We start from the raw sequence: 42,070 nt of genomic DNA, 5'->3' as shown, positions 1-42,070 counted from the left end.
AGCATTTATCGGCACACTGTTGAGTTCTCAAACAACACGCGCACACCCGTCGCACGCTACAAGAGCTGTGTTCCAGGGGCTTGGGTCACCCACTCTACCACCGTGGTGGGAGCTTGGTTCGTGACCCCTCACCCGCGCTCGTTCCCGGCTTACCGGGCCCGTTCCGCGCTGGCAGAGATAAAGTTACACGCCCCTGAAACCCCCCGTTCACCCACCCCCCTCTTAGCACGTTTTCCCAGGTCAAGGCGCCACCTGGACGCCCGCCGTCGATCGCTTGCCCCGACGCAGGACGAGCCAGCGGCCGTGCAGGAGGTCGGTAGCGGCCGGCCGCCACTCCTCGTCGCCGATCTTGACGTTGTTGACGTACGCCCCGCCTTCGTTGACCGCCCGCCTGGCCGCACCCCGGCTGGGGGTGAGCCCGGAGACCACCAGCAGGTCCACGATCGTCGGTCCGTCGGCGAGCCGGACCGACCCGGTCGGCACCTCGGCCATGGCCGCGTCCAGCGTCGACTCGTCCAGCTCACGCAGTTCGCCGCGCCCGAACAACGACTGGCTGGCGGCGATGACCTGCCTGGTCTCGTGCTCCCCGTGCACCAGCCGGGTGAACTCCTCGGCCAGCCGGCGTTGGGCCGCGCGCAGGTGCGGGCGCTCGGCGGTGTCCGCCTCGAGCGCGTCGATCTCCTCCCGCGGCAGGAACGTGAACAGGCGCAGGTAGCGCACCACGTCGGCGTCACCGACGTTGACGAAGTACTGGTACCAGGCGTACGGCGAGGTCAGCGTCGGGTCGAGCCAGATGTTGCCGCCGCCGGTCGACTTGCCGAACTTGCGCCCCTCCGCGTCGGTGACCAGCGGCGAGGTCAGCGCGTGTACCGACGCGCCCTCGATCCGCCGGACCAGCTCGACGCCGCCGACGATGTTGCCCCACTGGTCCGAGCCGCCGGCCTGCAGCGTGCAGCCGTACTGGCGGTACAGCTGCAGGTAGTCGTGCGACTGGAGCAGCAGGTAGCTGAACTCAGTGAACGACATCCCGTCGGCGTCGAGCCGGCGCTTGACCGTCTCCCGGGCGAGCATGACGTTGATCGAGAAGTGCTTGCCGACGTCGCGCAGGAACTCCAGAACGGACAGCTCGCCGGTCCAGTCGAGGTTGTTCACCACGAGCGCGCCGGTGGGAGAGGAGTCGAACTCGACGAACCGCTCGAGCTGACCCCGGATCCGCTCGGCCCACTGGGCCACCACGTCGAGCGAGTTGAGCGTGCGTTCCCCCTGCTCACGCGGGTCACCGATCATTCCGGTCGCCCCTCCGGCGAGCACGATCGGCCGGTGCCCGGCACGCTGGAACCTGGTCAGCATGAGCAGCGGCACGAGGTTGCCCGCGTGCAGGCTCGGTGCGGTGGGATCGAACCCGCAGTAGAGGGTCAGCGGTCCGGCGTCGAGATCGCGACGCAGCGCGCCGAGGTCGGTGGACTGCGCGACCAGTCCGCGCCAGGACAGCTCGTCGAGGATGTGCTCACTCACAGTTGGCCATCCTCTCGCACCCGGCTGGTCCGGTTCACGCGAGTATCAGCGCAGGGTGTCCTGGCGTCGCCGCGAGGCCTTGCCGCCGCGGCGGTAGGTGCTGACCGAGGGCGAGCCGTCCACCCAGAAGCGCCACGGCACGTCGACCGCGACCGCGACGCCGACCCGGGGGCCGGTGCGGATCGCCGTCGCCGGTACCGGCTCGCCGGCCAGGAGGCGCACCGGCGAGCCCTGGTCGGTCAGGTCGAGGCCGTTGTGCTCCCGTTCCAGGCCGAGCACGCCGGTCAGCCTGGCCGGGCCCTTCGCCAGCTCGGCGTCGCTACGCGCGGCGGGACGGCGGGCGCGGGCCTGGTCGAGCCCGGCGACGACCTCGCCGGCGCGCAGCAGCACCGCACCGGGCACCCCGTCGGTCAGCGACACGACGTTCGCGCAGAAGTGCATCCCGTAGACGAAGTACACGTACAGGTGGCCGGCCGGACCGAACATCACCTCGTTGCGCGGGGTCTTCCCCCGGTAGCAGTGCGAGGCGGGATCGTCGCCGCCGCGGTAGGCCTCCACCTCGGTCAGCCGGACGCGCACCTCGCCCGCCTCGAGTTCGCAGCCCAGCAACAGCTTGGCCGCCTCGACGGGGTCGATGGCCAGCTCCTCACGGGTGAGTTGCCGGCTCGGCGGAGGGGAACCGGCAACGGACACGGAGGCGAGCTTATACGGCCACCTGTTGTCGCCGTCGCGCCCTCGCCGGCAGGTACAGGGGTGCGGCGGCGGCCATGACCAGCCCGCCGACCAGCATCGCGGTGCCCGTCGACGCGCCGGTGACCAGACCGGTCAGCACGACCATTCCCAGCGCGGCGAACGCCTGGAACAGCATCGAGTTCATCGACACGACCGTCGTCCGGTGCGCGCCCGACACCTGCTCGTGCAGCAGCGTCATGTGCACCGGGTTCGCCGCGCCGTGGACGAGGTAGGCGGCGAGGAACCCGGCCAGCACGCCGGCCGGTCCGGCGAGCAGACCCATCGCCCCCACCGCCGCCCCCTGTACGAGACAGAGCACCAGCCCGGTCACGGCCGTGCCGATCCGCGCGGTGAGCAACGGGACCAGCGCGGCGCCGGCGGCGGAGACGAGCCAGGCCACCGAGTTCGCCGGGCCGGTGAGCACGGCCGCCGTCGACCGGTCGCCGAGTTGCTCGGCGAGCCGCACCGGCATCAGCGTCTCGTAGGTCACGACGCCGAAGCCCCAGAAAGCCTCCACCAGCAGCAGGCAGACCAACACCCGGGAGGCGCGGACGAGCCGCACCCCCTCCCCCACTACCCGGGGTACCTCGCGGACCGAGCCGAGGAACCGGCGCCGGCCCGCCGGGTGCGGCGGTTCGTGGACCAGCAACACGATCGCCAGCAGGCCGCAGAGCTGGACGACCAGGATCAACAGGACCGGCAGGACCAGCGTCGGGACGCCCGGCACCTCGACCCAGGCGACGAGGCCGCCGGTGACCAGCGCTCCCCCGGCGATGCCCAGTCCCAGCGCGGTCCCCCCGGCCGACAGACCGCGGTCGAGCCGGACCGACGGGTCCGCCGCGAGAGCGCTGTCGACGTACCAGGACTCCAGTGGTCCGCTGTCCAGTGCCCGGTAGATGCCCTGGAGCAGGTAGGAGGCCGCGAACAGGGCGAGCGAGTCCGCCACCACGAACAGCGCGGTCGCCCCCAGCGCCACGCAGCTGCCGACAAGCAACACCGGCCGGCGCCCCCACGAGTCGGACAGCCCGCCGGTCGGTAGCTCCAGCACCAGCACGACCACGCCCTGCATGGCCGCGGCGAGCCCGATCTCGGCGACCGTGAGCCCGCGCTCCAACGGCAGCAGCACGAGGACCGGCACGATCAACCCGACCGGGAACCAGCGCAGCACCAGCAGAAACAGGTAGCGTCGCCGGATCTCGGCGGCGCTCATGAGGCGACCCACTCGTCCGGATCGGTCGGCACCGCCTGGACGTAGAGCGAGATCCGCCGGGTGTCCTCGCCACGTGCGGCGGCGGCGCGTTCGATGTGGCGGGCGATCACCGCCTCGAGCTCCTCGTTCAGCGCGGCGAGCTGCTCGGCGGTCATCTCCAGCAGGTAGTCGGACATGCCGGCTGCGTCGCGCCATTCGAGCGGCCAGCCTGGGCGGACCTCCTCCCACCGGCGGACCTTGTCCAGGTAGGTGCGCCAGTAGTGCTGGCGCAGCCAGTTCGACGCCGCCATGGCGTCCGGGTCGCCCTCGACGTCGGCGTCGCGCCAGCTGTGCGACTCCTGGGCCGCGGCCCAGAACCGCTGCCGGCCCTGGCCCTCGCCGGTCTCCCGTACCAGCTCGACCTCGGCGAGCTTGCGCAGGTGGTAGCTGGTCGCTCCGGTGTTGGTCGCCAGCCGCGCGGCAAGGGTGGTCGCGGTGGCGGGCCCACGCGTGCGCAGTTCGCTGAGCAGCCGTGCCCGGAGCGGGTGCGCGAGCACCCGCATGGCGCGGCCGTCCAGCGCGAGATTGTCCGTCATGTGTGCACAATAACTGTGCACGCAGATTATGCACAACTATTGTGCATACCATCTCCGCAGCTCACCCAACACCTCCGGGACGGCTGCCCGCTGCTCGGCGACCCGAGTGGGCGCGGTGCCGCCGAAGGCGTCCCGCGAGGCCACGGATCCCTCGACCGTCAACACGTCGCGGACCTCGGGCGAGAGCGCCGGGTGCACGCCCGTCAACTCCTCGTCGGTCAGCTCGTCCAGGCCCACCCCGCGGGACTCGGCGATCCGCACGCAGTCCCCCGCCGCCTCGTGCGCCACCCGGAACGGGACACCCTGGCGCACCAGCCACTCGGCGACGTCGGTGGCCAGCGTGAACCCGGCCGGGGCCAGCGCGGCCAGCCGGTCGGTGTCGAACCGCAGGGTGGCGACCATGCCGGCGATCGCCGGCAACAGCAGCTCGAGCTGCTCCACCGAGTCGAACAGCGGCTCCTTGTCCTCCTGCAGGTCGCGGTTGTAGGTCAGCGGCTGCGCCTTGAGCACGGCGAGCAAGCCAGTCAGGTTGCCGATCAGGCGGCCGGCCTTTCCCCGGGTCAGCTCGGCGATGTCGGGGTTCTTCTTCTGCGGCATGATCGAGCTGCCGGTGGCCCAGGCGTCGTCGAGCACGGCGTAGCCGAACTCCGCGGTGGTCCAGATGATCACCTCCTCGGCGATCCTGGACAGGTCGACGCCGAGCATCGCCAGGCAGAACGCCAGCTCCGCGGCGAAGTCCCGGGACGCGACGCCGTCCATCGAGTTCGCCGCGGCCGAGTCGAAGCCCAGCTCGGCCGCCACCGCCGCCGGGTCGAGGCCGAGCGAGGATCCCGCCAGCGCACCCGACCCGTAGGAGGACACCGCCGCACGGCGGTCCCAGTCCCGCAGCCGGTCCACGTCACGCAGCAGCGCCTGCACGTGGGCCAGCAGGTGGTGGGCGAGCAGCACCGGCTGGGCGTGCTGGAGGTGGGTGCGCCCCGGCATCACCGCGTCCGGGTGCCGGTCGGCCTGCGCCAGCAGCGCCTCGACGACCTCCACCACCCCGGCCGCGACCCGGCGGGCCGCGTCCCGCAGCCACATCCGGAACAGCGTCGCGACCTGGTCGTTGCGCGAGCGCCCGGCGCGGAGCTTGCCGCCGAGCTCGGCACCGGCTCGCTCGAGCAGCCCGCGTTCGAGCGCGGTGTGCACGTCCTCGTCGGCGACGGTCGGCGTGAACGCACCGGACTCGACGTCGGCGGCGAGCCGGTCGAGTGCGGCGAGCATGCCGGCCAGCTCGTCGTCGGTGAGCAGCTTGGCGGCGTGCAGCACCCGGGCGTGGGCGCGCGAGCCGGCGATGTCGTAGGGCGCGAGCCGCCAGTCGAAGTGGGTCGAGGCGGACAGCGCCGCCAGCGCGTCGGCCGGTCCCGAGCTGAACCGGCCGCCCCACAGCTGCACGGGCTCAGGCATGGCGGTGCTGGTCCCGCTTCGCGGCGATCTTCGACGGCAGGCCCCACAGCTGGACGAAGCCCTTGGCCAGCGACTGGTCGAAGGTGTCGCCCTCGTCGTAGGTGGCCAGGTTGAAGTCGTACAGCGAGGCCTCGCTGCGCCGGCCGGTGGGCACCGCGCGTCCGGCGTGCAGGGTCATCCGGATCTCGCCGGAGACGTGCTCCTGGGTCTTGGCGACGAAGGTGTCCAGCGCGTCCTTGAGCGGGGAGAACCAGAGGCCGTCGTAGACCAGCTCCGACCAGCGCTGCTCGACCTGGCGCTTGAACCGGGCCAGGTCGCGCTCGACGGTGACCGACTCCAGCTCCTGGTGCGCGGTGATCAGCGCGATCGCGCCGGGCGCCTCGTACACCTCGCGGCTCTTGATCCCGACCAGCCGGTCCTCGACCATGTCGAGCCGGCCGATCCCGTGGGCGCCGGCGCGGCGGTTGAGCTGCTGGACGGCCTGCAGCACGGTCACCGTCTCGCCGTCGATCGCGACCGGCACCCCCCGGTCGAAGGTGACCACGACCTCGTCGGGGTCACGCGGCTCGGCGGGGTTGTCGGTGTAGGAGTAGACGTCCTCGATCGGCGCGTTCCAGATGTCCTCGAGGAACCCGGTCTCCACCGCCCGGCCCCACACGTTCTGGTCCACCGAGTACGGCGAGGACTTCGTCTGGTCGATCGGCAGGTTCCGGTCGTGCGCCCAGGCGATCGCCTTCTCCCTCGTCCAGGCGAAGTCGCGGACCGGGGCGATCACCTTGAGGTCGGGGGCGAGCGCGCCGATGCCGACCTCGAAGCGGACCTGGTCGTTGCCCTTGCCCGTGCAGCCATGGGACACCGTCGTCGCGCCGTGGTACTTCGCGGCCTCGACCAGGTGCTTGACGATCACGGGCCGGGACAGCGCGGAGACCAGCGGGTAGCGGTCCATGTAGAGCGCGTTGGCCTGCAGCGCGGGCAGGCAGTACTGGTCGGCGAACTCCTCGCGCGCGTCGGTGACCACGGCCTCGACCGCACCGCAGTCCAGCGCGCGCTTGCGGATGGTGTCGAGGTCCTCGCCACCCTGGCCCACGTCGACCGCCACGGCGACGACCTCGGCCCCGGTCTCCTCGGCGATCCAACCGATCGCGACGGAGGTGTCCAACCCCCCGGAGTAGGCGAGGACGATCCGTTCAGTCATGGTGCTGCTCTCCTTCTTCAACATCAGTTCGGGCGGCGAGCGCGGTGAAGCGCTCGGCGAGGTCCTTGCCGGACAGCGGTTCCCTGGCGATGACCATCACGGTGTCGTCACCGGCGATGGTGCCGACCACCTCGTGCAGGGCGGCCCGGTCGATCGCGCTGGCCAGGAACTGCGCGGCACCGGGCGGGGTTCGTAAGACGGTCAGGTTCGCCGAGCAGTCGGCCGACACCAACAGCTCGCCGAGCAGGCGCCCCAGCCGGGAGGTGCCGCCCCGCACGCCGCGCACGGGGCTGCCGTCCTCGGGAATGACGTACACGGCGGCGCCGCCGTCCACCCCGCGCAGCTTGACCGCGCCGAGCTCGTCCAGATCCCGGGAGAGGGTGGCCTGGGTGACCTCGATCCCCTCCGCGGCGAGGAGCTTCGCGAGCTCGGTCTGGCTGCGGATGGCCATCGCCGAGACCAGCTCGACGATCCGCCCCTGCCTGGCGACGCGGGTCGGCTGTGCCGCCGCGGTCATTGTCCCGCCTCCCCCAAAAGCCAGCTGAGCAGCGCCTTCTGTGCGTGCAGGCGGTTCTCCGCCTCGTCCCACGCCGCGCTCGCCGGGCCGTCGAGGATCTCGTCGGTGATCTCGGCGCCGCGGTGGGCGGGCAGGCAGTGCAGCACGACGGCACCGGGCGCGGCGCGAGCCAGCAGCTCGGCGTTGACCTGGAACGGGCGGAACGGCGCGACCCGGTCCTTGCCGTCGTTCTCCTGGCCCATCGAGGTCCACGTGTCGGTCACCAGGACGTCCGCGCCGTCGACCGCGGCATGCGGGTCGGTGAGCAGGGTGAGGCTGGCGCCGGTCTCCTGCGCCCGGTGCTTGGCGTCGAGCAGGATCTCCCCGTGCGGCTGGAAGCCCTCGGGCCCGGCGACCCGCACGTGCAGGCCGGCCGTGGCTCCGCCGAGCAGCAGCGAGTGCGCCATGTTGTTCGCGCCGTCGCCGAGGTAGGTCAGGGTGAGCCCGGCGAGCCGGCCGTGGCGCTCGCGGATCGTCTGCAGGTCGGCGAGCACCTGGCAGGGGTGGAACTCGTTGGTCAGCGCGTTGACCACCGGGATCCGCGAGACCGAGGCCATGGCCGAGATGCGGGCCTGGGCGAAGGTGCGCCAGACCACCGCGTCGACGTAGCGGGAGAGCACCCGAGAGGTGTCCTCGATGGTCTCCTCGCGACCGAGCTGCATGGCGCGCCCGTCGATGACGACCGGCTGGCCGCCGAGCTGGGCGATCCCGACCTCGAAGGACAGCCTGGTGCGCGTGGAGTTCTTCTCGAAGATCGTCGCGATCGACCTGCCGGCCAGCGCGCGGGAGCCGTGCCGGTCGGCCTTGAGCCGGTCGGCCAGGTCGAGCACGGCCAGCTGCTCGGTGGGGGTCAGGTCGTCGTCACGCAGGAAGTGGCGGACCATCAGGACTCCTCGTTCGCCGTGTCCAGTGCCCCCGGCAGCGCCTCGAGGAAGCCGTGCACCTGCTCGGCGTCCACGACCAGCGGTGGGGCGAGCCGGACGGTGTCCGGCTGCACGTTGTTGACCAGGTACCCGCTCCGCTCGGCGGCCGCGGCGACCCCGGCCGCGACCGGTCTGGTCAGCCCGATGCCGAGTAACAGGCCGCTCCCCCGCACCTCGCGCACGAGCGGGTGGCCGAGCGCCTCGATCCCGGCCGCGAGCTCCTTGCCGAGCGTCGCGGCCTGCTCGCACAGGCCGTCGGCGGCGATCGTGCGCAGCACCGCGAGGCCGGCCGCGGAGGTGACCGGGTTGCCCCCGAAGGTCGTGCCGTGCTGGCCGGGCTGGAGGAGGTCGGCCGCGGCGCCGACGCCGATGCAGGCGCCGAGCGGGAGGCCGCCGCCGAGGCCCTTGGCGAGCGTGACCACGTCGGGCGTGACGCCGGCCTGTTGGAAGGCGAACCAGGAGCCGAGCCGGCCCAGACCGGTCTGCACCTCGTCGAGCACGAGCAGCGCACCGGCCTCGGCGGTGATCTCGCGGGCCGCCTGCAGGTAGCCGGCCGGCGCGGGGTACACGCCCGCCTCGCCGAGCACCGGCTCGAGGAACACGGCCGCGGTGTCCTCCCCCACGGCCGCCCGCAGCGCCGCGACGTCGCCGAAGGGGACGTGGGTGACCCCCGGCAGCAGCGGCTCGAACGGGGCGCGCTTGCCCGGCTGGCCGGTGACGGTGAGCGCACCCATCGTGCGGCCGTGGAACGCGCCCTCGCAGGCGACGATCCCGCCGCGGCCGGTGAGCCGGGAGAGCTTCACCGCGGCCTCGACCGCCTCGGCGCCGGAGTTGCAGAACAGCACCTTGGCCTGGCCGGTGAGACCGGCGACGTCGAGCAGGGCCTCGGCGAGCTCGATGGTGACCGGGTTGGCGTACAGGTTCGAGGTGTGGCCGAGGGTGGCGATCTGCTCGGTGACCGCGCGGACGACAGCGGGGTGGGCATGACCGAGGGCGTTGACCGCGATGCCGCCGACGAGGTCGAGGTACCGGTTGCCGTCGGCGTCCCACACGTAGGCGCCCTCGCCCCGGGCGAGCGTGATGCGCGGCGTGCCGTAGTTGTCCATCAGGGACCGGCGCCAGCGCTCCTGGCCATCCACATTGGACGCGGTCATGCCACTCCCTCCTCGGGCAGCACCATCGTGCCGACTCCGCTGCCGGTGAACACCTCGAGCAGCACCGAGTGCGCGAGCCGCCCGTCGATCACGTGGGCGCGCGGCACCCCGCCGCGCACCGCCGCCAGGCACGCCTCCATCTTCGGAATCATCCCGCTGGCCAGGCCCGGCAGCATCCGCTCGAGCTCGTCCGCGTGAACGACGTCGAGCAGGGAGTCCCGGTCGGGCCAGTTCCCGTAGAGGCCCTCGACGTCGGTGAGCACGACGAGCTTCTCCGCCCCGAGCGCGACGGCGATCGCCGCAGCGGCGGTGTCGGCGTTCACGTTGTGCGCCTGACCGTCGGCGTCGGGGGCCACCGTGGAGACCACGGGGATCCGGCCGGCGGTGACGATGTCGAGCAGCGCGTCCGGGTCGACGGCCACTACCTCGCCGACCAGCCCGAGGTCGACCTGCTCACCGTCCACCGTGGCGGTCCGCCGCCGCGCCGTGAGCAGGTTGGCGTCCTCCCCGGAGATGCCGACCGCGTAGGGGCCGTGGGCGTTGATCAGCGCGACCAACTCGCGGCTGACCTGGCCGGTGAGCACCATCCGGACGACGTCCATCGCCTCCGGCGTCGTCACGCGCAGCCCCGCGCGGAACTCGCCGGGGATGCCCAACCGTTCGAGCATGGCCGAGATCTGCGGGCCGCCGCCGTGCACCACCACCGGGTGCAGGCCGGCCAGCTTGAGGAACACCATGTCCTGGGCGAAGGCGGCCTTGAGCGTGTCGTCGACCATCGCGTTGCCGCCGTACTTCACCACGACCGTCGCGCCGTGGAACCGCTGGAGCCACGGCAGTGCCTCGATGAGCACGGCGGCCTTGTGCTGGGCCTCGGTGGAGGTCATGTGGAGTAGGCGCTGTTCTCTTCGACGTAGCCGTGGGACAGGTCGGTGGTGAGCACCGTGGCGCTGCCCTCCCCGGCGTGCAGGTGGATCTCGACGGCGATGTCGCGCCCGCTCAGGTCGGCCGCGGTCCGGTCCTCGCCCGGGGTGCCCGCCCGGCAGACCGGGACGCCGTTGAGCGTGATGTCCAGGGCGGCCGCGTCGAACGCGACCGGCGCGTTGCCCACGGCCATGGCGATGCGGCCCCAGTTGGGGTCGGACCCGAAGAACGCGGTCTTGCAGAGGCTGTCCCGGGCCACCACGCGGGCGGCGACCTCCGCCTCGGCGTCGGTGGCCGCGCCCCGGACCGTGATCGCGACGTGCTTGGTCACGCCCTCGGCGTCGGCCTGGAGCTGGGCGACCAGGTCGGCACAGGCCGCGGTCAGCTCGGCGGTGAACTCCTCGGCCTCGGCGGTGACCCCGGAGGCGCCGGAGCAGAGCAGGAGGACGGTGTCGTTGGTCGAGGTGCCGCCGTCGATGTCGAGGCGGTTGAACGTCACGGCGACCGCGGCGCGCAACGCGGCGTCGACGTCCTCGACGACGGCGTCGGTGGTGAGCATGGCGAGCATCGTGGCCATGTTGGGCGCGCACATGCCGGCGCCCTTGGCGAACCCGCCGACCGACCAGCCGGTCGCGGTCCGCAGGGTCTGCTTGGGCACGGTGTCGGTGGTCATGACGGCGGTCGCCGCGGCCAGACCGGCCTCCTCGGTCGCGGCCAGCCCGTCGAAGGCGGCGTCGACCCCGGCGAGGACCCGGTCCATCGGGAGCCGCCCGCCGATCAGCCCGGTGGAGCAGACCGCGACGTCGACCGCGCCGAGGCCGAGCCGGGCCGCGGCGTGCTCGGCGGTGGCGTGGGTGTCCTGGAAGCCCTCGGGACCGGTGCAGGCGTTGGCCCCGCCGGAGTTCAGCACGACCGCGCGCAGCCGGCCGGTCGTGAGGACCTGCTGGGACCAGAGCACGGGCGCGGCCTTGACCTTGTTCGCGGTGAACAGGCCGGCGGCGCGGTCGAGGGGCCCGTCGTTGACGACGAGGGCGAGGTCCAGGGCACCGCTGGTCTTGATCCCGGCGGCGACCCCGGCGGCCCGGAAGCCCTGAGGTGCGTTGACGGTCACGGGGCGACCCCCACTGTGGACAGGCCGGTTGTCTCCGGCAGACCGAGTGCGATGTTCATCGACTGGACGGCGGCACCGGCGGTTCCCTTGGTGAGGTTGTCCAGGGCGGCCACGGCGACCAGCCGCCCGGCGTCGGCGTCCACGACGACCCGCAGGTGGACGGCGTTGGAGCCGAGGGTGGCGGCGGTGGCCGGCCAGCCGTCGTCGAGCAGGTGCAGGAACGGCTCGTCGGCGTAGGCCTTGCGGTACGCGGCGGTCGCCGCCTCGATGTCCACGCCGGGGCGGACCGGGGCGGAGGCCGTGGTGAGGATTCCCCGGGACATGGGGGCGAGCACCGGTGTGAAGCTGACCCGCACGCGTTCGCCGGCCACCAGACCGAGGTTCTGGGCGATCTCCGGGGTGTGCCGGTGGGTTCCGCCGACGCCGTAGGCGGAGGCCGAGCCCATGACCTCCGAGCCGAGCAGGTGCGGCTTGAGCGAGCGGCCGGCCCCCGAAGTGCCGCTGACCGAGACGACCGTCACGTCGGGCTCGACCAGCCCCGCGGCGAACGCGGGCGCGAGGGCCAGCGTGGCGCCGGTCGGGTAGCAGCCGGGGACCGCGATCCGCTTCGCGTCGGCCAGGGCCGCCCTCGCCCCGGGCAGTTCGGGGAGGCCGTAGGGCCAGGTGCCAGCGTGCTCGCCGCCGTACCAGCGGGTCCAGTCGCCGGCGTCGGTCAGGCGGTGGTCGGCACCGCAGTCGACGACCAGGGTGTCCGGCCCCAGCTCCGCGGCGATCGCGGCGGAGTGGCCGTGCGGCAGCGCGAGGAAGACCACGTCGTGGCCAGCCAGGGTGTCGGTCGTGGTCTCCGCCAGCACCCGGTCGGCGAGCGGCAGGAGGTGGGGCTGGTGCTCGGCGAGCCGGGAACCGGCGCTGCCGCCCGCGGTGAGCGCTCCGATCTCGACCTCGGGATGGCCGAGCAGCAGCCGGAGGAGCTCACCCCCCGCATACCCGCTCGCCCCGGCGACCGCGATCCGTATCGTCACGCGAATGATTATGCACGATCATGCAAACTCACTCAACCGGGTTGTCGCACGGCTCGCCCGACATCGCCTTCACGACCCGGTCCATCACCTCGACCGCCTCGCTCAGGAAGACCGAGAACTCCAGCCGGCTGGGCGAGGTGAGGCGGGACCAGGGTGGGGACGCGACCAGGCCGCCCGCCTCCTCCGGGAACGTCTCGGCGAGCACGGGCTCGGGCAGGAAGCGGTAGGGCGCGCCGGCGGCGCGGGTCCACCGGCGCAGGAGCGCGCCGGACACGGCGCTGTGCAGCACGACGAGGTCGTCGCGGCGCAGGGCGAGGGTGAGCTCGTTGACCAGATCGGTGATCTCGCCGCCGGCAGCCCACGGCGGTCGCTGCCAGCGCTCGCGGACGAGGACGTAGATGCCGTGGACACCGAGGTCGGCGAGCGTGCCGAGCGACCCGACCTCGTCGTTCGGCCCGGTCAGCAGGTGCTCGCCGCGCAGGCGGACCGCGTGGGCACGCCCCGGCTCGGCCAGGGTCCGGCGCAGGAAACCGCGCAACGCCGCGAAGGCGGCCTCCGAGTCCGCTTCGCGGCACTCCAGCACGGTGACCGTGAAGTACGGGGTCAGCTCAGCCAGGGGCGGCACCCCTGGCGTCGCGCGGTTGCTCATGTCACGTCCTCCTCGACCCCCTGGGCGCCCAGAATGGGTTCGAGACCTGGACCAGCTCTGGACCAGAGATTGATCCCGCAGGGCTGTCACCCGTCCGCTCTGCTACGGACGGTCACTTTCACGCGAATGGGCGCGCTCCCAGTTGACGCAGAGTGGTCGCGCCGGACTGTCGGTGCCCGCGCGTACGTTTCGACCATGACCACGACAGCCGCACTGCTGACCTCCCTCCGGGCCGGGCTCGCCGAGCTGGCCGACCCTGCCAAGGCGCCGGACATGCAGCGCTACATGAAGTCCGAGATGCCCTTCCGCGGAGTGTCGGCGCCGCAACGCCGGGCGCTGGGCAGACGGGTGTTCGTCGAGCAGCCGCTGTCCACCGAGGACTCCTGGCGCTCGGCGACGCTGATGTTGTGGCGGGAGGCGGTGTTCCGAGAGGAGCGGTACCTGGCGGTCGACCTCACCGGCGTGGCTCGGTACCGGAAGTGGCAGACGCCGCGCATGCTGCCGGTCTACGAGGAGATGGTCGTCACCGGGGCGTGGTGGGACCTGGTCGACGAGGTGGCCAGCGGCCGGATCGGTCCGCTGCTCCGGGAGCACCGGGAGGAGCTCACCCCGGTGGTCCGCGGCTGGGCGACCGACGACCACCTGTGGAAAAGACGAACGTCGATCATCTGTCAGCTCGGCGCGAAGGAGGACACGGATACGGAGCTGTTGACCGCGTGCATCGAGGCCAATGCGGACGATTCGGATTTCTTCATCCGGAAGGGCATCGGGTGGGCTCTGCGTCAGTTCGCCCGGACCGAGCCGGGGTGGGTGCGGGCGTTCGTGGACACGCATCCCGGGCTGTCCCCGCTGTCTCGAAGGGAGGCGCTCAAGCACCTGTGACAACTGAATGGCGCTGGAGGGCCCGCGGGAGGGCGTGCGGCTGAGCTCGGAGTGAGCTGGGCGTGCTCGGGCGACGTGCTCGGGCGACGTGCTCGGGCGACGTGCTCGGGCGACGTGCTCGGGCGCCGCGTGTGCCGGACCCAGCCCGCCGGACGTGCCACGCGCGACACCGCCAAGCGTCGCCCGCTCGAGCGCGGTACCCGCAGGCCCTGGGTGACCAAGCACGGCACGGCACGGCCAGCGAGCACGTCAGGGCGGCCCGCCGGCGTGGCCAGGCACGGCGTGGCCAAGCGTGGCCCGCTTGGGTGCGGTACCCGCCGGCCCCGGGTGACCGAGGACGGCATGACCAACCTCAGCCAGGCCCGCCAGCCGGCCGAGACCAGGCCCAGCCGGCCACGTGGGGCGTTCAGGCGCGCAGGGTGGCTCCGTACCGTTCGGCTGCGGCGGCTACCGCGGCGTCGCGGGCGGCGGTGGCTTCCTCGACGGTCAGCGTGCGGTCGCGGGCTCGGAAGCGGAGCGCGTAGGCCAGCGACCGCTTGCCCTCGCCCACCTGCTCACCGGTGAACACGTCGAACAGGTTGAGGTCCTCCAGCAGGTCCCCACCACCGCCACGCAGTGCACCGGCGACCTCGGCGACGGGCACCTTGGCGTCGACGACCAGCGCCACGTCCAGCAGGACCGGCGGGTACGGCGACGGCGACGGCGCCGGGCGGCGTTCGACCAGGGGCAGGCCGTCGAGCTTGAGCTCCATGGCGCAGGTGCGCTTGGGCAGGCCGAGCGCGTCGACGACCTTGGGGTGCAGCTCGCCCGCGTAGCCGACGGGAACATCGCCGACCAGCAGCTGGGCGCACCGACCGGGGTGCCACGGGGCGAGTTCGGCCGCGCGGACGGTCAGCTCCACGCCGGCCGCGTCGCCGACGATGCGGCCTGCCTGCACCGCGTCCGCCCAGCCGGCGGGCTCGCCAGGGCCCCACCAGCCCGCGCGCTCACGGTTGCCCGCCAGCACCACGGCCACGTGGGTCGGCTGCTGGGGCAACGCGGCGTGCAGGCTCGCCAGGTCCGCATCGCTCGGGCGGTCGGCCACCCCGACCGTGGGCACCGGGACCTGCTGCGCCTTGGGCAGCACGACCTGGCCGATGTGGTAGAGCGCCACGTCCCGCATCCCGCGGGACACGTTGCGTACGAGCACGTCGAGCATGGCCGGCAGCAGGGTCGTCGCCAGCTCGCTGCGGTCGGCCTCGAGCGGGTTGAGCAGCGACACCGTGCGGCGGCGGTTGTCCTCCGGCGACAGGCCGAACGCGTCCCACACCGTCGGCGACACGAACGGGAACGGGAGGACCTCCACGTACCCGGCCTCGGCCAGCGCCCTGGCCACGGTCCGGCGGCGGCGCTGCGCGGGCGTGGTGCCGGCGCCGGGAGGCGCCGCGGGCAGCACCGACGGGATCGTGTCGTAGCCCTCGAGCCGCAGCACCTCCTCGACCAGGTCGGCCGGCTCGACCAGGTCCGGGCGCCAGCTCGGCGGGAGCACCGTCACGCTGGGACGGCCGTCGTCGGTGGAGCCGACCTCGACGCGGCAGCCGATCTGGGTGAGCCGGCGGACGGTCGCACCGCGGTCGTACTCGACGCCGGCCACCCGGTCGGGGAGGCTGATCGGCATCGTCACCGGGGCCAGCGGGCGCGCACCGCCCTCGTCGGTCCGCCCGGGCTGGATGCTGCCGTCGGCGTGGTCGCGCAGCAGCCGGGCCGCGCGCTCGAGCGCGTGCGGCGGGAGCTGCGGGTCCACCGTGCGCTCGAACCGCTTGGCCGCCTCGCTGGGCAGCTTGTGCCGGCGCACGGTCCTCGCGATCGAGGGCGGGTCCCAGATCGCCGCCTCCAGCAGGATGTCGGTGCTGTCCGGGCGGACCTCGGTGGACGCACCACCCATCACGCCGGCCAGCGAGATCGGGCCGGTGTCGTCGGCGATCACGATGTCGTCGGTGTCGAGCGTGCGCACGGTGTCGTCGAGCGTGGTCAGCTTCTCCCCCGCCGCGGCCCGGCGGACGACGAGGTCGCCCTTGAGCGAGGGCGTGTGGAAGGCGTGCATCGGCTGGCCGGTCTCGAGCATCACGTAGTTCGTGACGTCGACCGGGAACGAGATCGACCGGATCCCGGCGAGCAGCAGCCGCCGGCGCACCCACCAGGGGGTTGGCGCCGTGGGGTCGACGCCGGTGATCCGGCGGGCCACGAACCGCTCGCAGCCCTCGCCGTCCTCGATCCGGACCGGGTAGGCATCGCCCTCGGCCTCGGGCACGTCGACAGCGGCGGCGTCGCGGCCGGCCACGTCCAACGCGCAGGCCAGCTCGCGGGCGAGGCCGCGGATCGAGAAGGCGTAGCCGCGGTCAGGGGTGATCGAGAGCTCGATGATGGTGTCGTCGAGGCCGAGCAGCTCCACCGCGTCGTCACCTGCGGCGGCCTCCCCGCTGGGCAGGACCAGGATGCCGGAGTGCTCGTCGCCCAGCCCCAGCTCGCGCGCCGAGCAGATCATCCCGTCGCTGATCCGGCCGTAGGTCTTGCGCGCCGAGATCGCGAACCCGCCGGGCAGCACCGCGCCGGGCAGCGCGACCACCACCAGGTCGCCCTCGACGAAGTTGGTCGCCCCGCAGATGATGCCGCGGATCCGGGGCTCGTCCGAGCCGTCGGCCACCATCTCCGCGTGGTCCTCGGCCTCGTAGATCTCGACCATGCAGTAGCGGATCGGCTTCTTGTACTCGGTGAGCTCCTCGATCTCGGCGACGCGGCCGACGACGACCGGACCGGTCACCTGTCCGAGAGGAGTGACCTCCTCCACCTCGAAGCCCACCCGCACGAACGCGTCGGCGAGCTGTTCGGCGGTGAACCTCTCGTCCGTCTCCAGGTGCTCGGTGAGCCAGCTGACGGGAACCCGCACGGCGTTCCTTTCGATAACGACGAAAGCTGATCTAGAAGGCCTCGATGCCGAACGGCTCGGTGAACCGGGCGTCGCCCTCCACCATGTCCCGCATGTCGGGGATGCCGTTGCGGAACTGCAGCGTCCGCTCGATGCCCATACCGAACGCGAACCCGGAGTAGACGTCGGGATCGATCCCGCAGGCGCGCAGGACGTTGGGGTTGACCATGCCGCAGCCACCCCACTCCACCCAGCCGGGTCCGCCCTTCTTCTCCTCGAACCACACGTCGGGCTCGGCGGATGGTTCGGTGAACGGGAAGTAGGACGGCCGCAGGCGGATCTTGGCCTTGTCGCCGAACATGGCCCGGGCGAACGCGTCGAGCGTGCCCTTGAGGTGGGCCATCGTCAGGCCCTTGTCCACGGCCAGGCCCTCCACCTGGTGGAACACCGGCGTGTGCGTCGAGTCGAGCTCGTCGGTGCGGAAGGTCCGGCCCGGGCACACCACGTAGACCGGCAGGTCCCGCTCCAGCAGGGCGCGGATCTGCACGGGCGAGGTGTGGGTGCGCAGGACCAGCCCGGAGTCCGCCGGCGCCACGTAGAACGTGTCCTGCATCGTGCGCGCCGGGTGGTCCTTCTTGAAGTTCAGCGCGTCGAAGTTGAACCACTCGGTCTCGAGCTCGGGGCCTTCGGCGATCTCGTACCCCATGCCGACGAACACGTCGGCGATCCGCTCGGAGATCGTGGTGATCGGGTGCCGGGCGCCGCGCGGGACGCGGTCCCAGGGCAGCGTGACGTCGACCCGCTCCTCGCGCAACACCCGCTCGTCGCGTTCGACCACCAGGTCGGCGCGCCGGGCGTCGAACGCCTCGCGCACCGTCTTCTGCGCCTCGTTGACCCGTTTGCCCGCCTCCGAGCGGGCCTTGGGCGGGAGCGCGCCGATCTCGCGCCGGGCCACCATCAGCGGCGCCCGGTCCCCCAGGTGAGCCGGCTTGGCCGCCGCCAGGGCGTCCAGATCGGTCGCGGCCAGGAACTCCTTACGCGCCTGCTCCACGGCGGCCTGCAGGGTCTGCGGCGCGAGCGCCTCGACCTGCTTGGGATCGTAGGAGTCGTTGGCTGCGGACATGGTCGGTGAACAGCTCCCGTAGACGGTGGCCAGTCGGGTGCTCGGCGGCAAGAGGAACGCCCCGAGCACCCGAGATCCTAGGTGATCGGCTGACCACGCCCGCACGCAGCGCCGTCAACGACGCTGTGGGAAGGCATGACCAAGATCGGCTTCGGCGAACGCCTGGGGCGTGGTGCCCTCGGCGGCATAGCGGTAGAGCGCGGTCTGGTAGATCCCGGACAGGGCGGCCACGGTGATCCCCACGAGCAGGCCCCAGACCACGGCGATGCCGAAGCACACCAGGAGGGTGGCCCCGCCCGCGACCGCGCCCAGTGCGGCCAGCGCCACGGCCGGCAGGAACAGCAGGAACCCGGCGACCCCGATCCCGGCGTTGCCGAGCACGTTCTCGCCCCACGTGTTGCGGAACAACGTCGCCGAGCGCTTGACCGCGTCCTTGGTTCCGACCCGCTCGAGCACGAGCACCGGCAGCACCAGGTAGGTCACCAGCGTCCAGGCCATGCCGATCATGCCGGTGATGATCCGGCCGAGGAAGCCGAGGCGTTCCTCGATCGCGCGCAGGATCATCGAGACGGTGGCCGAGAGCAGCGCCCACGGCAGGATGCGCGCCCAGTTCGAGCCGGCGACCCTGAGCCCGCCGGCGACGCTGGGGTCGCCGCCGTTGAGCGCGATGTTGGCCTGCGAGATCAGGGCGGTGTTGAAGAAGATCGCCATATACGTGCTGACCAGGTAGAAGCCGGCGAACAAGGCCCAGGAGCCGAACGTCGGCCGGCCGTTGGGATCGATCGTGAACAGGGCCGGGGTGAGGAAGATCGCCGCCACGACGAGGCCCGCGACACCGGAGAGCACGGGAAAGACCGCTAACTCCTTGCGCGACCGCAGAACCCGCCAGGACGCCTTGAACATCTGCCAAGACCGGGAGAACCGACCCATTGCGCCTGCCCCTTTTCTCGAGACATCACGAACTTACTCGCCGACACGGCGAGTCAGCAGCTCAATACCCAGTGCGGCGCGATGTCAATCATGAAAGGGAGCCGTCGCGATACCCGCCCGCTGCCGCCATGCCGTGGCGTAGAGGCAGACCGCGGCCGCGGTGGCGAGGTTGAGGCTCTCCGCCGCCCCGTAGATCGGGACACGCAACGCGAGGTCCACCCGCGCGAGCAGTTCGTCGGGCAGTCCGTGCGCCTCGCTGCCGAACACCCAGGCAGTCGGACCGCCCGGGGTGGCCGAGGCCAGGTCCGCATCGGCGTAGCCGTCGGCGGCCACCAGCTCCAGCCCCGCGGCGCGACAGGCCGCGAAGACCGCCGACACGTCGGCGCAGCGGGCGACGGGCAGGTGGAACAGGCTCCCGGTGGAGGCCCGGACGCACTTGCCGTTGTGCGGGTCGACCGTGTTCCCGGCCAGCACCACCGCGTCCGCACCGGCAGCGTCGGCGACCCGGACCACCGTGCCGGCGTTGCCCGGGTCGGACACCCCGACCAGCACCGCCACCAGCGTCGGCCGGCCGGCGAGCGCCGTGTCCAGGGGGACGTCGAGCAGGTCGCAGACGGCCACCACGCCCTGCGGCGTCACCGTCTCGGACAGTCCGGCGGCCGCGCGCTCGGTGACCGGGGAGACCCGAACGCCGGCCTCCTCGGCGAGCGAACGCAGGTCCTCGGGCAGGCCGGCGGGAGCGACGAACAGCTCGTGCACCCGACCCCGACCGGCGCGGGCCCAGACCAGGGCCTCGCGGACGGCCTGCGCGCCCTCCACCAGGAAGCGGCCGGCCCGCTCCCGACCGGCGCGTCGGGTCAGCTGCCGAGCGGCAGCGACCCGGGGCGTCCGTTCGGTGAACGGAGCGTCCCCGGGTCGCGACTGAGGCGTGTTCAGGAAGCCTTGCCCTGCGGGTCGGCGTTGTCGCGGGCGACGGCGACCAGCGCGGCGAACGCGGCGGCGTCGTTGACGGCGAGCTCGGCGAGGATCTTGCGGTCGACCTCGACGCCGGCGGCCTTGAGGCCCTGGATGAACCGGTTGTAGGTCATGCCGTTCTGTCGAGCCGCGGCGTTGATGCGGGTGATCCACAGCTGGCGGAAGTCACCCTTGCGGGCACGGCGGTCCCGGTAGGCGTAGTTGAGCGAGTGGAGCATCTGCTCCTTCGCCTTGCGGTACAACCGCGAGCGCTGGCCGCGGTAGCCGCTGGCCAACTCGAGGGTCGTGCGGCGCTTCTTGTGGGCGTTGACTGCCCGCTTGACGCGTGCCACGGTTCAATCCTGTCGATCTTGGGGCCGAGATGGCCCGGTGGTCATGGGAGACGGGTGCGGCTCAGCGACCGAGCAGCTTCTTCACCCGGCGGACGTCCGCCGTGGCGACCTCGGTGGTGCCGGACAGGCGCCGGGTGACCGTGCTGGGCTTCTTCTCCAGCTTGTGCCGCAGGCCGGCCTTCTGCCGACGCAGCTTCCCCTTGCCGGTGACCCGAATCCGCTTGGACGCGCCCGAATGGGTCTTGTTCTTGGGCATTCTTCTGATTCCTCGCGCTCTTCATCGCCGGAGCGGGCACTGCCTGCTCCGTTACCGTGCCGGACGCGGTCCGCGTCGGGTCAGTTCGTGTCGGTGCCCGTCGTGTCGGTACCCGCGCTCGCCTTCGGCCGCGTCTTCTGCGTCTTGTGCGGCGCCAGTACCATGATCATGTTCCGGCCGTCCTGCTTGGGCGCCGCCTCCACGAAACCGAGGTCGGCGACATCGTCGGCCAGCCTCTGCAGCAACCGGAACCCGAGCTCGGGCCGGGACTGCTCCCGGCCGCGGAACATGATCGTCACCTTGACCTTGTTACCGTGCTCGAGGAACCGGATGACATGGCCCCTCTTGGTCTCGTAGTCGTGAGTGTCGATCTTCGGGCGGAGCTTCTGCTCCTTGATCACGGTGAGCTGCTGGTTCCGGCGCGACTCCCGCGCCTTCTGCGCGCTCTCGTACTTGAACTTGCCGTAGTCCATGAGCCTGCAGACCGGTGGGCGCGCCTGCGGGGCAACCTCCACGAGGTCCAGGTCCGCTTCCTGAGCCAGTCGCAGTGCGTCCTCGATGCGCACTATCCCGACCTGCTCGCCGCCAGGTCCGACCAGTCGGACCTCCGGCACTCGGATGCGGTCATTGATACGTGTCTCGGAGCTGATGGGGCCTCCTCGGGCCGAGTTCGTCGTTTCGTGCCGCGACGCTCGCGACGTGGAACCCCACACAGCACGAACCCCGCGCACCTGCAGGGTGCACGGGGCCCACTCCGACCGATCCTCGACGACGGACGTCGAGACACCGCTGCCGACGCCGAACCCGCCGACGTCAGCCGCGGCGACCGGAACCCGGACACCAGCGTGACTCGGGTGGGAGCGGGGCTCCACTTCGCGGCCTCACACAAGGCGAGGCTGGTCGCACCTGACAGGTTATCAGATTTCCCCGGACCGGATCACGCGGGCGCCCACTGGTACCGCAGCTCGGGCCGCCCCACCTGGCCGTACTGCGGCTGGCGCACCGCAAGGCCGTTGTCCGCCAAGTACTCCAGGTACCGTCGCGCGGTCACCCGGGACATGCCGAGCACATCGCCGGCCGCGCCGGCCGAGAGCCCTTCCCTCGCCTCCCGCAGCACGGCGACGACGGCGTCCAGCGTCGGCCCGCTCATCCCCTTCGGCAGGGCGCTGTCGGCGCCCCGAAGGGTGGCGAACAGGTGGTCCACGTCGGTCTGGTCGGCCACCTCCGCCCCGTCGACACCGCGCCGAAACCGCGCGTAGCGCTCGAGCTTCTCCCGCAGTGTGGCGAAGGTGAACGGCTTGAGCAGGTACTGCACCACCCCGATCGACACGGCGGCACGCACGACGGCGAGGTCCCGGGCGGAGGTCACCATGATCACGTCCACCAACAGCCCGGCGCCGCGCAGGCTCCGGCACAGGTCGAGCCCTGTCCCGTCGGGCAGGTACTGGTCGAGCAGGAGCAGGTCGACCTCGGTGCCCGCCTCGTCGCGCAGGGCGCGCTGCGCCTGCGCCGCCGTGTGGGCGACACCCGCGACGGCGAACCCGGGAATGCGCTCGACGTAGGCCCGGTGCGCGTCGGCGGCGACCGGGTCGTCCTCGACGACCAGGACCCTGATCACGTGTGCGCCTCCATCACCACCCGATCGTTGGGTAGGCGCACAGTGAACACCGCGCCGCCGGCCGGCGCGTCGCCGACCTCGATCGTGCCGTGGTTGCGGCGCACGGCCTGGCGGACGAGCGCCAGGCCGAGCCCGCGTGTCTCGTCCTTGGTCGACCAGCCCCGGCTGAACGCGTCGAGCACCGCGTCCGGGGCGATCCCGCCGCCCGTGTCGGCCACCCGCAGCACCAGCTCGCCGGCCTCGGTGCGGGCGGTGACGTAGACCTTCGGCGCCGGTCCGGCGCTCTCCCCACCCGCCCTCTCCAGGGCGGCGTCGAGCCCGTTGTCGATGAGGTTGCCCAGGATCGTGACGACATCACGCGCGGTGGCCTGGTCACCGCCGAGAACGGCGTCGTCGATCTCGGTCTCCGGCGAGATCACGAGCTCGGCGCCGCGCTCGTTGGCCTCCGCGGCCTTGCCCAGCAGCAGGGCCGCCAGCACGGGCTCGGACACGGCGCCGACGACGCGGTCGGTGAGCTGCTGGGCCAGGGCGAGCTCCGCGGTGGCGAACTCGACGGCCTCCGCGGTGCGACCCAGCTCGACCAACGACACGACCGTGTGCAGGCGGTTGGCCGCCTCGTGCGCCTGGGAGCGCAGCGACTCGGCGAAGCCGCGGACCGAGTTCAGCTCGCCGGTGAGCGCCTGCAGGTCGGTGTGGTCCCGCAGGGTGACCACGGTGCCCAGCGACCGGTCCCCCGACCGCACCGGCGAGGAGTTGACCACCAGGACCCGTCGTTCGGTCAGCTGGATCTCGTCGACGGTCGCGCCGGCCAGGGACATGCTCGCCACGACCGCGCGCGGCAGGCCCAACTCGTCGAGCCGCCGGCCCTCGACGTCGCCGGCGAGGTCGAGCAGCTCGCGGGCGGCGTCGTTGATCAGGCTCACCCGCCCGTCCTGGTCGATCAGCAGCAGGCCCTCGCGCACCGTGTGCAGGATCGCCTCGTGGTACTCGATCCGCCGGCTCAGCTCGGCGGGCCGGAGCCGGTGGGTCTGCCGGGCCACCCGGCGGCTCACCAGGTACGCCCCGGAGATGGCCAGGACGAGCACGACCGCCGCGACCACGACCAGCGGGAGGACCCGCGCGCGCACCTGGCCGGCGATCGCGCGCACGGTGATGCCGACGCTTACCAGCGCGACGATGTCCCGGTCGGCGTCGAAGACCGGGACCACCGCGCGCACCGAGGGCCCGAGGGTGCCGGTGTAGGTCTCGGTGAAGGTGCGGCCGGCGAGGGCCTGTTCGGTGTGGCCGAGGAACTGCTCGCCGATCCGGTCGGGGTTGGGATGGGTGAACCGGCGCCCGTCCGGGTTCATGATCGTGACGAAGTCGACCCCGGTGTCGTGCCGGACCCGTTCGGCGAACGGCTGCAGCCGCGCGCTGGGGTCCTCGGTCCCCACCGCGTCCACGACGATCGGCGAGTCGGCGATCGTCAGCGCGATCGAGACCACCTCGTCCCTGCTCGACTCCTCGGTGCGGTCGGCCACGTCCAGGTAGGACAGCACGACCCCGGCGGCGACCAGCAGCCCGACGATGGTGACCTGCAGCAGCATCAGCTGGCCGGCCAGACTCCATCGTCCCAGGCGGCCCCCGTTCGTCATGGCCATAGTGTGGCCCGCTTCGCCTCAGCGCACGAAATGAACACAAGGGTGACCCAGATCATGCCCACTCGCAGAATCTGACCCACATCGACTCGAGCAGCAGTATCACCAGCACCACGCCACCGTCGGCCGCGGCCGGCCACGCCATGGAGGGTCACCGTGACCGACACCGCCTCGCCGCCAGCCCGCTCCCGCCGCCGCGACCGCACCCACCTCCTCTACATCGCCGTGATCGTCGCGGTGGCGCTCGGCATCGCGATCGGCCTGATCTGGCCGAGCGCCGGCGTCGCGCTGAAGCCGCTCGGCACGGCGTTCATCAACCTGATCAAGATGATGATCAGCCCGATCATCTTCTGCACGATCGTGCTCGGCGTCGGCTCGGTGGCCAAGGCCGCCAAGGTCGGCCGGGTCGGCACGCTGGCCATCGGCTACTTCCTGGTGATGTCGACCGTCGCCCTGGTCATCGGCCTGATCGTGGGCAACATCCTGCACCCCGGTGAGGGGCTCCAGCTCACCGAGAGCGTGCGCGAGGAGGGCCAGGGGCAGGTCAAGGAGAGCCAGAGCACCGTCGACTTCCTGATCGGCATCATCCCGACCACTCTGGTCTCCGCCTTCACCGAGGGCGACGTGCTGCAGACGCTGCTGGTGGCGCTGCTGACCGGGTTCGCGCTGCAGGCGTTGCGCGGCAAGGGCGAGCCGATCCTGCGCGGCATCGCGCACATCCAGCGGCTGGTCTTCCGCATCCTCGCGATGATCATGTGGGTGGCGCCGGTCGGCGCGTTCGGCGCGATCGCGGCCGTGGTCGGCGAGACCGGCGTGGACGCCCTCAAGAGCCTCGCCGTAATCATGATCGGCTTCTACCTGACCTGCCTGGTGTTCGTGTTCGGCGTGCTCAACCTGCTGTTCTGGGCGGTGGCGCGGATCAACCTGTTCTCGCTGCTGCGCTACCTCGGCCGCGAGTTCCTGCTGATCGTGTCGACCTCGTCCTCCGAGGTCGCGCTGCCGCGGCTGATCGCGAAGATGGAGCACCTCGGTGTCAGCAAGCCGGTCGTCGGCATCACGGTGCCGACCGGCTACTCGTTCAACCTGGACGGCACGGCGATCTACCTGACGATGGCGACGCTGTTCATCGCCGAGGCGATGAACGCGCCGCTGAGCACCGGCGAGCAGATCTCACTGCTGCTGTTCATGATCATCGCCTCGAAGGGTGCCGCCGGGGTCACCGGCGCCGGGCTGGCGACACTCGCCGGCGGCCTGTCCACCCACCGCCCGGAGCTGGTCGACGGGGTCGGGCTGATCGTCGGCATCGACCGGTTCATGTCGGAGGCACGGGCGTTGACCAACTTCGCCGGCAACTCGGTCGCCACCGTGCTGGTCGGCATCTGGACCAAGGAGTTCGACCGGGACCAGGCCAACCGCGTGCTCTCGGGCGAGGATCCGTTCGACGAGGCGACGATGCTGGACGAGGACCACCACGGTGGCGCGCCGGAGGAGGACCGCCCGGGCGGGTCGACCGAGGAGGAGCCGGCGCCAAGCAGGGCGTGACACGGTCAACCGTGGTGGTCGTCGATCTTGACGTGTAGTGCGGTGAGAAGGGTGTTCAGGTCGGTCGTCACAAACTGACCTTGAACACCCTTCTTCCGTCTCCAGCCAGCACCCCGGCTCAGGACTTACCCATCTAGGTCCGCGTACGGCGGCGGTGGCCGCGGTCGGGGTGCCAGGACTCGATGACCAGGGCGTCCCGGGCGTCGTTGAGGTAGGTCAGGGCGACCTCGGTGAGGTCGAGCTTGAAGAAGCCGGCGCCCTCCTGCTCGTTGCCCTCCGGCGGCTTGATCTCGACGAGCCGGCCGGCCAGCTTCGCGTCGCCGGCCCACTCGTCCTCCTTGGGCGGCTCGAGCGTGGGGCTGTGGATGGCGACGCGCGGGTCGCGGCGGACGTCCCGCAGCTTCATCGAGCCGCCCATCATGCCGAGGGTCACCTCGCCCTCGGCGAACTCCAGCTCGGTGCCGCTGATCCGGGGCGAACCGTCCGCCCGCAGCGTGGCGATCGTCTTGTTGGTGCCGGCGGCGAACACGGCCCGAACCCGCCCGGCGAACTCGGGGAACTCGGCTTCGACGTCGTTCCAGCTGAACATGGGGCTCCTTTCTGAACCGTGGTTCGGATAGTACTCCCAGTTTCCGATCCGTGGTTCAATAATGGAGTGGGTCGCCCGAGGAAGATCTCCGACGAGGAGTTGCTCGCCGCCTGCGGTCGAGCGGTTGGCCGGCACGGGGCGGGGTTCACGCTGGCCCAGGTCGCCGCCGAGGCCGGCGTGGCGGTCGGCACCGTGTCCGGGCGGTTCGGCTCGAAGCAGGGGCTGCTGGTGGCGATGATGACCACGGCGGCGGCGGGCGTCGAGCAGCGGATGCGCGCGGCCGCGGCGACCCGGACGGACCCACTCGAGGCGGTGACGGCCGCGGTCCTGGTCACCGCCGAGGGCGTGGACGATCCGACGACCACGACGAACCACCTGGCGCAGCTCGGCGCGGACCTGACCGACCCGGAGCTGCGGGAGGGCCTGCGGCTGCTGCGCGAACGGGTACACCGCGTCCTGGCCCGCCTGCTGCGAGCCGCGGCGCTACCGGGTGCCCCTCCCCCGGCGCGCGCCGCCCGCATCATCGCCGCGATGGCGCACGGGGCGCAGCTGGACTGGGCCCTGCGTCCGCGCGGCCCGCTGGCGGAGCGGCTACGCGAGGACGTGCGGGCGGTCCTGACGTCCTGGCGCTGACATCGCCGTCACAGGACGGCGGTTCAGTAGCAGGTCACCTCTCCCGGCAGCACCTGGTCGTTCGGCACCTGGGCCACCTGGATCCTGTCCACTCCGGGCAGTTTCCGAATCGGGTCCAGGTCCGCGCACTGGAGGTCCGCGTTTCTGGTCGTGAGCGTGAAGGACTCGGGCAGTTCCTCGCCCGGGCCCGGCCTGGCGACCTCGGGCATGTCCTTGTAGATCTCCTCGAACCGCTCGCGTGCCTGCTCGCTGTCCTCGTACTCGACGTCCCCCTCCGGTTGCAGGGAACCCATCGCCGACTTGACCGCTGCCCGCTGCTCCTCGGTGACGTCCGATTTCAGGTACACCCAGACGCCGTACTCGCGTTCCTCGCGGGTGAGGAACGCGACCACCCCGGTCGCGACGAGCGCTCCGACGAGCATCGCGGCCGCCGCGACGACCAGCAGCCGAAGCCGGGAGGCCCGTGCTGCGGGAGGCGTGGGGGGTTCACCCGAAGGAGGCGCGGTCGGCTGCTCTGTCACAGTGCGCAGTTAATCAGTCGGTGGCCGCGGTTGTCAGGCGAGGTAGGCACGCAGGCCGCGTTGGCCCCGCCGCATCATGAGGGCGTGGTTGGCCACGAACAGCGGGCGTGCGACCGGGGCGAAGGTGCGCAGCAGCGGCTTCGTCGTCTCGACGCACTGGTCGATCTCGAGGCGGCTGGTGGAGTCGTCTCCGCTGACCGTGGCCTCGGTGTGGCCCTCGAGGTCTCCGGTCATCTCGACGCGCAGGCGTCCGGTCGGCTCGTCCTGCACGCTGCGGCGTAAGCGGAAGCCCAACGTGTACGGGAGGGTGGCGCGGCAGGTCATCTCGGCGGTGTCGTCGTCGATCCGTTGTACCGAGCGGACGTCGGGCCACCACAGCGGCCAGCTCGTGAGGTCGACGAGAGCGCCGAACACCCGGGGCGTTCCCACGTGCAGTGACCAGACCCGGCGGAACCGGTACTCGTTGAGCATCACCCGGTCGAGTATGCCGTCGGTACAGTGTGGCCACATGGCACCCTGGACCGCCGCCGACATGCCCGACCAGAGCGGGCGGACCGTCGTCGTGACCGGAGCGAACAGCGGGCTCGGCCTTGCCACGGCGCGGATGTTCGCCGCCGCCGGTGCCCGGGTCGTCCTTGCCTGCCGGGACGTCGCGCGGGGCGAGGCGGTCGCGCCGCCGGGTGCTGAGGTGAGCCGGCTGGACCTGGCCGACCTCGGCTCGGTGCGGGCCTTCGCCGCGTCGGCGCCGGACGAGATCGACGTGCTGGTCAACAACGCCGGGGTGATGGCGGTTCCGCACAGGCGCACCGCCGACGGGTTCGAGCTGCAGTTCGGCACCAACCACCTCGGCCACTTCGCGCTGACCGGCCTGCTGCTCGACCGCGTCCGCGACCGTGTGGTCAGCCTGTCGAGCGGGATGCACCGGATCGGGCGAATCGTGTTGGACGATCTGAACTGGGAGCGCCGCCGCTACCGCCGCTGGCCGGCGTACGGCCAGTCCAAGCTCGCCAACCTGCTGTTCACGTTCGAACTGAGCCGCCGGCTGGCCGCGGTGGGCTCGGCGGTGCGGGCCTACGCCGCACATCCCGGGTATGCGAGGACCAACCTCATGTCCCACACGGAGTCGTTCCTCGACTACGTGATGGCCTTCGGCGGGTTCGCGGCACAGACCGCGGAGATGGGTGCACTGCCGACGCTGTACGCGGCGACCGTGCCAGACCTGCCCGGTGGCAGCTACGTCGGCCCGGACGGCTTCCTCGAGCAGCGCGGCCACCCGAAGCTCGTCGGCAGCACGTCGGCGGCCAGGGATCCGGAGGTTGCCCAAGCCCTGTGGGAGCACTCCGAGCGGCTGACTGGCGTGGCCTTCGACCTCGCGCCGGTGTAGACCGGCGCCGCGTGCCGCTCCTGCCGTCGGGCCGCCCAGGGATGTCCTCGAAGCGGGGTCAGGTTGGCCTGGTTTGATCTTGTGTTGTGGTTCGCAGGCATGAGTTGACTGATGAGCAGTGGGCTGTGGCCGCGGGCGGGCGCCGGGCACGGTCGCACACAGGGGTGATCGACCTGGCCGCCCTCCACCCTCTGGCTTTGAGGGCACTCTCCAGCCGCCACGTCCAACCGAGTCGCGTCGTCCGCTTGTGCGCGCACCGGCGCAGAGCTCAGTGATGCCTACGGCCGGCGGCGCGGTGCGGTCAGGTGAGGACCTTGCGGAGGAACTGGCCGGTGTAGCTCTCGGCCACGTCGACGATGTCTTCGGGGGTGCCTTCGGCGACTACTGTGCCGCCGCCGGAGCCGCCTTCGGGGCCCATGTCGACGATCCAGTCGGAGGTTTTGATCACGTCGAGGTTGTGCTCGATCACGATCACGCTGTTGCCCTTGTCGACCAGGCCGTTGATCACGCCGATGAGCTTGCGGATGTCCTCGAAGTGCAGGCCGGTCGTCGGCTCGTCGAGGACGTAGACCGTCTTGCCGGTCGAGCGCTTCTGCAGCTCCGAGGCGAGCTTCACCCGCTGGGCCTCGCCGCCGGAGAGCGTCGGGGCGGGCTGGCCGAGGCGTACGTAGCCCAGGCCGACGTCGACCAGCGTCTTCAGGTGGCGGTGGATGGCGCGGATCGGCTCGAAGAACTTCTCCGCCTCCTCGATCGGCATGTCGAGGACCTCGGAGATGGTCTTGCCCTTGTAGTGCACCTCCAGGGTCTCCCGGTTGTACCGCGCGCCCTTGCACACCTCGCACGGGACGTAGACGTCCGGCAGGAAGTTCATCTCGATCTTGATGGTGCCGTCGCCCGCGCAGGCCTCGCAGCGGCCGCCCTTGACGTTGAACGAGAACCGCCCCGGCTGGTAGCCGCGGACCTTCGCCTCGGTCGTGGCCGCGAACAGCTTCCGCACGTGGTCGAACACGCCGGTGTAGGTGGCCGGGTTGGACCGTGGGGTGCGGCCGATCGGCGACTGGTCGACGCGGACCAGCTTGTCGACCAGGTTGAGCCCCTTCACCCGGGTGTGGCGCCCCGGGACCTGGCGCGCGCCGTTGAGCTTGTTCGCGAGCACCGTGGCCAGGATGTCGTTGACCAGGGTGGACTTCCCCGATCCGGAGACCCCGGTCACCGAGACCAGGCAGCCCAGCGGGAACGCCACGTCGATGCCGCGCAGGTTGTGCTCGCGCGCGCCGACCACGGTCAGTTGGCGCTTGGGGTCGGCCGGGCGGCGTACGGCCGGGGTCGGGATCTCCATCCGCCCCGACAGGTAGGCGCCGGTCAGCGACTGCTTGTTCTTCAGCAGCTTCTGGAAAGGTCCGCTGTGGACGATGTGGCCGCCGTGCTCGCCCGCGCCCGGTCCGATGTCGACCACCCAGTCGGACGTGCGGATGGTGTCCTCGTCGTGCTCGACGACGATCAGCGTGTTGCCGAGATCGCGGAGCCTGGTGAGCGTCTCGATCAGCCGGTGGTTGTCGCGCTGGTGCAACCCGATCGACGGCTCGTCCAGCACGTAGAGCACGCCGACGAGCCCAGAGCCGATCTGGGTGGCCAGCCGGATGCGCTGGGCCTCCCCACCGGACAGGGTGCCGGCCGCCCGGTCGAGCGAGAGGTAGTCGAGGCCGACGTCGAGCAGGAAGCGGAGCCGCGCCTGGATCTCCTTGAGCACAGCACCGGCGATCATGGTCTCGCGCTTGCCCAGCGTGAGGCCGTCGAGAAAGTCGGAGCACTCGGCGATCGACAGCGCCGACACCTCGGCGATCGAGCGCGCGCCGTGCTTGGCGTGCTCGAGGGTGACCGCGAGGATCTCCGGCTTGAGCCGGGTGCCCTGGCAGGCGGGGCAGGGCACCTCCCGCATGTAGCCCTCGTACTTCTCCCGCATGTACTCGGAGTCGGTCTGCTCCTGGCGCCGCTCCAGGAACGGGATCACGCCCTCGAAGTTGGCGTAGTACGAGCGCTCCCGGCCGTAGCGGTTGCGGTAGCGCACGTGCACCTGCTCGTTGATGCCGTGCAGGACCGCCTTCTGCGCCTTGGCCGGCAGCCGCCGCCAGGCCACGTCCATCCGGAAGCCGACGGTCTCGGCCAGGGAGGACAGCAGCCGGGTGAAGTACTCGGCGGTCTGGCCGCCGGCCCAGGGCGCGATCGCGCCCTCCTCCAGGCTCAGCTCGTCGTCGGGGACGACCAGCTCGGGGTCGACCTCCTGGCGCACGCCGATGCCGGTGCAGACCGGGCAGGCGCCGTAGGGCGAGTTGAACGAGAACGAGCGCGGCTCGAGGTCCTCGATGGCCAGCGGGTGGCCGTTGGGGCAGGCGAGGTTCTCGGAGAAGCCGCGGATGCGGTGCGGGTCGTTCTCCGGGAGGTCGACGAACTCGAGCTCGACCAGCCCGTCGGCCAGGCGCAGCGCGGTCTCGACCGAGTCGGTGAGGCGGCGCTTGGCCGAGGACTTGACCGCCAGGCGGTCGATCACCACCGCGATCTCGTGCTTCTCCTGCTTCTTGAGCTTGGGCGGGTCGGCCAGCGAGTGCACCGCGCCGTCCACCCTGGCGCGCGAGTAGCCCTGGGACTGGAGCTGGGAGAACAGGTCGACGTACTCGCCCTTGCGGCCCCGGATGACCGGCGCGAGGACCTGGAAGCGGACGCCCTCCTCCATGGCCAGGACCTGGTCGACGATCTGCTGGGGCGACTGCTTGCTGATCGCCTCGCCGCACTGCGGGCAGTGCGGCTTGCCGGCGCGGGCGAACAGCAGCCGCAGGTAGTCGTAGACCTCGGTGATGGTGCCGACGGTGGACCGCGGGTTGCGGCTGGTCGACTTCTGGTCGATGGAGACCGCGGGCGAGAGGCCTTCGATGAAGTCGACGTCCGGTTTGTCCATCTGGCCGAGGAACTGCCTCGCGTAGGCCGACAGTGACTCCACGTATCGCCGCTGGCCCTCGGCGAAGATCGTGTCGAAGGCCAGGCTCGACTTGCCCGAGCCGGACAGCCCGGTGAACACGATCATGCTGTTCCGGGGCAGGTCGATGTCGACGCCGCGCAGGTTGTGCTCGCGCGCGCCGCGGACGACGAGGCGGTCTGCCACTGATGTCCCTTCGAAGAATGCTCTCGTGGTCGGCCAGGCGCAGGTCAGACGCTGGTCCACCCGGCCGCGACCATGCTAGGTCGGGGCACCGACAGTTTCCGCGGGGGTCGTCGGCGGTGGGCGGCTACCCGGGTCCGACCCGCTCCCCTACTCTGGGGTGACCAGGTCTGGTGCAGATTGTGAACTACCGACTCGCGGGGATGGCGGTATGACTGGTTCCAGCATCTCAAATGAAGCGATCGTGGCGCACGGCGGTGTTCCGGCCCAGCGCGGCGCGAGCGACCGGTCGGCGGGGGACCGGGCGAGGCGCTGCCTGCCCAAGGTCCGCTCGGCGACGGAGATGCTGGTGCGGTTGGTCGGTGAGCTGGACGACAGAGGGATGCGCGGCCCGAGCCTGCTGCCCGGGTGGACCAGGGGGCACGTGGTCAGCCACCTGGCGCGCAACGCCGACGGCCTGGTGAACCTGCTCACGTGGGCGAGGACCGGGATCGAGCACCCGATGTACCCGAGCAACGCCGACCGCGACGCGGACATCCAGGAGGGCTCGAAGCGGATGGCGCGGGTGCTGTACGAGGACCTGCGGGCGGCGTGCGACCGCCTGGCCGTGGCCGCCGAGCGCCTGACGGACAGCCAGTGGGAGGCCGTGGTGACCGGCCGCATCCCGACGCCGTTCCCGGCGGCCGAGATCCCGGCGATGCGCCTGTTCGAGCTGTGGGTACACATGGTGGACTTGGACGCCGGCTTTACCTTCGCCGACATCCCGGCCGCCGAGCTCGAGGCCGCGCTCGACGCGGCCGTGTCCCGCCAGAGCAATCGCCCGGACGGGCTTTCACTCCACCTTCGGGTGACGCTCCCCGACGGGGAGGAGCGCACCTGGGAGGTGACCGCGGACGACGACGAGGTGCACGAGGTCGCCGGGCCCGCGACGGCCGTCCTGGCGTGGCTGACCGGGCGCGACGACGGCGCCGAGCTGAGCGGCGACGTGCCGGTACTGCCCCCGCTGGCATAGGCGGCCGACGCGCTAGGGTCACGCCGTGGACGAGTACACCGGTCATGTCGAGCCCGGCGGCGCCGCCGCGCGCCGCGAGCTGGACGCGCTGAGCATCACGAAGATCTCCGTCGGCCCGATGGACAACAACGCGTACCTCCTGATCTGCAAGGCCACCCAGGAGGCGTTGCTGATCGACGCGGCGAACGACCCGGAGCGGATCTCCGACCTGATCGGCCACGACGACCACCGCCCGACGCTGCAGACGATCGTGACGACGCACCAGCACCAGGACCACTGGCAGGCGCTGGGGGCGGTGGCCGGGGCGTACGGCGTGAACACGATCGCCCACGAGGAGGACGCCGGCCCGCTGCCGGTGCCGCCGGACCGTTACGTGACCCAGGGCGACACCATTCCTGTGGGTGACTGCGTCCTCGAGGTGATCCACCTTCGCGGGCACACCCCGGGCTCGATCGCGCTCCTGTACCGGGACCCGGCCGGCCACCCCCACCTGTTCACCGGTGACTCGCTGTTCCCGGGCGGCGTGGGGCGGACGACGTCCCCGGAGAACTTCACGTCCCTGCTGAACGACGTGCAGTCCCGCGTCTTCGACCAGCTGCCCGACGACACCTGGTTCTACCCGGGCCACGGAGACGACTCCACGCTCGGCGCCGAGCGCCCCAAGCTCGGCGAATGGCGCCAGCGCGGCTGGTGACGCGGCTGGCAGGACGGGGCGACCAGCGGACACTGCTCGTCCGCTGGTAACGCTCAAACGCAACTGGCTGAATGGCGCCAGCGCGGCTGGTTACCCTCCGGTAATCAGCCGGCCGTGGAGATCAATTCTTCTCCGGCATTTCTACGAGACCACCGTTTCGTGTGACTTGCGCTGCCCTCGTCTATGGTGTCCTCGACCGGGCCCGACAACTTATGAGGACAGCGTTGCCCAACGAGGAGTTCCAAGCAGGCCGCACCTACGAAAACGTCTACATCATCGTCGCGGACTCGTCCGGCTATTCGAGTATCGTCCGGTCCAACCCGCGTGACCGTGCCGCTCACGCCTTCGACTTGTTGCGCGAGCGGGTCACGTCTCGCGTCCAGAAGTTGGCCGCGGAACTGGGCTGCGCTCGCACCAAGCTCTGGTCGTGGCGAGGCGACGGCGGATTGATCGTGGTCCACGACGACGACGAAAGCACGACCCGGGATGTCGCACTGCGTGCCGCGCTCGACATTCTGCTCGTTGACCTGCCGTCGGTACGGGAGGAACTGAGCTCCACCGAGCTGAACGGCGAGCTCCGCCTCCGAATTGCCGTCCACAAGGGAACAATTCCGTACTCGCACGACAGCGACAACGGGTCGGTCCACTCTCCCGACATCAACTTCGTCGCCCACCTGGAGGAGGCGACACCGCCGGACTGCCTGACGATCTCCGAGGACGTGTACCAGGCGGCCGGCCCGCACGCGCGTACCTTCGCCCCGGTCGGCACCTACGAGCGTCGCGACATCTACCTCCGGGCGGTGGACCCCGACCCCAGGTCAGCGCGTCGCGCATGGATCATGCACAACGGGCTCGCTGGCCAGGCCCAGGTGATGGCCAGCATCGAGCGACCGAGCCAGCAGGAGAAGGCGCGGTTGGTCGCGGTGGCCAACACCGAGGTCATCGACCTGGGAACCGCGTTGCGCACGGCGACGACCTACCTCAACACGACGGAGCGGCCGGCGACCTACCGCGACGCCGTGCTGGAGTTCCTCGCCCGCGGCGGAACGTACCGATGTGTGCTCCTGGACCCGGTCTGCGACACGACCAGGATCCTGTCCCAGTACCGCCGCGAGGATCTGGCCGAGAAGATCCGTGCTTCCGTCAAGGCGTTCAGCGCGTTCAAGGACAAGTACAACACGCGCGCGGACCGATTCGAGGTCTACTACTCGAAGTCCTTTCCCGGGTTCTCCGCGATCATCATCGACCTCCCCAGCGAGAATCCCCAGATCCTGTACGCACCGTATCTGATGAACATGCGGGAACCGGCGATGCAGGTCGACAACGGAGACACGCCGCACTACCTCGCCACCCCGGTCTGCCGGCCGGTACTCGAAAAACTCACGACGATCCTCCAGCCGATCGTCGCGCCCGACCAGTTGGAACGGCTCATGTAGTCAGTCCACCGAAGGATCGTCGACGCGGGGCGGGATGTAGTCCTGCTCGAGGAACTCGAGGACGCTGTGCACCGCCATCAGCGTCGCCAGGTACTGCCAGCTGTCGTCCTTCTCCTCGTCCCCGTAGTCCGCTATTCCCCGCGCGATTATCCAGTTCAGGTCGCGGCAGGCCAGCGCGAAACCGTACGACTCCTGGTCGCCGAGGACGATCCGTTCGTTGCTGTCGTGCAGCGAGGCCAGCCGCGACGGATCCCGCAGCAGCCTCTCGCCGGTGGCCACGGCGTCCTTCAACACCGTCACGTTCGGCGAGAAGTCCGCCGGGAGGTCAGCTGGCCGGTACGCGTCCGGAAGCTCGGCGACGGCACGGGCGAGACGGGCGGACAGCGACTCGCTGACCGGGTCGAAGCGGAACAGTTGCCGGTTGAGCGAACGGCGGTACGCCAACTCCGGCCGGGGCTCGAACATGTCGGGCCGTTCCCGCCCCGGCTCGTACCACCACACCGTCTCCGGGAACGAGACGTCGCCTTTCCTGATCTTCCCCGCCAACCCCGCGGCCATTCCCACGAGGATCCACACCTGCGCCCGGTACGCCTCGGAGATCTCCCCCACCGCGTCCATCGCATGGAGGTTCAGCGCCTGCCCCACGGCCGTGAGCGCCACGGACAGCTCGGTGGGCTCGTCGATCCGGCCGGCGGCGCGACAGGGGACCGTCGCATGGTAGAAGTCACGCTCCCGGTAGGACCTCGACGGGGTGCGGGAGATGCCCAACGCCGCTATCGCCGCCTGTATCTCGATCCGCTGGACGGCCATGATGATGACGTCGACCTCCATCACCTCGCGGTCCGGCGCACGGGCGGGCAACTGGTATCCGAGCGCGTACTCCTCGGGCAGGAAGGAGTCGACGACCCGTTCGTGGAACTCCACCAGCGACTGCTTGGGGATGTTCCGGGAGCGCAACGCGTAGTCGCGCATGAGCAGGTCGCGGCGGTAGGGGTCGCGTTCGGTGCTGAGGTAGTAGGCGATCGCCGCTATCGACTCCTCGGCACGCTCCTGCGGGAGCAGCGGGTCCGACGGCTGCGTCATGGGTCCATCCTCCTCGGCCGCGGTACGTCGTACAGGGCGACAACCCGGACCCCGTCGAGGGTCTCGCTGGGAACGAAGTTGAAAACCGGCAGGTAGGCCTTCGGACGCAGGTGGAACGACTCGAGCACCTTGATCATCTGCCGCGCGGTCCGGTTCGAGCCGTTCTGCTCGTCGACCACCACCACGTTCACGTTGCGTTCCGCGAGATGAGCGAGCTGCCTCGACCACTCGTGGCCCTCGGCGAGTTGGCGGATCTCGGCACTGGTGCTCCGGTCGGCCTTCTCCAGCACCGAGCGAGGGACTCGAACCGCGACGATCCGGTTGTCCGCCCAGGGCTGCATCCTCTTGACCACCGCCAGGATCCCCGGTTCCTCCGGGCAGGCCACGGCGACCGCGGAGCCGGGGACCAGGTGGCGCAGAACCATCTCCAGCTTGTATGCCAGGTAGTCGCCGAACTCCTCGAACAAGCGGACGAAGTCCGGGTTCGACTTCTGCCGGAGGTGCTCGGGCGGACCGTAGGTCTCCTCGATCCAGGGCACGTGGGATAAGACCTCCCAGGCGTCGTAGGAGCGGAGCCGGAGCAGTTCCTCCCGATCCTTGTTCGTGAACGGCAGACCGATCTTGCACTGAACGCAGTCCCGCCGTGGGACACGATCCACCCGCACCCGCTTGATGGGCGACAGCTCCGGCAGATCGTCCTCGGTCTGGAAGTCCCGCGCCATGAACGCCGCGACCGCGTACCTGTGCAGGTTGTAGCCGGAGCCGAGGGCCTCCTTGATGATTCTCCGGTACGTGCTGCCGGTGTTGACGAAGTCAAGCATGACCAGGTACTGGGTGTGCTCGTCCGGGTCCGGCGCCGCGCGATCTCCGCCGCTCGGCCACTTCGTCTGACGCATTCTCAGCTTGCCTGACGCGACGGCCACCGCGTCCTCCATCCACGGATCGACCGTCTCCGGGACGATCAACTCCGTGCGAGCCAGGGAGGGGCGAGATCCCACGAGGTGGGTGATGCGGTCGACCAGCAGGTGGGACAGCTCCTGCACCGTGCGGCTTCCGTCGAAGAAGTACCTGCTGCAGTACTCGTCGTTGATCTCGAAGTGACCCATCTTGCGGATGATCTTGTCGTCGAACTCCTGCTGCCTGGACCCGATCAGCTCCTGCTGCCGCTGCCCGTACCCCGGCGCGACCTGCTCGGCCTTCGGGCGAGGCCCTCCGTGAACCTTGAACTTGCCCTCGTTGTTGAGCACCAGGACGCTGCCACCCGAGATGCTCAACTCGTTGAGCGGCTCCCAGAACGAGCTGTGGTAGCTGTGCGGAAGCCGCGGGAGCAGGACGATGCACACGTGGCCGGGGCTCGCCGCGAAGCCGGCCGCGCACAGCGCCACGGAGTAGAGGATGTTCTCGCCCAGGTCCTCGTAGTGGTTGAGCGAGCAGTCGATCACGGCCACCGTCTGTTCGTCGCCGCCGTTGGGCAGGTCCAGCAGCTCACCGAGGAGCCGGGGGTAGCTTCGGATCTGCTCCGGCGGCAGGTACTTGGTCGTCGTGGCGGGCCGTCGCTCGCGGACCGAGTTGAGCAGGCGTCTGGCCACCCACAGATGAAGCTGCCGTCGCCTGTCGTCGACCGGCTCCTGGGTCGGGGCGCCCAGCCGGACGACATCCGCTTCGAGGAACCATTCCTTAGGTGCCATGACTCACCGGTATTCGCACTGTGATCATGTTGCCGTTGAACTGCCGTCCCCCGATCCGGCAGATCTCGGCCTGATAGGCCCGACTCGTCCTCCGTCGCCCCCGTGACCACCCCCGTAGGTTCATCAGCTGGTTGCCCGTGCGGACCTCGAGGCTCCCGCCGAACAGGTCGATGACGCACCGGTAGAGCGCCCGGAGCCCGTATCCCTGCCGCTCGCCGACCTGGGGTTGGACCGGGAAGAGCGAGCACAGCAGAAGCTCCTCGTCGGTGGCGTCCCCGCGCGGCTTCCACCCACCGACGTAGCGCTTCACCGACGGAGTCCACCCCGAGGACTCCACGTGGAACCTGTCCCCGGCGGGAACGGAGGGCTGGTTGGCCGCACCGGCATCGAGAGCGACCCGAAGCGGCTCGATCATCGTCTTGCCGTTGTCCCAGACCGAGATGCTCAAATGGCCCTCACCCGTCCGAACGACGTCCGGGTCGTCGGCGAAGGGGATGATGCTGACGAGGTCCGCCCGCGGCCGTCTCAGCGCGCTGACGAGCAACTCGTAGATCACGACTCTGGCGATCTCCGGTCCCCTGTCCTGGAGGCAGCTCTCCAGGAATCCCATGACCAGGGGCGAGCGCCAGCGGGACCACTCGGCCTCGATGATCGAGTCAATCTGCGGGTCGGTGTTGAACACGTGAGCACCGAAACGGAAGAACCGGGTTTCCACGAGCCTCGCGTACGCGTTCGTCGAGCGCCGCGCCTGCGCTCCCTCCTTGCCGTACAGCCGACGTCGTTCGCTGATGAACGGCCGGTCGCCCCGCCACAACAGCGTGCGGATCGAGGACTTGAACACAATCGACGCGGCCGTTGGAAAGCCCCACGCCCCCACGCAGTCGCGCACCTTCTCGGCCTTGGGCACCGAGAACGCGGTCGCGAGCTGCTTGCGACCACGTTCGTTCAGCAGCGCGAGAATGTACTGGAGAGCGGTGATATCGACCGAGGAGGCACCGGAGAGATCGAGGTCTATCGGACCCTGCCAGTCACGATCGGAGATCTCGTTGATTCGCGTGTCCAGGGAGCCCGCGGTGATCGAGTCCAGCAGCCGGAGCTCGTTCCATCCGTCCGGCCTGGTCGAGAACGGCTTCTCGGCCCCTCTGATGCGCTCACCATCCATCCGGTCAACCTTCACAGTGCGCTCCCCCTCAACCTCTTTCGACCGTCCAATGGGTGCGAATTGTCCGGTCTGCCGACACACCGGTCCCACGATAACCGCAGGCAGCACGGCGTAACGTGTCATATGACAATGCGGGTGGAGGGGGAATATTCTTCCGTGCACAACAAGAAGGCCCCGCCTCGGTCATTCGTGACCGGGGCGGGGCCTTGCGTTCGCGCGAGGTGGGTCGTGCTATCCGATCCGGTAGGCCCGGATGACGGTGTAGGTGACCGAGCCGCCCGCGTGGTCGGTGGCCGTCGTGCGCAGCGACACGAAACCGGCCCTGCTCGGGTGGTTCACGACCGCCCGCCAGTGGTCTCCACGACCTGTGGCGTGCGCGGGCTGCCAGGTCCTGCCGTCGTCGTAGGACACCTCTGTTCGGAGCGTTCGCGCCGTGGTCGCACCGGGTTGACGCTGGACCAGCACCGGCACCGTGAACCGGCGGCCGGCGGGGGCGGTGTCGGTCGCGTCCAACTCCGGGGTGTAGCGGATCACGCTCACCGGCAGGGCGGTCGCTCGTCCCTCCGGAACGTGCGCCGACGTGAACGTCCATTCCAGACTGACTGAAGTGGACAGTTCGTAGGCGCCGCTCCGGGTGGCCCCGACCTCGAGGCGGTACTCCGCCGTCCGTGGCGGCACGGCGAAGGTACCCCTGCCGTTCTCCGGAACCGGCGAGCCGTCGACGTACAACGCGTTGTGCTCGGAATCCACGATGGACCATCCGGCGCGGTTGTGCTCTCGATCCCCGAACAGTTTCACCCTCGACCCCAGCAGGTCGCCCTCGCGGTACACCCACGGCACCAGGTCCCTCGGCAGGCTGGGGCCGAACGGGGCAGCACCCCAGACCACCGTCCGCGGTCCACGGCGGTACGTCGTGGCGTAGCTGGCCTCCTCCTCTCGTGGCTCCCCGTCGACGACCTCCAGCAACTCCTCCGACCACTCGACGTCGTCGGTCGTGTAGTACTCGGTCCTGGTCATCGGAAGCTCGGCCTCGGTACCGAGACCGAGCAGCGCCTCCGCCATCCCCGGGCCTCTCGGGCGCGCCGTCCGCCGGCCGGACGCACCCGGGACCACACTCCGGTACTCGGCCCGCACGACGGCCAACTCCTCCTCCCGCACGTGCCGGGTGTACCCGCTCGGCATCGTCCTGGCCGGGTACCAGGCCAGGTTGAACAGGTGGCTGCCCGCGCCGAGCCGGCCGTCCGGGCCGAGCTCGCCCCACCAGCTCAACACCTGCCCGGTCAGCCCGGCGACCGGCTGTGCGGGACCGACCCGGGCGCTGTACAGCGGCGCGCCGCCCTCAGCGGTCTCGATGCTCGCCACGTCGCCGCCCGGGAACCGGCGGGTGTAGCCGACGGCGGTGGCGAACGGTATCGCCGCGGGCCGAGGTACCGTCACCTCCACCGGTATCGCCGTCCGGGCGTCCAGCGACACGGTGGTGTCGCCGGCGAGGTCGACCAGCGGGTGGACCAGCTTGCTCGACGCGGAGTCGTCTGCCTCGACGATCGCGCTGTCCACGTGGTAGTGACCCTTCGGCAGCCGCACGGTCGACGTGCCGTCCGGCTCGTAGGGGGCGGCGGAGAACGAGGCGTCCACCCCGTACACCGACGTGCCGTAGCGCGGTGTGGACGCGCCCGTGCGGTCGAGGTGGGTCAGGGTCAGGTCGTAGCTCTCCGGCTCGCGGTTGACCACGAGGGGGACACGCACGCGTTGTTGTCCGCCGGTGGCGACGACCGCTCCGCTGTAGGTGCCCTCCGGGCCGGGCACCCGGGTGTCCACAGTGACCGTCACCTGCTCGGCCGCACCCGGACCCACCGTGATCTCGGTAGGCAGGACCCGGAACGCGCCGTCGGGTGCCGGTCGTCCGTCCGGGCCGGTGGCGTCGACCGAGAGGGTCATCGTGACCGCCTCGTCGCCGTCGTTGTGGACGGTCACCGGGCGGGTGACCGGCTCGTCGTCGTCGTGCGGCCAGCGCTGCCGGCCCAGCGACAGGTTCGCCGGCTCCGCGCGCATGGTCTGGCTCACCGCCCGCGCCACGTCCAGCCGTCCGGAACCCTGCTCGAAGGGCGTCAGGTCCTCCGCCGGCTCCGCCGCTCCGGTCAGGCTCGTCTTGAGGTCGGGGCCGTCCCAGCCCGGGTGCTGCTCGGCCAGCAACGCCGCCGCGCCGGTGACGTGGGGGGCGGCCATCGACGTGCCGGACATCCGGACGTACGGCTCGGCGCCGCCCGTACCGGTGGCCTGGGCCGCCTGGATCTCCACACCGGGTGCGGTCAGGTCCGGCTTGATGCCCTCGTCGCCGATCCGGGGACCCCGGCTGGAGAACGGGGCGAGCGCGTTCTGCCGGTCGACGGCGCCGACGGTGAGCGCGGCCTCCGCGCTGCCCGGAGACCCCACCGTCGCCGCTCCCAGCGTGCCGGCGTTGCCGGCGGAGATGACGAACAGCGTGCCGTGCTGCTCGGTGAGCGCGTTCACCGCCTGCTCGAGCGGGTCGAGCCCGGCGCCGTCCGGACCGCCGAGGCTGAGGTTGACCACCGCGGCGCCGCTGCGCGCCGCCCACTCCATGCCCGCCAGCACGGCCGAGTCGGGACAGCCGTCGACCGAGCACACCTTCCCCGACAGCAGGGTCGCCTCCGGCGCCATGCCGCGAAGGCGACCGCCGGAGGCGGCGCCGGAGCCCGCGATGGTCGACGCCACGTGGGTGCCGTGGCCGTCCCGGTCCGTGCCGCCCTGCTCGCCGGTGAAGTCGCGGACGTCCGCGACCCGGCCGGCGAGGTCGGGGTGGTCGGCGTCGACGCCGGTGTCCAGGACGGCGACGGTGACGCCGCGCCCCGTGTACCCGGCCTGCCAGGCCGCCGGACCCCCGACCTGGGGAACGCTCTGGTCGAGATGCAGCTTTCGCATGCCGTCCAGCCAGATGGTGCGGTCGGCGTCCCGGGCAGCCCCGGGTCCGGTGAGACTCGACCAGAACCGCGTGCGGTCGGCCACCGGCAGCCGGACCGCCGCGCCGTCGACGCTCGGCAGCGCGGTGGCCGTGCGCGCGGCGGCCACCCTTCCGCCGGTGACGATCAGTGGCAGGTCCGGCCGGCTGCTGTCGTCGTAGCCCATCTCCAGCAGGGTCGTCACATCGAACAGGCGGCGGTCGAGCCGGCCGGCGCCGACCATGGCGAGCGCGTCGGACGGGATCACGTAGTCGTGACCGTCAACCCGGTACTGGCTGAACCTGGTGCCGCGTCGGGCCTGGCCGGGTTCGATCAGAACCCCGTCGGACCCGACCCGGACCCGGTCGCCGGTCACCAGCGTGACCGTGCGGCCGTCGGTCGGCGGGGTGGGAGCGGCGGTGGACGTGGTGGTGCCGGTCAGCAACGCGGCCACCGACGCCACGGCCACCAGGAGTGGCAGTGTGCGAGACATGGAGGTCCTTCGACGCTCCTATGGTGTGTCAAGTGGTTGTGGTGGGTTGTTGTTC

At 70.9% G+C, this 42,070-nt stretch carries 37 protein-coding genes; 7 read left to right on the top strand and 30 right to left on the bottom strand.

Annotated elements, in window-relative coordinates; all coding sequences use genetic code 11:
• Window positions 1–240: 240 nt before the first annotated feature.
• The 13 genes from tyrS to BU204_RS32660 are packed head-to-tail and all read right to left on the bottom strand — an operon-like array spanning window position 241 to window position 13,009.
• A complete protein-coding gene (gene tyrS / locus BU204_RS32720; RefSeq protein WP_075129672.1) occupies window positions 241–1,515 on the bottom strand; it encodes a tyrosine--tRNA ligase in 1,275 nt (424 codons plus the stop codon).
• Between the two features lie 45 nt (window positions 1,516–1,560).
• A complete protein-coding gene (locus tag BU204_RS32715) occupies window positions 1,561–2,208 on the bottom strand; it encodes a DNA-3-methyladenine glycosylase (RefSeq protein WP_075129671.1) in 648 nt (215 codons plus the stop codon).
• Between the two features lie 10 nt (window positions 2,209–2,218).
• Window positions 2,219–3,457 carry an MFS transporter gene (locus BU204_RS32710; protein WP_075129670.1) on the bottom strand — a complete coding sequence of 413 codons (1,239 nt, stop codon included), beginning with the start codon at window positions 3,455–3,457 and terminating at the stop codon, window positions 2,219–2,221.
• Window positions 3,454–4,032: a winged helix-turn-helix domain-containing protein gene (locus BU204_RS32705; RefSeq protein ID WP_075129669.1), complete on the bottom strand. Its 579-nt coding sequence runs from the start codon at window positions 4,030–4,032 to the stop codon at window positions 3,454–3,456. The genes BU204_RS32710 and BU204_RS32705 overlap by 4 nt, the downstream gene beginning before the upstream one ends.
• Before the next feature lie 36 nt (window positions 4,033–4,068).
• On the bottom strand, window positions 4,069–5,478 hold the full coding sequence (argH, locus tag BU204_RS32700) for an argininosuccinate lyase (protein WP_075129668.1): 1,410 nt from the start codon (window positions 5,476–5,478) through the stop codon (window positions 4,069–4,071).
• The gene (locus tag BU204_RS32695) at window positions 5,471–6,673 is read right to left on the bottom strand and encodes an argininosuccinate synthase (RefSeq protein WP_075129667.1); all 1,203 of its coding nucleotides are present in this window, start codon (window positions 6,671–6,673) and stop codon (window positions 5,471–5,473) included. Before BU204_RS32695 ends, argH begins: the two co-directional genes overlap by 8 nt.
• Complete coding sequence (locus tag BU204_RS32690; RefSeq protein ID WP_075129666.1) at window positions 6,666–7,190, bottom strand: arginine repressor; 525 nt, start codon at window positions 7,188–7,190, stop codon at window positions 6,666–6,668. The genes BU204_RS32695 and BU204_RS32690 overlap by 8 nt, the downstream gene beginning before the upstream one ends.
• Entirely contained in the window at window positions 7,187–8,113 is a 927-nt protein-coding gene (argF, locus tag BU204_RS32685; protein ID WP_075129665.1) for an ornithine carbamoyltransferase, read from the bottom strand. Before argF ends, BU204_RS32690 begins: the two co-directional genes overlap by 4 nt.
• Window positions 8,113–9,306 carry an acetylornithine transaminase gene (locus BU204_RS32680; RefSeq protein ID WP_075129664.1) on the bottom strand — a complete coding sequence of 398 codons (1,194 nt, stop codon included), beginning with the start codon at window positions 9,304–9,306 and terminating at the stop codon, window positions 8,113–8,115. The genes argF and BU204_RS32680 overlap by 1 nt, the downstream gene beginning before the upstream one ends.
• On the bottom strand, window positions 9,303–10,190 hold the full coding sequence (gene argB / locus BU204_RS32675) for an acetylglutamate kinase (protein WP_075129663.1): 888 nt from the start codon (window positions 10,188–10,190) through the stop codon (window positions 9,303–9,305). Before argB ends, BU204_RS32680 begins: the two co-directional genes overlap by 4 nt.
• Complete coding sequence (gene argJ, locus BU204_RS32670) at window positions 10,187–11,338, bottom strand: bifunctional glutamate N-acetyltransferase/amino-acid acetyltransferase ArgJ (RefSeq protein WP_075129662.1); 1,152 nt, start codon at window positions 11,336–11,338, stop codon at window positions 10,187–10,189. Before argJ ends, argB begins: the two co-directional genes overlap by 4 nt.
• The gene (gene argC, locus BU204_RS32665) at window positions 11,335–12,360 is read right to left on the bottom strand and encodes an N-acetyl-gamma-glutamyl-phosphate reductase (RefSeq protein ID WP_075129661.1); all 1,026 of its coding nucleotides are present in this window, start codon (window positions 12,358–12,360) and stop codon (window positions 11,335–11,337) included. Before argC ends, argJ begins: the two co-directional genes overlap by 4 nt.
• A 28-nt stretch (window positions 12,361–12,388) precedes the next feature.
• Window positions 12,389–13,009 carry a hypothetical protein gene (locus BU204_RS32660; protein ID WP_075129660.1) on the bottom strand — a complete coding sequence of 207 codons (621 nt, stop codon included), beginning with the start codon at window positions 13,007–13,009 and terminating at the stop codon, window positions 12,389–12,391.
• A gap of 195 nt (window positions 13,010–13,204) precedes the next feature.
• On the opposite strand from BU204_RS32660, the gene BU204_RS32655 reads away from it, so the two are divergent.
• Window positions 13,205–13,891, top strand: a complete 687-nt coding sequence (locus tag BU204_RS32655; protein WP_075129659.1) for a DNA alkylation repair protein — start codon at window positions 13,205–13,207, stop codon at window positions 13,889–13,891.
• Between the two features lie 406 nt (window positions 13,892–14,297).
• Here BU204_RS32655 and pheT read toward each other — a convergent pair whose 3' ends face one another.
• The 9 genes from pheT to BU204_RS32610 all read right to left on the bottom strand — a co-directional run bounded on the left by pheT (window position 14,298) and on the right by BU204_RS32610 (window position 23,670).
• Window positions 14,298–16,817, bottom strand: coding sequence for a phenylalanine--tRNA ligase subunit beta (gene pheT / locus BU204_RS32650; RefSeq protein WP_075129658.1), 2,520 nt, complete (start codon window positions 16,815–16,817; stop codon window positions 14,298–14,300).
• Window positions 16,818–16,848: 31 nt separating this feature from the next.
• The gene (pheS, locus tag BU204_RS32645; RefSeq protein ID WP_075129676.1) at window positions 16,849–17,919 is read right to left on the bottom strand and encodes a phenylalanine--tRNA ligase subunit alpha; all 1,071 of its coding nucleotides are present in this window, start codon (window positions 17,917–17,919) and stop codon (window positions 16,849–16,851) included.
• Between the two features lie 114 nt (window positions 17,920–18,033).
• Window positions 18,034–18,822, bottom strand: coding sequence for a DUF6159 family protein (locus BU204_RS32640; protein WP_233160864.1), 789 nt, complete (start codon window positions 18,820–18,822; stop codon window positions 18,034–18,036).
• A 111-nt stretch (window positions 18,823–18,933) separates the two neighbouring features.
• Window positions 18,934–19,785: a TrmH family RNA methyltransferase gene (locus BU204_RS32635; protein ID WP_075129675.1), complete on the bottom strand. Its 852-nt coding sequence runs from the start codon at window positions 19,783–19,785 to the stop codon at window positions 18,934–18,936.
• The gene (gene rplT, locus BU204_RS32630; RefSeq protein WP_075129656.1) at window positions 19,782–20,156 is read right to left on the bottom strand and encodes a 50S ribosomal protein L20; all 375 of its coding nucleotides are present in this window, start codon (window positions 20,154–20,156) and stop codon (window positions 19,782–19,784) included. Before rplT ends, BU204_RS32635 begins: the two co-directional genes overlap by 4 nt.
• Window positions 20,157–20,217: 61 nt before the next feature.
• The gene (rpmI, locus tag BU204_RS32625; protein WP_075129655.1) at window positions 20,218–20,412 is read right to left on the bottom strand and encodes a 50S ribosomal protein L35; all 195 of its coding nucleotides are present in this window, start codon (window positions 20,410–20,412) and stop codon (window positions 20,218–20,220) included.
• Window positions 20,413–20,492: 80 nt separating this feature from the next.
• On the bottom strand, window positions 20,493–21,125 hold the full coding sequence (infC, locus tag BU204_RS32620; protein ID WP_075129674.1) for a translation initiation factor IF-3: 633 nt from the start codon (window positions 21,123–21,125) through the stop codon (window positions 20,493–20,495).
• Between the two features lie 224 nt (window positions 21,126–21,349).
• Window positions 21,350–22,030: a response regulator gene (locus tag BU204_RS32615; protein ID WP_075129654.1), complete on the bottom strand. Its 681-nt coding sequence runs from the start codon at window positions 22,028–22,030 to the stop codon at window positions 21,350–21,352.
• Window positions 22,027–23,670: an ATP-binding protein gene (locus BU204_RS32610; protein ID WP_075129653.1), complete on the bottom strand. Its 1,644-nt coding sequence runs from the start codon at window positions 23,668–23,670 to the stop codon at window positions 22,027–22,029. Before BU204_RS32610 ends, BU204_RS32615 begins: the two co-directional genes overlap by 4 nt.
• A gap of 153 nt (window positions 23,671–23,823) precedes the next feature.
• Here BU204_RS32610 and BU204_RS32605 point away from each other — a divergent pair, with 153 nt between their 5' ends.
• Window positions 23,824–25,209 carry a cation:dicarboxylate symporter family transporter gene (locus tag BU204_RS32605; protein WP_075129652.1) on the top strand — a complete coding sequence of 462 codons (1,386 nt, stop codon included), beginning with the start codon at window positions 23,824–23,826 and terminating at the stop codon, window positions 25,207–25,209.
• A 133-nt stretch (window positions 25,210–25,342) separates the two neighbouring features.
• Here BU204_RS32605 and BU204_RS32600 read toward each other — a convergent pair whose 3' ends face one another.
• Window positions 25,343–25,798, bottom strand: a complete 456-nt coding sequence (locus BU204_RS32600) for a pyridoxamine 5'-phosphate oxidase family protein (RefSeq protein ID WP_075129651.1) — start codon at window positions 25,796–25,798, stop codon at window positions 25,343–25,345.
• Between the two features lie 66 nt (window positions 25,799–25,864).
• On the opposite strand from BU204_RS32600, the gene BU204_RS32595 reads away from it, so the two are divergent.
• The gene (locus BU204_RS32595) at window positions 25,865–26,431 is read left to right on the top strand and encodes a TetR/AcrR family transcriptional regulator (protein ID WP_075129650.1); all 567 of its coding nucleotides are present in this window, start codon (window positions 25,865–25,867) and stop codon (window positions 26,429–26,431) included.
• Window positions 26,432–26,454: 23 nt separating this feature from the next.
• Here BU204_RS32595 and BU204_RS32590 read toward each other — a convergent pair whose 3' ends face one another.
• Window positions 26,455–26,952 (bottom strand): permease-like cell division protein FtsX, encoded by a 498-nt coding sequence (locus tag BU204_RS32590; RefSeq protein WP_143229908.1) that lies wholly within the window; start codon window positions 26,950–26,952, stop codon window positions 26,455–26,457.
• 33 nt (window positions 26,953–26,985) lie between these two features.
• On the bottom strand, window positions 26,986–27,423 hold the full coding sequence (locus BU204_RS32585; protein WP_143229909.1) for an SRPBCC family protein: 438 nt from the start codon (window positions 27,421–27,423) through the stop codon (window positions 26,986–26,988).
• Window positions 27,424–27,460: 37 nt separating this feature from the next.
• Between BU204_RS32585 and BU204_RS32580 the strand changes: the two genes are divergently transcribed.
• On the top strand, window positions 27,461–28,336 hold the full coding sequence (locus BU204_RS32580) for an oxidoreductase (RefSeq protein WP_075129648.1): 876 nt from the start codon (window positions 27,461–27,463) through the stop codon (window positions 28,334–28,336).
• A 301-nt stretch (window positions 28,337–28,637) separates the two neighbouring features.
• Here BU204_RS32580 and uvrA read toward each other — a convergent pair whose 3' ends face one another.
• Window positions 28,638–31,493, bottom strand: a complete 2,856-nt coding sequence (gene uvrA / locus BU204_RS32575) for an excinuclease ABC subunit UvrA (protein ID WP_075129647.1) — start codon at window positions 31,491–31,493, stop codon at window positions 28,638–28,640.
• A 208-nt stretch (window positions 31,494–31,701) separates the two neighbouring features.
• Here uvrA and BU204_RS32570 point away from each other — a divergent pair, with 208 nt between their 5' ends.
• From BU204_RS32570 to BU204_RS32560, 3 genes are all read left to right on the top strand, one after another.
• Window positions 31,702–32,502: a maleylpyruvate isomerase family mycothiol-dependent enzyme gene (locus BU204_RS32570; RefSeq protein ID WP_075129646.1), complete on the top strand. Its 801-nt coding sequence runs from the start codon at window positions 31,702–31,704 to the stop codon at window positions 32,500–32,502.
• Window positions 32,503–32,527: 25 nt separating this feature from the next.
• Window positions 32,528–33,196 carry an MBL fold metallo-hydrolase gene (locus BU204_RS32565; protein ID WP_075129645.1) on the top strand — a complete coding sequence of 223 codons (669 nt, stop codon included), beginning with the start codon at window positions 32,528–32,530 and terminating at the stop codon, window positions 33,194–33,196.
• A gap of 224 nt (window positions 33,197–33,420) precedes the next feature.
• A complete protein-coding gene (locus BU204_RS32560) occupies window positions 33,421–34,632 on the top strand; it encodes an adenylate/guanylate cyclase domain-containing protein (RefSeq protein ID WP_143229907.1) in 1,212 nt (403 codons plus the stop codon).
• Here BU204_RS32560 and BU204_RS32555 read toward each other — a convergent pair whose 3' ends face one another.
• From BU204_RS32555 to BU204_RS32540, 4 genes are all read right to left on the bottom strand, one after another.
• Window positions 34,633–35,715: a 5'-methylthioadenosine/S-adenosylhomocysteine nucleosidase family protein gene (locus BU204_RS32555; RefSeq protein ID WP_075129643.1), complete on the bottom strand. Its 1,083-nt coding sequence runs from the start codon at window positions 35,713–35,715 to the stop codon at window positions 34,633–34,635.
• Window positions 35,712–37,403: a hypothetical protein gene (locus BU204_RS32550; protein WP_075129642.1), complete on the bottom strand. Its 1,692-nt coding sequence runs from the start codon at window positions 37,401–37,403 to the stop codon at window positions 35,712–35,714. The genes BU204_RS32555 and BU204_RS32550 overlap by 4 nt, the downstream gene beginning before the upstream one ends.
• Window positions 37,393–38,565, bottom strand: coding sequence for a hypothetical protein (locus BU204_RS32545; RefSeq protein ID WP_075129641.1), 1,173 nt, complete (start codon window positions 38,563–38,565; stop codon window positions 37,393–37,395). Before BU204_RS32545 ends, BU204_RS32550 begins: the two co-directional genes overlap by 11 nt.
• 231 nt (window positions 38,566–38,796) lie before the next feature.
• Window positions 38,797–42,015 carry a S8 family serine peptidase gene (locus BU204_RS32540; protein ID WP_075129640.1) on the bottom strand — a complete coding sequence of 1,073 codons (3,219 nt, stop codon included), beginning with the start codon at window positions 42,013–42,015 and terminating at the stop codon, window positions 38,797–38,799.
• Between the last annotated feature and the right edge of the window lie 55 nt (window positions 42,016–42,070).

It is taken from the genome of Actinophytocola xanthii, assembly GCF_001921205.1.
In the GTDB taxonomy this organism is placed as follows: domain Bacteria; phylum Actinomycetota; class Actinomycetes; order Mycobacteriales; family Pseudonocardiaceae; genus Actinophytocola; species Actinophytocola xanthii.
Note: the sequence above shows the minus strand (reverse complement) of the source record. Positions and strands in the feature narration are given on the sequence as shown.

Bases quoted from the DNA above. Each gene is read 5' to 3' on its own strand.
- BU204_RS32580 (WP_075129648.1), top strand. From the start codon at position 27,461: ATGGCACCCTGGACCGCCGCCGACATGCCCGACCAGAGCGGGCGGACC.
- BU204_RS32640 (WP_233160864.1), bottom strand. From the start codon at position 18,822: ATGTTCAAGGCGTCCTGGCGGGTTCTGCGGTCGCGCAAGGAGTTAGCG.
- BU204_RS32540 (WP_075129640.1), bottom strand. From the start codon at position 42,015: ATGTCTCGCACACTGCCACTCCTGGTGGCCGTGGCGTCGGTGGCCGCG.
- BU204_RS32680 (WP_075129664.1), bottom strand. From the start codon at position 9,306: ATGACCGCGTCCAATGTGGATGGCCAGGAGCGCTGGCGCCGGTCCCTG.
- BU204_RS32695 (WP_075129667.1), bottom strand. From the start codon at position 6,673: ATGACTGAACGGATCGTCCTCGCCTACTCCGGGGGGTTGGACACCTCC.
- BU204_RS32600 (WP_075129651.1), bottom strand. From the start codon at position 25,798: ATGTTCAGCTGGAACGACGTCGAAGCCGAGTTCCCCGAGTTCGCCGGG.
- argB (WP_075129663.1), bottom strand. From the start codon at position 10,190: ATGACCTCCACCGAGGCCCAGCACAAGGCCGCCGTGCTCATCGAGGCA.
- pheS (WP_075129676.1), bottom strand. From the start codon at position 17,919: ATGTCCGCAGCCAACGACTCCTACGATCCCAAGCAGGTCGAGGCGCTC.
- BU204_RS32570 (WP_075129646.1), top strand. From the start codon at position 31,702: ATGACTGGTTCCAGCATCTCAAATGAAGCGATCGTGGCGCACGGCGGT.
- BU204_RS32690 (WP_075129666.1), bottom strand. From the start codon at position 7,190: ATGACCGCGGCGGCACAGCCGACCCGCGTCGCCAGGCAGGGGCGGATC.
- BU204_RS32710 (WP_075129670.1), bottom strand. From the start codon at position 3,457: ATGAGCGCCGCCGAGATCCGGCGACGCTACCTGTTTCTGCTGGTGCTG.
- rpmI (WP_075129655.1), bottom strand. From the start codon at position 20,412: ATGCCCAAGAACAAGACCCATTCGGGCGCGTCCAAGCGGATTCGGGTC.
- BU204_RS32550 (WP_075129642.1), bottom strand. From the start codon at position 37,403: ATGGCACCTAAGGAATGGTTCCTCGAAGCGGATGTCGTCCGGCTGGGC.
- BU204_RS32705 (WP_075129669.1), bottom strand. From the start codon at position 4,032: ATGACGGACAATCTCGCGCTGGACGGCCGCGCCATGCGGGTGCTCGCG.
- BU204_RS32610 (WP_075129653.1), bottom strand. From the start codon at position 23,670: ATGGCCATGACGAACGGGGGCCGCCTGGGACGATGGAGTCTGGCCGGC.
- argH (WP_075129668.1), bottom strand. From the start codon at position 5,478: ATGCCTGAGCCCGTGCAGCTGTGGGGCGGCCGGTTCAGCTCGGGACCG.
- argF (WP_075129665.1), bottom strand. From the start codon at position 8,113: ATGGTCCGCCACTTCCTGCGTGACGACGACCTGACCCCCACCGAGCAG.
- BU204_RS32545 (WP_075129641.1), bottom strand. From the start codon at position 38,565: ATGGATGGTGAGCGCATCAGAGGGGCCGAGAAGCCGTTCTCGACCAGG.
- BU204_RS32555 (WP_075129643.1), bottom strand. From the start codon at position 35,715: ATGACGCAGCCGTCGGACCCGCTGCTCCCGCAGGAGCGTGCCGAGGAG.
- BU204_RS32660 (WP_075129660.1), bottom strand. From the start codon at position 13,009: ATGAGCAACCGCGCGACGCCAGGGGTGCCGCCCCTGGCTGAGCTGACC.
- BU204_RS32655 (WP_075129659.1), top strand. From the start codon at position 13,205: ATGACCACGACAGCCGCACTGCTGACCTCCCTCCGGGCCGGGCTCGCC.
- BU204_RS32585 (WP_143229909.1), bottom strand. From the start codon at position 27,423: ATGCTCAACGAGTACCGGTTCCGCCGGGTCTGGTCACTGCACGTGGGA.